At 60.4% G+C, this 57,671-nt stretch carries 49 protein-coding genes, 1 other RNA gene and 1 pseudogene (2 of these 51 only partly in view); 14 read left to right on the top strand and 37 right to left on the bottom strand.

All coding sequences use genetic code 11. From position 1 onward, the window contains the following. From EI290_RS12400 to EI290_RS12355, 10 genes are all read right to left on the bottom strand, one after another. A protein-coding gene (locus EI290_RS12400) for an OmpH family outer membrane protein (RefSeq protein ID WP_125430600.1) crosses the window boundary here: on the bottom strand, positions 1–312 show its start. Its footprint begins 351 nt before the window's first position; 312 of the gene's 663 nt are visible here — the first part of the coding sequence; it begins with the start codon at positions 310–312; its stop codon lies off the left edge, out of view. A gap of 335 nt (positions 313–647) precedes the next feature. Next, positions 648–1,721, bottom strand: a complete 1,074-nt coding sequence (locus EI290_RS12395; protein WP_125430597.1) for a succinylglutamate desuccinylase/aspartoacylase family protein — start codon at positions 1,719–1,721, stop codon at positions 648–650. A gap of 186 nt (positions 1,722–1,907) precedes the next feature. Next, positions 1,908–2,849 carry a 30S ribosomal protein S6--L-glutamate ligase gene (gene rimK / locus EI290_RS12390; protein ID WP_125430594.1) on the bottom strand — a complete coding sequence of 314 codons (942 nt, stop codon included), beginning with the start codon at positions 2,847–2,849 and terminating at the stop codon, positions 1,908–1,910. Between the two features lie 86 nt (positions 2,850–2,935). After that, positions 2,936–3,397: an ATP-dependent zinc protease family protein gene (locus tag EI290_RS12385; RefSeq protein ID WP_125430591.1), complete on the bottom strand. Its 462-nt coding sequence runs from the start codon at positions 3,395–3,397 to the stop codon at positions 2,936–2,938. A 170-nt stretch (positions 3,398–3,567) separates the two neighbouring features. After that, complete coding sequence (locus EI290_RS12380; RefSeq protein ID WP_246008939.1) at positions 3,568–4,683, bottom strand: PQQ-dependent sugar dehydrogenase; 1,116 nt, start codon at positions 4,681–4,683, stop codon at positions 3,568–3,570. 178 nt (positions 4,684–4,861) lie between these two features. After that, positions 4,862–5,149, bottom strand: a complete 288-nt coding sequence (locus tag EI290_RS12375) for a 2TM domain-containing protein (RefSeq protein ID WP_125430585.1) — start codon at positions 5,147–5,149, stop codon at positions 4,862–4,864. Between the two features lie 307 nt (positions 5,150–5,456). Then, positions 5,457–6,011, bottom strand: coding sequence for a DUF502 domain-containing protein (locus EI290_RS12370; RefSeq protein ID WP_125430582.1), 555 nt, complete (start codon positions 6,009–6,011; stop codon positions 5,457–5,459). Positions 6,012–6,160: 149 nt separating this feature from the next. After that, positions 6,161–7,045, bottom strand: coding sequence for a 4-hydroxy-3-methylbut-2-enyl diphosphate reductase (locus tag EI290_RS12365; protein ID WP_125430579.1), 885 nt, complete (start codon positions 7,043–7,045; stop codon positions 6,161–6,163). 135 nt (positions 7,046–7,180) lie between these two features. Beyond that, complete coding sequence (gene cmk, locus EI290_RS12360; RefSeq protein WP_125430577.1) at positions 7,181–7,897, bottom strand: (d)CMP kinase; 717 nt, start codon at positions 7,895–7,897, stop codon at positions 7,181–7,183. Positions 7,898–7,938: 41 nt separating this feature from the next. After that, positions 7,939–8,331: a hypothetical protein gene (locus EI290_RS12355; protein ID WP_125430574.1), complete on the bottom strand. Its 393-nt coding sequence runs from the start codon at positions 8,329–8,331 to the stop codon at positions 7,939–7,941. A 253-nt stretch (positions 8,332–8,584) separates the two neighbouring features. Here EI290_RS12355 and ade point away from each other — a divergent pair, with 253 nt between their 5' ends. After that, positions 8,585–10,258 carry an adenine deaminase gene (gene ade / locus EI290_RS12350; protein WP_125430571.1) on the top strand — a complete coding sequence of 558 codons (1,674 nt, stop codon included), beginning with the start codon at positions 8,585–8,587 and terminating at the stop codon, positions 10,256–10,258. 106 nt (positions 10,259–10,364) lie between these two features. Here the strand turns inward: ade and EI290_RS12345 are convergent, their stop codons facing one another. Together EI290_RS12345 and EI290_RS12340 are read right to left on the bottom strand one after the other, a co-directional pair. Continuing rightward, positions 10,365–10,775 carry a response regulator gene (locus tag EI290_RS12345; RefSeq protein WP_125430569.1) on the bottom strand — a complete coding sequence of 137 codons (411 nt, stop codon included), beginning with the start codon at positions 10,773–10,775 and terminating at the stop codon, positions 10,365–10,367. A gap of 44 nt (positions 10,776–10,819) precedes the next feature. Further along, positions 10,820–11,794 (bottom strand): annotated as a pseudogene (locus EI290_RS12340) (PLP-dependent cysteine synthase family protein); the annotation flags it as partial. Positions 11,795–12,127: 333 nt separating this feature from the next. On the opposite strand from EI290_RS12340, the gene sucD reads away from it, so the two are divergent. The 6 genes from sucD (at position 12,128) to EI290_RS12310 (ending at position 18,726) form a co-directional block, all read left to right on the top strand. Continuing rightward, positions 12,128–13,009 (top strand): succinate--CoA ligase subunit alpha, encoded by an 882-nt coding sequence (gene sucD, locus EI290_RS12335; RefSeq protein WP_125430563.1) that lies wholly within the window; start codon positions 12,128–12,130, stop codon positions 13,007–13,009. Between the two features lie 182 nt (positions 13,010–13,191). Further along, positions 13,192–13,407, top strand: coding sequence for a hypothetical protein (locus tag EI290_RS12330; protein ID WP_125430560.1), 216 nt, complete (start codon positions 13,192–13,194; stop codon positions 13,405–13,407). A gap of 64 nt (positions 13,408–13,471) precedes the next feature. Then, positions 13,472–14,197, top strand: a complete 726-nt coding sequence (locus EI290_RS12325) for a hypothetical protein (RefSeq protein ID WP_125430557.1) — start codon at positions 13,472–13,474, stop codon at positions 14,195–14,197. A gap of 180 nt (positions 14,198–14,377) precedes the next feature. Then, entirely contained in the window at positions 14,378–15,250 is an 873-nt protein-coding gene (locus tag EI290_RS12320; RefSeq protein WP_125430554.1) for a hypothetical protein, read from the top strand. Between the two features lie 260 nt (positions 15,251–15,510). Beyond that, positions 15,511–16,761 (top strand): PIG-L family deacetylase, encoded by a 1,251-nt coding sequence (locus EI290_RS12315; protein ID WP_125430551.1) that lies wholly within the window; start codon positions 15,511–15,513, stop codon positions 16,759–16,761. Positions 16,762–16,839: 78 nt separating this feature from the next. Beyond that, positions 16,840–18,726: a hypothetical protein gene (locus EI290_RS12310; RefSeq protein WP_125430548.1), complete on the top strand. Its 1,887-nt coding sequence runs from the start codon at positions 16,840–16,842 to the stop codon at positions 18,724–18,726. A gap of 12 nt (positions 18,727–18,738) precedes the next feature. Here EI290_RS12310 and EI290_RS12305 read toward each other — a convergent pair whose 3' ends face one another. Together EI290_RS12305 and EI290_RS12300 are read right to left on the bottom strand one after the other, a co-directional pair. Continuing rightward, positions 18,739–19,482, bottom strand: coding sequence for a glycosyltransferase (locus EI290_RS12305; RefSeq protein WP_125430545.1), 744 nt, complete (start codon positions 19,480–19,482; stop codon positions 18,739–18,741). A 157-nt stretch (positions 19,483–19,639) separates the two neighbouring features. Further along, complete coding sequence (locus EI290_RS12300) at positions 19,640–20,374, bottom strand: outer membrane beta-barrel protein (protein ID WP_125430542.1); 735 nt, start codon at positions 20,372–20,374, stop codon at positions 19,640–19,642. A 159-nt stretch (positions 20,375–20,533) separates the two neighbouring features. Between EI290_RS12300 and EI290_RS12295 the strand changes: the two genes are divergently transcribed. Beyond that, complete coding sequence (locus EI290_RS12295; RefSeq protein ID WP_246008938.1) at positions 20,534–21,934, top strand: mercuric reductase; 1,401 nt, start codon at positions 20,534–20,536, stop codon at positions 21,932–21,934. Between the two features lie 5 nt (positions 21,935–21,939). Here EI290_RS12295 and EI290_RS12290 read toward each other — a convergent pair whose 3' ends face one another. From EI290_RS12290 to pheT, 5 genes are all read right to left on the bottom strand, one after another. Next, the gene (locus EI290_RS12290) at positions 21,940–22,527 is read right to left on the bottom strand and encodes a hypothetical protein (RefSeq protein WP_125430536.1); all 588 of its coding nucleotides are present in this window, start codon (positions 22,525–22,527) and stop codon (positions 21,940–21,942) included. 313 nt (positions 22,528–22,840) lie between these two features. Then, the gene (gene rny / locus EI290_RS12285) at positions 22,841–24,538 is read right to left on the bottom strand and encodes a ribonuclease Y (protein ID WP_125430533.1); all 1,698 of its coding nucleotides are present in this window, start codon (positions 24,536–24,538) and stop codon (positions 22,841–22,843) included. A 135-nt stretch (positions 24,539–24,673) separates the two neighbouring features. Continuing rightward, on the bottom strand, positions 24,674–24,964 hold the full coding sequence (locus EI290_RS12280; RefSeq protein WP_125430530.1) for a cell division protein ZapA: 291 nt from the start codon (positions 24,962–24,964) through the stop codon (positions 24,674–24,676). A gap of 34 nt (positions 24,965–24,998) precedes the next feature. Continuing rightward, complete coding sequence (locus EI290_RS12275; RefSeq protein ID WP_125420402.1) at positions 24,999–25,295, bottom strand: hypothetical protein; 297 nt, start codon at positions 25,293–25,295, stop codon at positions 24,999–25,001. A gap of 157 nt (positions 25,296–25,452) precedes the next feature. Next, on the bottom strand, positions 25,453–27,948 hold the full coding sequence (gene pheT, locus EI290_RS12270; protein ID WP_125430527.1) for a phenylalanine--tRNA ligase subunit beta: 2,496 nt from the start codon (positions 27,946–27,948) through the stop codon (positions 25,453–25,455). A gap of 195 nt (positions 27,949–28,143) precedes the next feature. On the opposite strand from pheT, the gene EI290_RS12265 reads away from it, so the two are divergent. Next, complete coding sequence (locus tag EI290_RS12265; RefSeq protein ID WP_125430524.1) at positions 28,144–28,752, top strand: Uma2 family endonuclease; 609 nt, start codon at positions 28,144–28,146, stop codon at positions 28,750–28,752. 52 nt (positions 28,753–28,804) lie between these two features. Here the strand turns inward: EI290_RS12265 and EI290_RS12260 are convergent, their stop codons facing one another. Continuing rightward, a complete protein-coding gene (locus tag EI290_RS12260; protein ID WP_125430521.1) occupies positions 28,805–29,419 on the bottom strand; it encodes a DUF1684 domain-containing protein in 615 nt (204 codons plus the stop codon). Positions 29,420–29,574: 155 nt separating this feature from the next. Next, entirely contained in the window at positions 29,575–30,306 is a 732-nt protein-coding gene (gene radC / locus EI290_RS12255) for a RadC family protein (protein WP_246008937.1), read from the bottom strand. 144 nt (positions 30,307–30,450) lie between these two features. On the opposite strand from radC, the gene EI290_RS12250 reads away from it, so the two are divergent. From EI290_RS12250 to EI290_RS12230, 5 genes are all read left to right on the top strand, one after another. Then, positions 30,451–31,695, top strand: a complete 1,245-nt coding sequence (locus tag EI290_RS12250) for a metallophosphoesterase (protein WP_125430515.1) — start codon at positions 30,451–30,453, stop codon at positions 31,693–31,695. Between the two features lie 229 nt (positions 31,696–31,924). Further along, positions 31,925–32,566, top strand: a complete 642-nt coding sequence (locus EI290_RS12245; protein WP_125430512.1) for a hypothetical protein — start codon at positions 31,925–31,927, stop codon at positions 32,564–32,566. 173 nt (positions 32,567–32,739) lie between these two features. Then, positions 32,740–33,399, top strand: coding sequence for a carboxypeptidase-like regulatory domain-containing protein (locus EI290_RS12240; protein WP_125430509.1), 660 nt, complete (start codon positions 32,740–32,742; stop codon positions 33,397–33,399). Positions 33,400–33,501: 102 nt separating this feature from the next. After that, positions 33,502–34,425 (top strand): UV DNA damage repair endonuclease UvsE, encoded by a 924-nt coding sequence (uvsE, locus tag EI290_RS12235; protein WP_125430506.1) that lies wholly within the window; start codon positions 33,502–33,504, stop codon positions 34,423–34,425. Between the two features lie 97 nt (positions 34,426–34,522). Continuing rightward, entirely contained in the window at positions 34,523–34,870 is a 348-nt protein-coding gene (locus EI290_RS12230; RefSeq protein ID WP_125430503.1) for a hypothetical protein, read from the top strand. Positions 34,871–34,949: 79 nt separating this feature from the next. On the opposite strand, the gene EI290_RS12225 is transcribed toward EI290_RS12230, so the two are convergent. The 16 genes from EI290_RS12225 to EI290_RS12150 all read right to left on the bottom strand — a co-directional run. Further along, positions 34,950–35,348: a hypothetical protein gene (locus EI290_RS12225; RefSeq protein ID WP_125430500.1), complete on the bottom strand. Its 399-nt coding sequence runs from the start codon at positions 35,346–35,348 to the stop codon at positions 34,950–34,952. Positions 35,349–35,505: 157 nt separating this feature from the next. Then, positions 35,506–37,293: a HAMP domain-containing sensor histidine kinase gene (locus EI290_RS12220; RefSeq protein ID WP_125430497.1), complete on the bottom strand. Its 1,788-nt coding sequence runs from the start codon at positions 37,291–37,293 to the stop codon at positions 35,506–35,508. 195 nt (positions 37,294–37,488) lie between these two features. Next, positions 37,489–38,652 carry a universal stress protein gene (locus tag EI290_RS12215; protein WP_125430494.1) on the bottom strand — a complete coding sequence of 388 codons (1,164 nt, stop codon included), beginning with the start codon at positions 38,650–38,652 and terminating at the stop codon, positions 37,489–37,491. A gap of 160 nt (positions 38,653–38,812) precedes the next feature. Further along, entirely contained in the window at positions 38,813–40,750 is a 1,938-nt protein-coding gene (locus tag EI290_RS12210; protein WP_125430491.1) for a KUP/HAK/KT family potassium transporter, read from the bottom strand. Between the two features lie 164 nt (positions 40,751–40,914). Beyond that, entirely contained in the window at positions 40,915–42,030 is a 1,116-nt protein-coding gene (locus EI290_RS12205; RefSeq protein ID WP_185816973.1) for a porin, read from the bottom strand. 82 nt (positions 42,031–42,112) lie between these two features. Then, positions 42,113–43,549: an outer membrane beta-barrel protein gene (locus EI290_RS12200; RefSeq protein ID WP_125430485.1), complete on the bottom strand. Its 1,437-nt coding sequence runs from the start codon at positions 43,547–43,549 to the stop codon at positions 42,113–42,115. A gap of 167 nt (positions 43,550–43,716) precedes the next feature. Then, positions 43,717–44,277, bottom strand: coding sequence for a potassium-transporting ATPase subunit KdpC (gene kdpC / locus EI290_RS12195; protein WP_125430482.1), 561 nt, complete (start codon positions 44,275–44,277; stop codon positions 43,717–43,719). A 198-nt stretch (positions 44,278–44,475) separates the two neighbouring features. Continuing rightward, positions 44,476–46,524 carry a potassium-transporting ATPase subunit KdpB gene (gene kdpB, locus EI290_RS12190; RefSeq protein WP_125430480.1) on the bottom strand — a complete coding sequence of 683 codons (2,049 nt, stop codon included), beginning with the start codon at positions 46,522–46,524 and terminating at the stop codon, positions 44,476–44,478. Positions 46,525–46,613: 89 nt separating this feature from the next. Next, entirely contained in the window at positions 46,614–48,314 is a 1,701-nt protein-coding gene (gene kdpA / locus EI290_RS12185; RefSeq protein ID WP_125430477.1) for a potassium-transporting ATPase subunit KdpA, read from the bottom strand. A 130-nt stretch (positions 48,315–48,444) separates the two neighbouring features. After that, positions 48,445–48,522 carry a K(+)-transporting ATPase subunit F gene (kdpF, locus tag EI290_RS23030; protein ID WP_125422174.1) on the bottom strand — a complete coding sequence of 26 codons (78 nt, stop codon included), beginning with the start codon at positions 48,520–48,522 and terminating at the stop codon, positions 48,445–48,447. Between the two features lie 135 nt (positions 48,523–48,657). Then, complete coding sequence (locus tag EI290_RS12175) at positions 48,658–49,011, bottom strand: DUF7674 family protein (protein WP_125430474.1); 354 nt, start codon at positions 49,009–49,011, stop codon at positions 48,658–48,660. 432 nt (positions 49,012–49,443) lie between these two features. Continuing rightward, the gene (locus tag EI290_RS12170; RefSeq protein WP_125430472.1) at positions 49,444–50,796 is read right to left on the bottom strand and encodes a sigma-54-dependent transcriptional regulator; all 1,353 of its coding nucleotides are present in this window, start codon (positions 50,794–50,796) and stop codon (positions 49,444–49,446) included. A 177-nt stretch (positions 50,797–50,973) separates the two neighbouring features. After that, positions 50,974–51,344, bottom strand: a transfer-messenger RNA (tmRNA) gene (gene ssrA / locus EI290_RS12165). Between the two features lie 266 nt (positions 51,345–51,610). Then, positions 51,611–53,791, bottom strand: a complete 2,181-nt coding sequence (locus EI290_RS12160) for a prolyl oligopeptidase family serine peptidase (protein ID WP_125430469.1) — start codon at positions 53,789–53,791, stop codon at positions 51,611–51,613. Positions 53,792–54,214: 423 nt separating this feature from the next. Continuing rightward, positions 54,215–55,663 carry a fibronectin type III domain-containing protein gene (locus EI290_RS12155; protein WP_125430466.1) on the bottom strand — a complete coding sequence of 483 codons (1,449 nt, stop codon included), beginning with the start codon at positions 55,661–55,663 and terminating at the stop codon, positions 54,215–54,217. A 131-nt stretch (positions 55,664–55,794) separates the two neighbouring features. Then, positions 55,795–57,671, bottom strand: the 3' portion of a protein-coding gene (locus EI290_RS12150; RefSeq protein ID WP_125430463.1) for a beta strand repeat-containing protein. Its footprint extends 124 nt past the window's final position; only the last 1,877 of its 2,001 coding nucleotides appear in the window; the start codon falls outside the window, past its right edge; it ends in the stop codon at positions 55,795–55,797.

The raw sequence follows: 57,671 nt of genomic DNA, 5'->3' as shown, positions 1-57,671 counted from the left end.
CTGGTTCTGGGCTTCCCAGCGGCGGGCCTTTCCCTCGAAGGCTTTGCGGGCATCTTTCATACCCTGGTAGCCATCCAGCAGCTTCCCCGATTCCACATAGGCTACCTTCTCTGTATCGGCGGCAGCCACCAGGGTATTGTCGGCTTCCTCTGCCGGTGCGGGGGTTGCGGCGCTTGTTGAGTCGGTGGTTTGTACAGCGGCTACCGGTTTGCGAACCGGAGCAGCTGGCTTGGCAGCAAAATGCAGGTAAAACAATACGGCTACGGCAATGGCCAGTGCAACATTAATGACTAGCTGGAGAGAATTTTTCATTCAGAAACAGAGGAAATAACAGCAATAGCCGCTGAGCGGCCGTTCAAAAGTACGGGAAAGTTGGCGTTGGAAGAGCATTTGGCGCCGGCAAGGCAGAGCCCAGGTTGTCATGCAGCGCCTAGGCGCAGCCGAAGCGAGGCATCTTACGTGCTGAGGTTGTAATGGCATTTTCATGCGGCATCCGGAGTCCGCTTGTTAGAGCAGTACAGATGCCTAGGCTGCCTTCCACCTCGCTCAGCAGGACGTTCTTTTACCTGCAACCCCGGTACGCGAGATTCCGCGCGCTGCACGGAATGACGTTCTGATCTGTCACCTGTTACCCGCCACTTTTTACCTCATTGCCCCATTTCCTCTCCGGCTTCCTCATCTTCTTCGGTTTCTACCTCCATGGGCTTGGTGGGTTTTTCGTCGAAGGGAACGGCCAGGTCGGTGCGGCTGGGCGTGGTATCGGTGCGGCCCACGTGCACCAGCGCGTCGCCCTGATTCACGACGGGCATGTGGTTGAGGCCGATGATATAGCCGGCCACCGGCGACTCCAGCCGCACTGAACGCTCCCCGTAGGGGTCGGCCACCGACCCGAACACCTGGCCTTTTTCGATGTACTGACCCAGTTTCACGAGGCTATGGAACAGCCCGGCGTATTTGGCCCGCAGCCAGGAGGAGCGCATACACACCACCGTGGGCCGGGCCGGCGGCGTCGTTTCCGGCAGCATACCCAACTGGTGCAGCACCCGCAGCGTACCGGCAATGCCCAGGTCAATGCCTTCCTCATCCAGCCGCAGTGACTCCCCGGTTTCATACACAATGATGCGGCGGCCCTCCTGCATGGCCGTTTCGCGCAGGGAGCCGGGGCGCAGGCCGGCGTGCAGAGTAAAGGGCGCGCCAAACGCCTCGGCCAGGGCATCGGTTTCGGCATCCTGGTGGAGCAGGCAGCGGATTTGTGGAATGTTGGCCCGAGCCGCTCCGCCCGTATGGAAGTCAATGCCGTAGTCAATCAGGGGCATGATTTCGCGCATGAAGCGGTGGGCCACGCGGCTGGCCAGGGACCCGCGCGGGTTGCCCGGGAACGAGCGGTTTACGTCTTTGCCATCGGGCACCTCCCGCGAGAAGTTCAGAAACCCGTAGATGTTGAGAATGGGAATGGCAATAATGGTACCCCGGAGCGGGCGCAGCATGTCGCGCCGAATCATGCGCCGGATGGTTTCAATGCCGTTTACCTCGTCGCCGTGCATACCAGCCATCAGCAGTACTGTAGGGCCGGGCTCCGCGGAGCGGAACACATGCACCGGAATATCGATAACCGTACCGGAGGGCAGCCGGGAAATTACCAGCCGCGTAAGTACCCGCTCGCCGGGCGCAATGGTGAGGCCATTCAGACACAGCGGCTCGGGAGTAGTGGGAAAGGGCAACGGCAGGTACCTTATGGCTCGGGCCTCCAGTCCCAAACCTGCTATACAAATCCCTTGCTCGGCGCAACGCTGGAGCCCTGCGCTATGGCAGCCGTCCGAAGTCCCCTCTCCTCCCGCTCTTCGGTACACAGTTTGCCGCTGCGGAAGGTACAAAAACCGCTGAGCTTGTGGGTGGGCACGTCGGGTCTAATCGGGCTGGGTATCGGGTAAGGCGTCAGAGGGTGCTTTCTGAACAGGTTTTTTCACCTTTTTTTTGCCGGCCAGCGCCACGGTATACTCAATAATTTTGCCGGCAATATCAAGGCCCGTAGATTTCTCAATGCCCTCCAGCCCCGGCGAAGAGTTTACCTCCAGTACCAACGGCCCACGCTTGCTCTGGAGCATATCCACGCCGGCAATGCCCAGGCCCAGGGCCTTGGTGGCGAGCAGGGCCGCCGCTTTTTCGGCCCGGGTGAGCTTTACCAGGGTGCCCGAGCCGCCCCGGTGCAGGTTGGAGCGAAACTCGCCCTCCTTACCCTGGCGCTTCATGGCGCCCACCACCTCGCCGTTTACCACAAAGGCCCGCAAATCGGCCCCTTTGCTTTCAGCAATAAACTCCTGCACAATAATGCGGGCCTTGAGGTTATGGAAGGCCTCAATAACCGACTGGGCCGCTTTTTCCGACTCGGCCAGCACCACGCCCAGCCCTTGGGTGCCCTCCAGTAGCTTGATGATAACCGGCGCGCCGCCCACCTGCTGAATCATTTCCGGCACATCGTCGGAATAGTTGGTGAAGGCCGTTTTGGGCATTCCCACGCCCGCGCGGGCCAGAATCTGCATGGAGCGGAGCTTGTCCCGGCTGCGCACAATGGCCTGGCTTTCCACGGCGGTGCGCACCTTCATCATCTCAAACTGCCGCACCACGGCGCACCCGTAAAACGTAACGGAAGCACCAATGCGCGGAACAATGGCGTCGAAGCCTTCCAGCTTCTGACCTTGGTAGATGATGCCGGGCTTGCCTTTCTCCAGCACCAGGTTGCAGTGCAGGTGGTCCACTACCACAGCCTCGTGCCCGCGCTGCTCGGCGGCTTCTACCAACCGGGTGGTAGAGTATAGCTTTGGCTCACGCGACAGAATAGCCAGTTTCATTGAACAGGAATAGGTAATGGAAGAAAACGCGGGCCAGGGCACGCCGCCACAAAGATAGGTGCCCCCAGGGGCACACCCCAGGGTTTTTAGCGGGCCGTCGGCTGATTTTTGTAGGAAAGATTGCGCCGGGCCACATCCACTACCAGCCGCGCCTGCCGCAGCAGCACCCGTCCTATCAGCACCGGGTACTTCATATCGGAACGGTCAGAGAGAGAAAATTCGGTGTTGAATACCTCCCCAAACAGCTGGATGCCTGCCCGGATAACGTACCGCTCCTGCACTTCCCCGTTGGAGGAGCGGATGTCGCGCAGGGAAAATGTATCGAACTGCATCGGCGAGCCGTCGAAGTTGGGGTGCGAGGGGTCCAGCAGCTGCACGTGCAGCCGCTGCCGGCCCGCGGCATCCGTTTCCACGTGAATATTGGAGCAGTGAATGGCTCCGGTGTAGGCACCGGTATCCACCTTGGCCTCCACGCCCCAGAGCTGAAATTCCGGAAAATCCACCAGTTCCCGCCGTCCTACCGTCCGTTTCGGTCCGCGCTGCTTCATATAGGATAAAGGATTAAGGACGGAAGGATAAAGGATTTTTTGCACATCTGCGCCGTTAGCGAATCTGCGGGGTCATTTCTCCGCTTCCATTCCGCCCTCTACACCGTCCCACACCTTTGCCCTCCCCGCGTCCTTCACCCCCTATCCTTTATCCCTAATCCATTAATCCTTTATCCCTTATAGCTGATGCGGTACACGGCGTCGTTCTGGTCGTCGCTGACCAGCAGGGAGCCATCGGGGAGCACCAGCAGGCACACGGGGCGGCCCCAGGGCGTCTGGCCCTGCAGCCAGCCGTCGGCGAAGGTTTCGTAGCTCAGGGCCTGCTTGCCGGTGGCATCCAGCTTCACCAGGCTAATACGGTAGCCGATTTTGCTGCTGCGGTTCCAGGAGCCGTGCTCCGGAATAAAAATCTGGTTCCGGTATTGAGCCGGAAACTTGCTACCGGTATAAAATTTCATACCCAGGGCTGCCACATGAGCCCCCAGCTTGCGGGCCGGCTTCACGTAGGTATCCATGGATTTGCCTTTACCAAACTCGGGGTCGGCTATGTCGCCAGCAAAAAAATACGGAAAGCCAAAGTGCTGCCCGGGGCCGGCGGCACGGTTCAGTTCATCGGGAGGCAGGTTGTCGCCCAGCATGTCACGGCCGTTGTCGGTAAACCAGAGGGCCTTGTCGCGGGGGCTCCAGTCGAAGCCCACCGTGTTGCGCACCCCATAGGCATAGGTTTCGAGGCCGGTGCCATCGGCATTCATGCGGTTGATGGTGGCGTAGATGGGCTCCTCGGGCAGGCAGGTATTGCAGGGTGCGCCCACCGGCACGTACAGCTTCCCATCGGGCCCAAAAGCAATGTAGCGGAAGCCGTGCCACTCCTTGTTGGGGAGCTTGCCGTACACCACCACTGGTTTGGGTTTCTGCTTCAGGCGGGCCGCAATGTTGTCGTAGCGCAGTATGCGGTTGATTTCGGCCACGTACAAGGCACCGTTGCGCACGGCCACACCGTTGGGAGCATTCAGGCCGGTAGCAACCGTAACAATTTCATCGGCGCGGCCATCCTTGTTCCGGTCTGGCAGGGCGTACACTTTATCGTCCTTGGTGCCCACGTACACGGTGCCATCGGGGCCCACGGCCAGCTCCCGGGCGCTTTTCACGCCCTGGGCAAAGTAGCCAATAGTGAAGCCCGCGGGCAGCTTAATCTTGCTCAGGTTGGCATCGGCGGCCGGGGCGGGTTTCGGACCGGGAGCGAAAGAGGCCAGCGGAGCCAGCAAAAACGGAAGCAGGAGGCGCATGTTCATACTGCCACAAACCACCATCTGCTCCCGAAGGTTGCTTTTTAAAGCAGTGATGCGTTCTGAGAAATGAGAGTTGAATTGGGCCACAGCGTCGTGGCTTACTGGCACGGGCATCTTCCTGGCGCAGACAGGCCGTCCCAGTTCAACTCTTATTTCTCAGAACTCAGCTCTCTGTTCACAGCTCACTCCCCCGCTGGCGCATCAGGCGCTCATATTCCCGCTCCGAGAGCTGGGCTTTACCGAAGCCGCCGTACACCCCAACGCCATTCATAAACACGCCAATTCCCCAGAACACCGTGGACCACACGGGCCAGGGAATTCCCCCGTGGCTGTGGCGGTCCGTCAGGGCCCAGATGGCCCAGAGCAAAGCATTCACGGCGAAGTAGGTGAACAAGTGCGACTTAAACTTGGCACGGGCTTTAGCCATACGCCAGATCTGGGGGTCACGGGCCGGAGTTTCCATGGTGCGGTTGGGGTTAGGTAGTGAGATGAAACAAACCTACTCTTTTCCTTAAAACACCAAAACTTCTGATTACCCAAACGGAACTTTCACCTGCCTGAACCGTCGGAAAAGCCTCCCGAACTGTAGAATGGTGGCGAAGTTGTACAGTCATATCATCCTGAGCATTCCGCGCATCAAGCGGCGACGAAGAACCTTATCACGGTGCAACGGATTGTTCATGCAGGATAAGGTCCTTCGTCGCCGCTTGATGCGCGGAATGCTCAGGATGACAGGATTTCCCTAAATCACCCTCTCACCAGTTCACTGCTTACCCCAGCCGCGACACGCCGCCGGATACAATGAACTTCATGACTTCGGAGCTGGGCAAATCGAGGTAGGTAACGTTTTGGACGGGCACCAGCACCAGCTCGCCGGAGAAGTTGTAGGAGTGCGGAAAGTACACGGCCAGCAACTCGGGGCGGTGAACGGCCGGCATGGCAGTTTGCGTAACAAACCCCAGTTTAAATACCTGCTCCGGACCGCTCAGGCGCACCAGCACCGGCCGGTTGAATTTCTGATTATCCCCCACGAAAGCATCGAACAGGTCTTTGAGGCTGGAGTAGATGATGCTTACCAGGGGGGTACGATGCAGCAGCCGCTCGGTAATAATGAGGAAGGGCCGCACTAGAAACGATTTGGCCACGAAGCCTATACCCGTTACGAGCAGAATGGCCACGAGCAGCCCCAGCCCCGGCACATCGAAGCTCAAACCCGCAAACAGCTCATTCAGCCAGCGCAGCAGCGCGTACAGAATATAAATCGTCAGCCCGATGGGAGCTACAATCAGAAAGCCGCTGAGAGAGTAATTGAGGAGGCGCCGCATGGACAGAAAGTGAGTTTATGCCGGCAAGTTACTAGAACGGGTACCATAGAAACTGTCGGACCGAGCGGAGCGAAGTAGACGGGTTACACCATGCCAGTGGTAAAACCAGATTCCTCGCTCCGCTCGGCCCGACAGCTCGTATAGTTCCGCTACGCCACGTGCTCGGCTACTTCCTCAATCCGGTCTTTCACGCGCTGCATCAGCCACATAGGGGTACTGGTAGCTCCACAGATACCTACCGATTCGGCCCCGTGAAACCACTCGTCCTCCAGCTCCTGCTCGTTTTCCACGAAGTAGCTGCGCGGGTTGTTTTTGTTCACGACTGAAAACAGGGCTTTGCCGTTGGAGCTCTTGCGCCCACTCACAAATACTACTACATCGTGCTCCAGGGCAAATTTGGCCAAAGCCGGCTCCCGGTTGCTTACCTGCCGGCAAATACTGTCGTTGGCATCAAACGAATCCAGGGTGCCGCCGGCTGCCTGAATCCGTGCTTCCATGACCGCCTTCATGTGGTAGAAGCCGGCCGTACTCTTGGTGGTTTGGCTGAACAGCGTAACAGGGCGCGAGAAATCTACCTGGTCCAGGTCCTGCTCCGTCATGACGATGATGGCCTGGTTGAGGGTCTGGCCGGTAAGGCCGGTTACTTCGGCGTGGCCGGGCTGCCCGTAAATCACAATCTGCCCGTTCTGGCGGGTGCTGGCATCGAAGGCGTGCTTCACCCGGTTCTGCAGCTTGAGCACTACCGGGCAGGAGGCATCAATCAGCTCGATGTTATTGCGCAGGGCCAGCTCATAGGTAGCCGGAGGCTCCCCGTGGGCCCGAATCAGCACTTTGGCATCATGGAGTTGCTCCAGCTGCTCCCTATCAATAATGCGCAGGCCCAGCGCGTGCAGGCGCTCTACCTCCATGCGGTTGTGCACAATGTCGCCGAGGCAATACAGGGTTTCCTGCTGGGCCAGCTCGTCTTCGGCCATCTGAATGGCAAACTCAACGCCGAAGCAGTAGCCGGAATTTTTATCGATGGTGACGTTCATGAGCTCCATGTTTTTCGGGGGGCCAGCCGGTATGGGCAGCTGCTGGCTCCTGTGGGGTCGCCCGGTAGCGAATCCTGTGCCGGAATCTATAGTGTAACAGCTGAGCGCCGGATTTCCTTCCTTGAACGGATGAATCTATTGAGTGGCCCGCTGCTCCCAGCCAGCCGCGGCTAACGAAAACAGCCTGGCCGACACGCGCTCCAGCACAAAATCAACCTGCTCGTCAATCATCATATGCGTGGTATCCAGCAGTACGGCATCGGGGGCCCGGCGCAGGGGGCTTTCGAGGCGGGTGGAGTCGAGGTGGTCCCGCTTGCTGAGGTTGTCTACAATATCTTCTACCGGCACCTGTTCGCCTTTCACGGCCAGCTCCTCCTGGCGGCGCAGGGCCCGGGTAAGCACGTCGGCCGTCATAAACACCTTTACCTCGGCATCGGGAAACACGGTGGTGCCAATGTCGCGCCCATCCATTACCACGCCCCGCTTGCGGCCCATACGCTGCTGCTGGCGCACCATGGCGTGGCGCACGGCCGGAATACCCGATACCTCGCTTACCAAGTTGGAAATGCGCATCTGCCGGATTTCATCTTCCCGGATGGCACCATCGAGGCAGAGCTCATTGCGGCCGGTTTTGCGGTTGCGCTTGAAGGTGATGTGCATTTCGTGCAAAGCCTGCTCGATGCGCGGCAAATCGTCGAAGCGGATGCTGTGCTCCAGCAGGTACAGTGTAACGGCCCGGTACATGGCCCCGGTATCAATGTAGGCGTAGCCCAGCTCGGCGGCCACTGCCTTGGCCGTGGTGCTTTTGCCGCAGGAGGAATAGCCGTCGATGGCAATGACGATTTTTCGCATGACAGGTTCACTGCTTGGCTCAGGCTGACGGAAAGGGCTCACTAAATCCAGGTTTTACGGCCCGGCTTAGCGGCCAGGCGCTGGGGTACATCCGCAAAAAACGTAGCCACCGACTGGCTTAGGCCTTTGGTGAGCTGCTCGCTTACGCGGTAAAACGGGTTGAAGAAATTGACGTGGTTAATGCCCACCCCCGTGCTTCCGTCGCGGCCCTTGGCCCACTCGCCCTGGTAGGTGTTAATCAGGCACTGGCCCAGAAAGCAGCCCAGCGCCGTGATAACGCCCGCCCGCTCGGTTTCTTTGATGCTGGGGCGTTGCGCTTCGATAAACTCGGCCAGCCGCTGTACCGCTGCGGCATCATAGGTATTCACCTGAAGCTGCTGGCGCACCGCTTCGGCAGCCGTTACAAGGGCGGCAATTGGATTTTCGTCGGGCATGTGGTGCGGGTTAGTGACTTTCGCAGGGGCAGGGTACTTTGCCGAATTTGGCTTTACGCTTCATGGAGGCAGTTTTTTTCTGCTGAGGGGTGCGGCTGGCGCAACCGGCCGTCAGCAGGCCCGAGCCCCCGAGCAGGGCTGCCAGTAGTAAAGTCACAATCTTTCTCACGGCACGGATTTTCGGCAAATATACGGTTCTTTACCCGTTAGCCGCCCCGCGGCCGTAGTTTTCCCTGAGCCTTCCTCCTGCCCCATGCCCGCCGAATTTCAGCTATCCGCCAACGTTATCAACCTGTTCGACAACACGATAAGCCCGGCCATTGTGCACGTGGCGGCGGGCCGCATTCAACGTATCGAGCCCACGGGCGGCTCCGCACCCGACCCGGCCCTTCCCTACGCTTTGCCCGGCTTCGTGGATGCCCACGTGCACGTGGAAAGCTCCCTGCTGGTGCCCTCCGAGTTTGCCCGCCTGGCCGTCGTTCACGGCACCGTGGCCACCGTCTCCGACCCCCACGAAATCGGTAATGTGCTGGGGGTAGCCGGCGTGCAGTATATGCTCCGGAACGGCGCGCAGGTTCCCTTCAAGTTCTGCTTCGGGGCTCCGTCCTGCGTGCCCGCTACGCCCTTTGAAACTGCTGGGGCTGAAATTACCGCCCAGGACATCGAGCAGCTGTTTCGGGAGCACCCCGAGGTGGGCTACCTGGCCGAGATGATGAACTGGCCGGGTGTGCTGCAGCGGCAGGAGCTGGTGATGGAGAAAATCCGGCTGGCCCAGCAGTACGGCCGCCCCGTGGATGGCCACGCCCCCGGCCTGCGCGGCCAGGATGCCGCCCACTATGCTGCGGCTGGCATCAGCACCGACCACGAGTGCTTTACGGCCGAGGAGGCCCTCGATAAGCTGGCCGTGGGCATGAAGGTGCTCATTCGGGAAGGCTCGGCGGCCCGCAACTTCGAGGCCCTCATCGACCTGCTGCCGGAGCACTACGAGCACCTCATGTTCTGCTCCGACGATAAGCACCCCGATACGCTGGTGCTGGGCCACATTAACCAGCTGGTGCAGCGCGCCGTGGCCCGGGGCCAAGAGGTGCTGCAGGTGCTGCGCGTGGCCTGCCGCAACCCCGTGGAGCACTACCGCCTGCCCGTGGGCCTACTGCGGGAAGGCGACGCCGCCGACTTTATCTTGGTGGACAACCTCACCGATTTTACCGTCCGGAAAACCTACCTGAACGGCGAGCTGGTGGCGGAAAACGGCCGCACGCTGATTCCGGCCGTGCCCGTGCCGGTGGTCAACAACTTTACCGCCCAGCCCGTACAGGCCCCGGATTTTGCGGTACCCGCCCCGAGAAACGAGGAACAGGAGATGAAAAGCGCCACCGTGCGTGTCATCGAGTGCTTCGACGGGCAACTGGTCACCGCCCGCCAGGATGTGCCCGCCCGCCTGGAAAACGGCCTGGTAGTGGCCAATGTACCGGCCGATGTGCTGAAGCTGACAGTTGTGAACCGCTACCAGCCGGCCCCGCCGGCCGTGGCCTTCATCCGGGGCTTTGGCCTGCGGGGTGGCGCCCTGGCCAGCAGCGTCGGCCACGATTCCCACAACATCACGGCCGTGGGCTGCGACGATGCCAGCCTGGCCCGGGCCGTAAACCTGGTAATTGAAGCCCGGGGCGGCCTGGCCGTGGTAGCCCCCGACGGCCGGGAACTGATTCTGCCCCTACCGGTAGCCGGCCTCATGTCGGATCAGCAGGGCCCGCAGGTGGCCGCCGCCTATACCGCCGTAGATGCCCTGGCCAAAGAGCTGGGCTCCTCCCTGCAAGCCCCCTTCATGACGCTGTCCTTTATGGCCCTGCTGGTTATTCCCAGCCTTAAACTCAGCGACCAGGGTCTGTTTGACGGGGAGGCGTTCCGGTTTGTGGAAGCGGTGGTGTAGAATGTGGAAATGAGACTAGAAGAAGTGAGAGGTGAGACCTTCGTTCAATGGCACATTGCCAGAACGAAAGTCTCACCTCTCACTTCTTCTAGTCTCATTTCTCTACTTAAAACCGCTTCTGCATCAGCTTTTCCATCTTTTCCTCCGTCAGTGGCTTAGCCAGGTACTCTACACCTTCGTACTGCGCCACGCGAGCCGTGTCGGCGGCGTGCATGGAGGTGGTCAGCACGGCCATGACGGTTTTTTCGCGCACGGACTCCGGCAGGGAGCTGAACAGCTTCAGAAACTCAAAGCCATCCATGCCAGGCATTTTCAGGTCCACGAAAACCAGGTCGGGGGCGTTAGCGGCGGGCTGCTCGCCGTTAGCGTTGCCCCAGATTTCCTGGTAGGCCTGCTCCGCTTTGCTGAAAGTATGAATCTGCTCAGCCACCTCCAGCCGGTTCAGCAGCCGATTGTTCAGAAAGCTGGTCGTCTCGTTGTCGTCTACCAGCACTACACTCCGGAGCTTCTTGGTCATGGTGGGGAAAGAATAAAGGCGGTCAGATCAGAGAATCGGGCTTACAACCAGCCCTGCTCCCGCATCCAGTCGTCGTTGTAGATTTTGCCGAGGTAGCGGGTACCATGGTCAGGCAGAATAATCACCATCGTATCACCTTCCTGCAGGTGCTCTTTGGCATATTCCAGGGCCCCGTGTACCGCCGAGCCGCACGACCAGCCCACGAACAAGCCCTCTTCCTTGGCCAAACGACGAGTCATAACGGCCGCATCCTGGTCAGTTACCTTGATGAACAAGTCAATCAGGTCGAAGTTAACATTCTTGGGTAGAATATCTTCCCCGATGCCTTCCGTCTTGTAAGGATAGATTTCGTTTTCGTCGAAAATGCCGGTTTCCTTGTACTTTTTGAACACGGAGCCGTAGGTGTCCAGCCCCACGGTTACAAGGTTGGCGTTTTGCTCTTTCAGGTACTTGGCCGTGCCGCAGATGGTGCCGCCCGTGCCCACGCCGGCCGCGAAGTGCGTAATTTTCCCTTCCGTCTGCGCCCAGATTTCCGGGCCGGTGCTCTCGTAGTGCGCCGCCGTGTTCGACAGGTTATCGTACTGGTTGGGGTAGAAGGAGTTGGGCGTTTCCTGGTTCAGGCGGCGGGCTACCGAGTAATAGGAGCGCGGGTCGTCGGGGGCCACGTCGACGGGGCATACCACCACCTGGGCCCCTACCGCCCGCAGGATATCCTGCTTTTCCTTGCTCTGCTTGTCGCTCATCACAAAGATGCACTGGTAGCCCTTGGCAATGGCGGCCAGCGCCAGGCCCATGCCGGTATTGCCGCTGGTGCCTTCGATAATGGTGCCGCCGGGCTTGAGCAGGCCCGCCTTTTCGGCGTCTTCCACCATCCGGATGGCCATGCGGTCCTTTACCGAGTTGCCAGGGTTGAAGTATTCTACTTTGGCCAGAACAGTGCCTTTAATACCGGCGGCTACGCTGTTCAGCCTGACCAAAGGCGTGTTGCCAATGGCCTCTACAATGTTGTTGAAGTACATTTCGGGTGAGAGAAACGAGTGGTAATGCGAGAGAGGCCGCAAAGGTACGGGCTTATTACAGATGATACAGATAAAGCCGCAGATAACACAGATGAATAGGATGATATAGATTTCCAGCCGCCTGTCAGCTTGCAAAACCAATCCGCGGCATCCGTGCCTTCATCTGCACCAGCCGCGGCTTAATCTGCATCATCCATGGCTGCATCTGCGAGCATCTGTGATTCAGCCTTGCCCCTGCCCCAAAAACCTCTACTTTTGCCCCGCCGCCGGCCCGGCCGTAGCGGCAGCATCCCACCCCCATATCAGCATCTTCCGCTAACCCCACTTCTTCTCATGAGTGTTCTGGTAAACAAGGATTCCAAAGTGATTGTGCAGGGCTTTACGGGCTCCGAAGGCTCGTTCCATGCCCAGCAGATGATTGAGTACGGCACCAACGTGGTGGGTGGCGTAACGCCCGGCAAAGGCGGTACCCAGCACCTGGAGCGCCCCGTGTTCAACACCGTAGCGGAGGCCGTTGAGCAGGCCGGCGCTGATACCAGCATCATTTTCGTGCCGCCGGCATTTGCCGCCGACGCCATCATGGAAGCTGCTGATGCCGGCATCAAAGTAATCGTAACCATCACCGAAGGCATTCCTACCAAGGACATGATTGCGGTGAAGGAATACCTGAAGGGCCGTGAGGGCCTGCGCATGATTGGCCCCAACTGCCCCGGTGTAATGACGGCCGGCGAGTGCAAAGTGGGCATCATGCCCGGCTTTATCTTCCAGAAAGGCCGCGTGGGCATCGTGTCGAAATCAGGTACCCTGACCTACGAAGCCGTCGACCAGCTCACGAAAGCCGGCTTGGGTCAGACCACGGCCATCGGCATCGGCGGCGACCCGATTATCGGCACCACCACCAAGGAAGCCGTGGAGCTGCTCATGAACGACCCCGAAACTGAGGGCATCGTGATGATTGGCGAAATCGGGGGCGGCATGGAAGCCGAAGCCGCCCGCTGGATCAAGGAAACCGGCAACAAGAAGCCCGTAGTTGGCTTCATTGCCGGCCAGACCGCGCCTCCCGGCCGCCGCATGGGCCACGCCGGCGCCATCGTAGGCGGTGCCGACGACACGGCCGCCGCCAAAATGGCCATCATGCGCGAGTGCGGCATCCACGTAGTAGACTCGCCCGCCGAAATCGGCGAGACGATGCTGCGCGTACTGGGCAGCAAGTAAATAATTAAGTATCCGGCTAAATGCCTTAACAGGCTGCTTTCGATGTTTCGAGAGCAGCCTGTTCGTTTTTTATATATTTCATTTGGAAAGTATACCGGGGGGGGGCATATACTTGTGTCGCTAGCCCGCCGGAGCCGAAAAGCGGATACAACAGAGTAGGCGTATTTTTACTTGCATTCATAATGAAGAAAAAATTATTTTCGAGTCTTTTGACTTTTGGCTTAATCTTAGGAATTGCTTCCAAAGCATCCGCCAATCCAATGTTTGGCAATACCTGGGGTAATCAATTTTGTTCTGGCGGTACTTTGCACCAAATTCATCGAATCTATATTTTCTGGCTCGAAACCGAAACAGATGTTGATACAGGAGCATCTTGCCCAGCAGATTGTGGCTGCTAATTAGCTAATTTGTTTTTCAAAAGGTAGAGTCTTTGTCGGCTCTACCTTTATTTTTACACCACATATGAAAGCTTGCTTGTTAATAATAATGTTAGCTATATTTCACACAGCTGTAGCCCAACGTAATACTGATACTTTAAATACCACTATAGTACTATCCGATATTAACGTTCAAGGCTATTACGGCCAGCTGGTTGTTGCTTCTGGCATTGAAAAAAATAACACATGGCACTCGCAAGCACCGGGTGGGGGCTATGCAGTCCGTTTCCAGTCTCCACAAGCTGGTTACCATAAGTTACGCCAAATACGGGTGCATTTATATCAGCCTAGCCGGATTCGGGAAGGTCAGTTGCGGGTACGAGTGGCCTCAGTTACGGCAGCTAAAGGTCCCGCCAGTGATAATCTGTTGCCTGAGCCTGTACTTTTAACCACTAAAATACTGCGTGCATCCCGCAAGCACCTAACTATTCAATGGCCTACGGCACAACTATTAGTCCCCGATCAGGGCTTTTTTATTGTGATAGAAGGGATAGGAAATTATCCCGATGAATATGTTAGTGGGCTGGAACCTCAAATGGGCAAGCCAGCCGCTCCCCGCTACCAACTTCGTCGACGTATTGACTCCAGCCACACTCTGCGCACGGCCCCAATTACTGATTTTCCAATCTTAAAAGGCACTCAAGTAGATACTAAAACTGCGGAAAGTTGGTATCTGGATGCTGTAACGCAGGAGTGGCATTATAAACCATCAGAAAGCTCCGTAGTCTTGTTGGAGGCAATATTTGAGTAGGTTTGTTTTTATCCTGCATTCTTGCTTTGCTTATCTAATCTCATTGTAACCAAGTTAACCGGCCGCTTCTACTATGCAGAGGCGGCCGGTTTTTGTATTGCCTTTATTCAACGCATCCTATATACTTGCGGCACCTCAACCTAGCAGCTACCCGCCATTTACGATTGTCTGACTTCGCTGATGTGGCTGATCCTATCCTCCCTAGTTCTGCTAGCCTCCTTACCTGATACGCCCCGCACCCGCCAGCACCTGCCGGAAGTAACTGTACGAGCCCAGCCCCGGACGCGGACGCTCCGGGCACCCGGTGAAACGAAAGGACTGCACACGGCCTTCGGCCGGGAGTTGACGCCGGGGCGGGCCGTGGCCGTGTGGCACGGCCCGCCCGATACGACCCGGGTGTATGTGGTGCGGGCCGTGCGGCTACAGCTGGGGTCCCGTATGCCCGAGGCGGTACACGACCTGCCCAAACACCGCCGCAACCTGCCCGAAGGCCGCCTGCACCTCTGGCTCAGCCCCGGAACCATGACCACCGGCCCCGTAGCCAGCCAAAACCTGCTACCTCAAAAGTTGTTGCTCACGGCCGAAACGGCGACGCAGGAAAAAGGCTGGATTCGTTTCGAGGTAGCGGACCAACGGCTTGTGCTGCCGACGCGGGGCCTATTTGTGGTGGCTGAAGGCCTGCCCACAACGGATACAGAAACCTTCGTGCGCCAGCGGGTCCTAACCGCCCCGTACGACGGCCACACCCCTCCGCAGGATCTGGATTTCCGGAAAATAAAGCCCGGCCAGAGTGCCCGCTCCTACCGTTACGTGGAGATGCTCCGCTCCGATGGCAGCGCCCGGCTGGTACCATCATCTTCGTTTCCGGCGCTGGCTTACCGCTTGGTAGCCACGGCGGCGGAGTGCCACTCCTGGCTGCTGGTTGACCACCGGGGCCAGCCCGCAAGCTGGCAGTCGGTGCCCCAGGATTTGGCTCCCATGCGCCGGGCGCTGCCTAACGAATCGGTGAGCGACTACAACTACGAGCTAGTGCTGGAGGTGGAGGAGCTATAGCCATTACTCGTCCTGCTGGCCGAGGATACGTACGGCCTCAACCGAACGGACCATGAATTGCAGACATCCAAGTTGTACTGTTTTCTGACGCTTCAACTAAGCTCCAACGATTAAAACGAGATGTTCATTGCCCATATTGGTCCTTTCGCCTGCAATATTTCAACGTTTTATCTAAACAGCTTAAGACACGCATAGATTTCCAGGGTTTGGCTGGTAAATTTGAAAACTAAGGCCTTCCCTACTCTTTCCCCGGTTACGGCATGAGAAAAGTTATACTCTGGATTTTCCTGCTGGCTGTGCTATGTCAAGTTTCGGGGCAGCTACGGGCTCAAACGGGTACAACCGCATCTGCTTCCTGCAACCCGCCTACGCCCAAATGGACGGCAGTTTTGACCGCCCATCCGGATGATTGGCAGTTGTTTATGGGGTCGGCTGTCTGCGAAGAGACGCAGCATAGCCGGCGGAAAATTGTATTCATCTGCTTAACCGGTGGCCAGGCCGACGAGCCCGCCGATATTTATTGGCAAACCCGGGAAGCCGGTCACCGGGCATCGGTGCGTCAGTCGGTAGAATTGAACAAAACGGTTACGTCGGCTAGTACCGGTACAATAGTTGTGAACGGGCATAGCATTGAGATGTACCGGCAGCAAAACGTGGTAGCATTCTATCTGCACTTGCCCGATGGGGGAGTTAGCGGCCGGGGACTGTCGCGGGGCGGTTTCCAGAGTTTGCAGCAGTTGCGCGACGCCGGCCGGCCTCTCACGCCATTGAACGGCGGCAAGGCCTACGTCTCCTGGGAAGATCTGCGGCTCACGGTAAAGGAGCTCCTAGCTCACGAGGCCATCAAAGGGCAGCTTACCATGCACATTCCGCTGGCTGACGCCCGCTCCAACCCTGGTGACCATTCCGACCATTATTTGGCGGGGGTACTGGCCCAGCACGTGATGAAGCAGCAAGAATGCCGCTTTTTTCAGTACGTGGGATACGATGTAAGCAAACGTCCGGTTAATCTGTCGGCCACTCAGCAGAACAACCAGCGGCAGGTATATAAAGCCTACTGCCAGACCATGGTAAACGCGGGCCAGCCAGACCCCTGGGATGCCAAGCACCTGGCCTTCATCGGGCATCAGTACATGCAGGTGCGGCATCAGGCCGGCCCGCAGCTGCAGCCATTGCCCAGCTTTGTACCTTCGGCGTCAACCGAGCTGGGGGACGTGGTAGATGCCGAGGCACTACTGGAAACAAAATTGATACTGGAACCCGCCTACCCTAACCCCTTCTCCGAATCCACCCAACTGGTGTATAGCCTGCCCGTACCGGCCAATGTGTGGCTCCGGATAGTGGATATGCAAGGCCGCGAGGTAATGCAGCTACTGGATGGCTCGTTGCAGTCAGTAGGGCGCCATGAGCAGTGGCTGGATGTGCAGCGCTTTCCGGCAGCAGGCACCTACATTGCTGAGCTGCGGGTTGGTCATCACCGGCGCCGTCATACCCTGTCGGTCGTACGCTAGGCGCTGCCGTATTTTCTGCTCTACCTTTGCCTGAGCTGGCACTGGGCTGGCTCTGCATCCTCCACCCCTCCCCTACGTATGCCTATTTCGCTTGCCGCTGCCCGGCGCTGGCGTCCTTCTGCCCGTGTTCTGCTACTGCTAGCTCTGGTGCTGCAGGCGCTGCTGGTGTTACGCGCTTTTGGGGCGCTACTGCTGGAGCCCGGCCAACACCTGCTGGTAACAACCCAGGATGGCGCCAAGAACTACGTTACGTTTCAGGCCTACGTGCAGCAGCCCTGGGCCAATGGCTTAACCTGGTTCGGGATGATGAACCATCCCTTTGGCGACTATCTTTTCTTCACGGACAATACTCCACTGCTGGCCGTGCCAGTGCGCCTTTGGTCGCACTATATTTTCGACCTCCGGCCCCACGCGCTGGATGTGTATCATGGGTTGATGCTGGCTGGCTTTTTCATTAGCACGGCACTGCTGGTGGCTATTCTGCGCCGTTTGGTGCGGCACTGGGGGCTGGTTGTGCTGTTTGCCGTTATGCTGCCGTGGCTGAATCCGCAAACCAGCCGCCTGCTGGTTGGCCACTTCAACCTCTCCTACAGCTGGGTGGTGCTGCTGGCCGTTTGGGGGCTGCTGGGCCTGTACGAACGGGCCCAGGCCAACCGGCCCATTAGGCCCTGGGTGCTGGTCTTGACAGCAGGCTTCATTGTGGCCGGCCTTATTCATCTGTACTACCTGCCGCTGCTGGCCCTTACCACGGCGGGTTTCTTTGCCTGCTGGCTGCTGCGTCGGCAGCAATGGCGCAACACCACGCTCAGTGGCGCAGCCCTGCTCCTGACGCTGCTGCCAACAGTAGTTTGCTTTGTGATAGTGCGCCTTACCGACGGGTATCGTGGTCTGCGCAGCATGGAGGCCACCGGCTTCAACTACGCGCCCTGGAAACTACAGCTTTCTGCCCTGCTCAAGCCTGGCAGCTACCAAACGGTGCATTTCTGGCTGGAGCCTCGGGCTCAGCCTACCTACGAGTCGGTGGCGTACCTGGGGGCGTTTGCGTTGTTTGGACTGACGTTTTTTGCGGTAAGCTGGCTGGTGCGTCGGCCGGCGGCCCGGCATTTCTGGCAGGCCTGGAGCCAGACACCGGAACGGGCTTTTCTGTGGTTGCTGCTGGGCGCAGCTCTGGTTGGAGTGGCCGTTTCCATTGGCACCGAATATGCCGTTGCCGACGACCAGTACGTGTTCCAGAACTACTTCAGCGCTTTCTATTACCTGCAGAAGATTACCAAAGCGGTTACCCATTTCCGGGCAGTGGCCCGGTTCAGCTGGCCGTTTTTCTGGGCCGTTAACCTGGTCGTGCTGGTTGGTCTTGATTTCTGGCTGCGGCTTAGCCGCTGGCCGGGCCGATGGGTGGTAGCAGTAGCGCTGGTGGTGCTGGCATTGCTGGACACCCGCGACACAATCAAGCATTACCGCAAGTCGTTGCTGCCCAACCTGCTCACCGACCAACGGACTTTCTCGGAGCTACAGCCCCTGCTGCAACAGATACAACCAGCACAGTATCAGGCCATTTTGCCGGTACCGTTCTTTCATGTGGGCAGCGAGGACCTGGCCCTGACCGTAGACGACGACAACGCCCATTCGCTGCACGCCTACGCGCTGTCGTTGGGTACTAACCTGCCCTTAATGGCCAGCAAACTTTCTCGCACGCCACAGGCACACGTACAGGAGCTGCGGAGCATTTTCCGCCCTCAGGGCCCAACCCCAACCCTGCGCGCGCACCTGCTGGCGGCCGGCAAGCCCGTACTGGTGTTGTATGATGAAAGCTACTTCGACGGCACTAATCCCTACGGCAAGCAACAATCCAACCCGTTGGCTCAGCAGCTTATTGCGGCCGGAGCCAATCTGCCGCAGTGGCAGCAGCTTACCCTGGTGGCGCAGTCGGGTAAGCTGCGCCTTTACCGCTGGGACGTGCAGTAACCACTGCACGTACTAGTAGCGGCGTCGCCGGCCCAGAATGCGGATCAGGTTGGTAGTTTCGGTTAGCAGGATGCGCGGATTCAGGCGCGAAAACACAATGCCAGGCTTCAGTTCAACCGCCTGAGCCAGCACCCGCAAATGCTGAATGCGCGAGGCCAGAAACAACAATTCCAGATCGAAGAGGTAGCGCTGGGTGGTAGTACGCAGGAACAGTTGCCGTCCGGTGGTATTGAAAGCTTTAAGCCCGCACTGGGTGTCTTCAACGGGCAGGCGCAAGACATGGCGGGTAACCCGCCGCAGCAAGCGGGAAACGCGCCGCCGGGCCGGCGGCACCTGGGCATAGTAGGCATCGTCCCGCACACCTACCACAATATCAGCCCCCGACTGCAGCAGGAGCTGGTACACCGCCGCCATACTGTGCTCCTGATAGGGGAAATCAATATCCGTGAACAGGCAGTAAGGCTCCTGAACCTGCGCCATGCCTTTGCGTAAGGCGTGGCCTTTACCGTAGTTTGTGGGGTAGGCCACGTACGTGAATTGCCCGGCCAGGGTAGTAGTAAGCAGGGCTATATCATCGGCGGTTACGTCTGCTATGGCCCCGTCATTCACCACGTACACATGTATTGCCACGGGCGGCAACAATGACTGCAGCCGCTCAAGGCTGGCCAGAATATTAGCCGCCCACCCGCTGGGCGGGCGGTAGCAAGGCACTACAATGGCTAAGGGGTGGGAGTACTCCGGGGTGGAGAAAGACATAGGAACAGCAAACTGCCGCAAAGTTACAGCGCAGCTTGCATGTAATCGGCAGAACCAGTACCCGGGTTACTTGCCAAGGCAGATAAACAGGCCATTTATAGAGCTGTACAACTACCCCAAGGCCTTGCCCGACACGCCCCTACCCAATCAAACGCTCCTATTTCCCGCCACTCTGCCCACCTACATTCACCACCAGCCCAAACTGAAACACTGAGTTAGCCGCCTTGAGGTAGCGCCGGTGCCGCAACCCGAAGTTGCTGCCGCTGATAAGCTGGAAATCCAGGGGGCCAACCAGATTAATGCGGGTGTAGGTAATCGGCTCCAGAAATACGTTGTCTTCGGGCGTATGTGGCTGCCCGTCGAGGCGGAAGTTGGTGAGCGTAACGTAACTGGCACGCAGGGCCGTACCGTAGGTTACGGGCCAGTCGCGGCCCAGTACGTGGTACGTTTTTTTGTCCTTGGAAGTGTAATTCACCTGCAGGAAGTACTTGTCCAGGCTACCCTCCAGGGTGCGGGTAATGCCTTCGGCGGGCGTACGCTCCACCCGTTTGGTGTGGCCCAGCCCGTAGCCGCCGTACACCTCCAGCACCCGGTTGTCGCGCAGGCGGGTATAGTAGCCCAGGCCCAGCTCACCGAAGTCGTGGTCCTCCGCCCGCTTCTTTTTATCGGTGTGCAGAAACGACACCGAGCCCATTACACCCAAATGGTCGGACACGGCGTAAGCGCCCTGCGCAGCGGTATTCTGGTTGAAGTTGGTATGCAGCCCGCCGCTCCACTCGCCCTTTTGAGTAAGCAACGGCACCTGGGGCGGAGGCGGAAAATACAACGACGAGCAACCTGCCAGTAGCGGCAGCAGCAGCAGAAGCGCGGCACAACGAAGCGGGTAGAGCATAGGCAACCGGAACCGGAAGATAGGGAGTTGGCCTTCAGAACGTCGACAGTCGGGTTTCGTTGTATTGGGCCCTGCTAGTTACGCCTGAGCCCGACGGTTCGAAGCCAGTTTCCGTATAGCCCGGGTGGCCCAACGTCTGGCCGCCCGATTTGCGCCCTTATGCCTCGTCCTACTCGTTTTGATGCAATTATTATTGGTTCCGGCCAGGCCGGCAACCCCCTGGCTACGGCCCTGGCCAATGCCGGCCGTAAGGTAGCTGTTATCGAAAAATACCTCCTGGGCGGCTCCTGCATCAACTACGGCTGCTCGCCGGTTAAGGCCCTGCTGGCCTCAGCCGAAAGAGCACACCAGGTAGCTACGGCCGCCGAATACGGCATCAGAACCAGCACCCCTAAACCCGATTTTCCAGCCATTATCCAGCGTAAAGACGCCATCATCCAGCACAAGCGCGACGGAGTGCGGGCCAATCTTACCCAGGAGCAAAGCGGCATTACCGTGCTCATGGGGCAGGCCCAATTTACCAGTGCCCGCACAGTTCGGGTGCGCCTGAATACCGGCGGCGAGCAGGACCTAACGGCTCCGCTCATCTTCATCAATACCGGCACCCGGGCTGCAGTGCCGCCCATTCAGGGATTGGTGGAAAGCGGCTACCTCACCAACGTGGATATTCTCGACCTGAAGCAACTGCCCGAGCATCTGCTGATTCTGGGCGGAGGCTACATCGGGCTGGAGTTCGGGCAGATGTTCCGCCGCTTCGGCAGCCGCGTTACAATTATTGATGCGGCCAAGAATCTGCTGGAGCGCGAGGACGACGATGTGTGCCAGGCTATGCGTCAGCAGTTGGAAGCCGACGGCGTGGAGTTTGTGCTGGAAGCTGAAGTACGGCGCGTATCGCGCAACGCCGACGCTGAGTACATCCTTACGGCCAGTACTGCGGCCAGCGAAAGGCGCCTGCGGGGCTCCCACCTGCTGGTAGCCGTGGGCCGGGAACCCAACACCGACGACCTGGGCCTGGAAGCCGCCGGCGTACAAACCGACGAAAAAGGCTACGTGCTGGTAAATGAGCGGCTGCAAACCAACGTGCGCGGCATTTACGCCCTCGGCGACGCCCACCCCGGCCCCCAGTTCACTCACTTGGCCTACGACGACTACCGGGTGGTGCGCGACAACATTCTGCACCGCAAGCGCCGCTCGGCCAAGGCTCGCCCCCTGCCCTACGTGGTATTCACCCAGCCCCAGCTGGGCCGCATCGGCCTCAGCGAAAAGCAGGCCCGCCACGAAAAGATTGCCTACCGCGTAGCTACCATGCCGGTGCGGGTTATTGGCCGGGCCCAGGAAACCGGCCTCACCGCAGGCTTTATTAAGGTGCTGGTAGACGAGCGGCAGCGCCTGCTAGGTGCCACCGTTTTCTGCGAGCAAGGCGGCGAAATCATGTCGATGCTCCAATTGGCCATGGCCGGCGGCCTCACCTGCGAGGAGCTCCAAAACACGGTATTTGCTCATCCTACCTGGGCCGAGGCATTGAACAACCTGTTTGTAAAGCTTATGAAGGCTGGTTAGGCGGGCTACTCCCTGAACCGGTGCGGGTAAATCGTGAGCCCAAGGGAAGTAAACAACCGGCCTTCTTTGGTGTTGCGAATTCGCTCATCCGGTGAGGGCCATTTTCCTTCGTCCAGCGACACGGACAGGCTGCTGGTGAGGCGTAATTGCAGCCAGGGAAACGCATCCGGATTACCTGAGCTGATAAATAACATGGGTTCCACTCGGGTCATCTGATTTAGCGGTATGGCTATTCCTTGATCTGTCAGGGAAGTAAACCGTACCTGTGCTAAGCGCAAGGCTGCTCCGTAACTTAAATGCCCAGTGTTCAGCCAGCTTTCATCCCGCACCACGTACACTTCCGCGTGGAGCTTCTGAAATTTAGCCGCATAGCTGCGGAATCTCACTGTATCCCAGCGGGCTTCGAAACCGCCATCCTCAAACCGTCGGCTACTTTTTCCGCCTCCATAACCGGCCAACCCACCTACTACCCAGCCGTTACCCAAGTCACGATACGTACCTACGCCGGCCTCTAGTTGCCTGATGCGGAAGTAGCTGGAGTCGCCGCCGCCCGTTTTCAACCCGCCCGCAACCTGCACCAGCAGGTTGTTCACTGGTGAGTAGGTTACGGAGCTTTCCAACCGGCCATTGATGTAAGCACTAGCGGCTACTTCGGCCTGACCTTTCTGCCTGATAAGCGGAGCTGCCGGCTGCAACGGGGCGTACACGGAGCAACTGGCCAACAGCAGGGATGCACTAGCGGCCGGTAGGTTAAGAAGAAGTATAGTTGGGCGCATATGGTTCTGTTATATGAGGTAACCGTTACCCAGGAGTCTGGAATTGCTTGCCGCGTTGCATTACTACCAAAACATAACCGCCCCCGCGGCCGAGGCTACGGGGGCGGTTATACAGTGATGAAACGACGTGCTACTTGGCGTAGGCTACGGCGCGCATTTCCCGAATTACGGTGATTTTGATCTGACCGGGGTACTGCATTTCCTTCTCAATTTTCTGGGAAATTTCGTAGCTCAACTCGGCGGCCCGCTCGTCGGTTACGTTTTCGGCGTCCACCATCACGCGCAGCTCGCGGCCGGCCTGAATGGCGAAACACTGATTAACACCCTTGAACGAGTTGGCCGTTTCCTCCAGCTGCTTCAGGCGCTTAATGTAGCTCTCCATCATCTCGCGGCGGGCGCCGGGGCGCGAGCCGCTGATGGCGTCGCAGGCCTGCACCAGGGGCGAAATCATGGCCGTCATTTCGATTTCGTCGTGGTGGGCACCGATGGCGTTGACTACGTCGGGGTGCTCCTTATACTTCTTGGCCATTTCCATGCCCAGGATGGCGTGAGGCAGTTCAGGCTCCTCAGTGCTTACTTTCCCGATGTCGTGGAGCAGGCCGGCGCGCTTGGCGTGCTTCACGTTTAGGCCCAGCTCAGCGGCCATGGTAGCGCAGAGGTTGGCTACTTCGCGGGAGTGCTGGAGCAGGTTTTGACCGTAGCTGGAACGGAAGCGCATACGGCCAACCATCTTGATCAGCTCGGGGTGCAGGCCGTGGATGCCCAGGTCGATAATGGTCTTCTCCCCGATTTCCACGATTTCCTCGTCGATGTTTTTGCGGGTTTTGGCCACAATCTCCTCGATGCGAGCCGGGTGGATGCGGCCGTCCTTCACCAGCAGGTGCAGGCTCAGGCGGGCCACCTCGCGGCGCACCGGGTCAAAACCCGAGATGATGATGGCCTCGGGCGTGTCGTCCACGATGATTTCGACGCCGGTAGCGGCTTCCAGCGCCCGGATGTTGCGACCTTCCCGGCCGATAATCTTGCCCTTCACGTCGTCCGACTCGATATTGAAAATGCTCACGCAGTTTTCAATGGCGTGTTCGGCGGCGGTGCGCTGAATGGTTTCCAGCACCACTTTCTTGGCGTCCTTGGTGGCCGTGAGCTTGGCCTGGGCTACCACGTCCTTGATATAGGAGCTGGCCTGAATCTGGGCTTCGTTCTTGAGACTTTCCACCAGCTGCTCGCGGGCTTCGGCGGCCGTGAGGCCCGAAATGGTTTCAAGCTGGGAGGTCACCTGCTGCAGCTTTTCGCTCAGGCTCTGGCGGGTTTCCTCCAGTTCCTGCTCCACTTCCTGCTCGCGCTGCTCCAGCTTGGCTAATTGCGTTTCGAGGGTAGCGCGGCGCTTTTCTTCCTGGGCTTCCAGTTTTTCGCGCTGCTGCTGAGCCTGCGTTTCCAGTCGCTCCCGGGTGGCATCTAACTCCTTTTCCTTGCGCTGAATCTGTTCCAGCTGCTTCTGGGTAGTCAGAGTGAGTTGCTTAATGCTTTGCTCCTGCTCCACTACCGTAGCTCGGCGCTCGGTCAGTTCCTGGTCAAGGGCCTGCTTCTGGCGCCGACTCTCCTGTTCAAATTCCTGCTTGAGGGTGCGGAATTTATCTTTCGACTGCTGAATCCGCTCGTCGCGGGTACGATTGGCTTGGGCTTCCGCCTCGGCCAGAATCTGCTGGGCGCGGGCTTTGGCATCTACTTCTTGATCCTGACGGGCTTTGCCGGCCAGTAGGCGTCCTAGCACCACACCTACCACGAGGGCAAGTACAGCAGCCAGAACAATATAGAGAGGTTCAGACATGAGCTATGAAGGGGGGTTAAAGGAAGGAAGAAACCCATAGCTCCGTAGAAACGCCAATGCCCGCGCAGGCAGCGGGGCCGATTGCCCCGCCCTGCTCGGGCTGCTACTTCGCGCTGCGGTGTACCCGGTAATCGGCTACACCAGCACCACTCCCGACAGCAACTCATCCAAGCGCGTGAGGCGCTCAGTCAGGGCTGCATCGGTCCCGTCCTTTTCCTTACTGACCTTCAGGCGGTCAGCCATTGTCGATAATGCAATCATGGCCAGCAGATCCTGCTTGTCCTGAATGCCATACTGGTCCCGAAATTCCTTCAGCCGCTCGTTTAGCAGCCGGCCTGCCAGGCGCAGGCGCTCCTCGTCCTGGGGGCTTACCCGCATGGGGTAGTCCCGGTCGGCAACGCGGATTTTGATGGATAGATCGGACATCAGTAGCCAGTGGGCGGTGGGGTTGGTGTGGTGGTTACTCCCTCAAATAGGCAAGGCACTTATCTATTTCTCGGATGTATTCGTTGAGGCGAAGTTTCAGCTCGTTGACATTGGCCGGTTCCCCGGCTATGGTATTGACAAGTTTAGTGATATTCTCCTGATTCTGGAAATCCTTCAGCTGCCGCTCCCGGTCACGCACGTCGGCCTGCAGCTGCTGAATGGTGGTTTGCGAATCGGCCAGCTCCTCGCGCAACTGCTGATAGGCAGCCACTAAGGTGGTCACCTGCCGCTCCAGGCGGTCGAGTTGCGCAAGCTGCTGGGTGGAGGCCATTTTTTAGTTTTTGGTTGGTGGTGAAGATACGGAACATAGTAGCGCGCAGCTCCGCTTCGCGCACGAGCCGCAGGCGAGTTCCTACGCGGCTCGTGCATGCGGAGCGGTACCGGGATACTCGCTCCGCTCGTGCGCGAAGCGGAGCTGCGCGCTACTGTTACTTCCGAATCAGAGCGCCGGCCTGCTGCTCGAACTGCTGGATGAGGCGGTTCATCACCGAGTCGATGGCCTGGTCGGTGAGGGTTTGGGCAGGATCCTGGAGCAGGAAGCTCACGGAGTACGACTTCTTGCCCTGGCCCAGATTGTCGCCCTCGTACACGTCGAACACGTTCACCTGCTGCAGGAGTTTCTTCTCGGTGCGGCGGGCAATCTGCTGGAGCTGGTCGAAGGTGACGGTTTTATCCACCACCAACGACAGGTCGCGGCGCACTTCCGGGAACTTGGGCAGCTCGCGGGCTACCAGTGTGTTCTTGTACTTGCGCATCAGCCAGTCCCAGTCCAGCTCAGCGTACCACACCGGCTGGCTCACGTCGAGGCGCTTCAGGATGGCCGTTGATACCGCGCCCAGCTGGGCTACCGGCTGGTTCTGAGCCAGCAGGGTGAGGCCGCCGGCCAGGTACGGGTGCTGCACCGGCTGCGAGGTGGGCTGCGGGAAGCCCAGCGAGGCCAGCACCTGCTGCACCGCGCCGGCCAGCTGGTGGAAGCTGCTCTTGTCCGACTTCTGCTGCCAGGTTTCGGCGGCGGTGTTGCCGGTGAGGTAAATGACCAGCTTGTTGTACTCCTCGTACTGGCCGCCGGCCTTCTGGCGGTAGGCTTTACCGAACTCGTACAGCTTCAGGTCGCGCTGGCGGCGGTTCACGTTGTGGCGAATTACCTCCAGGCCGCTATGCAGCAGCGTAGGCCGCATGATGTTCAGCTCGGCGCTGTTGAAGTTGAGCAGGCGCACCAGCGTCTCATCCTGCTCCCCTTCCTTCTCGAAGTACAGCGAGTTGGTGATGGAGTTGGTGATGATTTCCGAGAACCCCTGGCCGCTGAGCAAACGGGCCGTGTTCTGGCGGATGATTTCGGGGTCGGGGTTAGGGAACTGGGCCAGGTACGTGGCCGAGTTATGGGGGCGCAAAGCCACGTGGTTGTAGCCGTAGATGCGCAGAATTTCCTCAATTACGTCGGCCTCGCGGGTCACGTCCACCTTGTGCGGCGGCACCGACAAAATCCACTCTTGCGGGGAATTATGAGAGTTGAGTGCTGAGTTATGAGTTGAGCCCGTTTGCCCATTCATAATTCCTACTTCATCACTCATAATTTCCTCCGAGATGAGGATGTCGAGGTCGGTGAGTATCTGGCGGATGCGCTCGGGGGCAATGAACTGGCCCACCAGCTTCTCCACGCGGGGCAGGCGCAGGCGCACCGGCGTGTGGCCGATGTGGGTGGGGTACTCGTCCACCACGGGGGCGGCCACGGTAGCGCCGGCTACTTCCTGCAGCAGCAGAGCCGCCCGCTTCAGCCCGATGAGCACCATGTTGGGGTCGGTGCCCCGCTCGAAGCGGAAGGAAGCGTCGGTTTTGAGCTGGTGGGTCTGGCCGGTTTTGCGCACCACGGCCGGGGCGAAGTAGGCGCTTTCCAGGAACACGCGAGTAGTGGCTTCGCTTACGCCCGAGGTTTTGCCCCCGAACACGCCGGCCAAGGCCATCGGCGTACCATTCGCATCGGCAATAACCAGGTCTTCGGCGCGGAGGGTGCGCTCAGTACCGTCGAGGGTGGTGAACTTCTCCCCTTCCGCGGCCCGCTTCACGCGCACCTGGTTGCCCGTAATCTGGTCGGCGTCGAAGGCGTGCAGGGGCTGGCCCAGCTCGTGCAGCACGAAGTTGGTCACGTCCACCACGTTGTTGATGGGCGAAAGGCCGATGCTGCGCAGGCGACGCTGCAGCCACTCGGGCGAGGGGCCGACCTGCACGGTTGAGAGCAGCAGACCGGCGTAGCGCGGCGCCGCGGCGGCATCTTCAAGGGTTACGGTAATGGGCGCGGCGGCCGTAGCCGGGGCGTGGAAGCCGCTGATATCGGGCAGGTGGCAGGGCTGGCGCAGCAAAGCGCGCAGCTCCCGGGCCACGCCGTAGTGCGAGGCGGCATCGGCGCGGTTCGGGGTCAGGCCAATTTCCAGGACCGAGTCGGAGCCCAGGCCGAAGTATTCGGCGGCGGGCGTACCGTTGGGCAGGTCGGTGGTGAGCACCATGATGCCGGCGTGGCCCTGGCCCAGGCCGATTTCGTCCTCGGCGCAGATCATGCCCTCGGAGGCCAGGCCCCGGATTTTGGACTTCTTGATTTTGAACGGCTCGCCTTCGGAAGGGTGCAGCACGGCCCCGTCGAGAGCCACTACCACACGCTGGCCGGCGGCCACGTTGGGGGCACCGCACACAATCTGGCGGATGGTGCCGTCGCCCACATCCACGGTAGTAACGCTGAGCTTGTCGGCGTCGGGGTGCTTTTCGCGGGTGAGCACGGTGCCCAGCACTACGCCGCGCAGGCCGCCAGGTACGCTTTCCAGCTCCTCAATACCTTCTACCTCCAGCCCGGAGCCGGTGAGCAGCTTGCCAATTTCCTCGGCGGGTTTATCGGTGGGAATGAGCGTGCGGAGCCAGTCGAGGGATATTTTCATCAGTTGTCAGTTATCAGTTGCCGGTTGCCAGTTGTCGGTTGCTCATTCATTGTGACCAGGCTTTTACTGATAACTGGTAACAGGCAACTGACAACGGGTAACTGACGACAAAGGTACGGATTCGGGCGGGTGGCGGAAACCGAACCCGCGCGGGTGGTTTTGGTGTATATTTCGGTACAGCAACACTTAATCTGTATGTCGAACCGCCCTGCTATTTCGGAAGAGGCCATTGTACTGCGTGGCCCGCTGGTAACTGGCTTCACGGATGAGGAGTTTTTCCAGTTTTGCCAGGACAACCGTGACCTGCGCGTAGAGCGCACCGCCGACCACGAAATTATCTTTATGTTGCCCGCCGGATTCCTTTCCAGCTCGGCCAGCGCCGAGGTTGTTCGCCAACTCAGCAACTGGAATGTTGCCAACCGACTGGGCCGCGTCGGCGAATCATCAGCGGCGTACGTGCTGCCCGATAAGGCCACGCTCTCCCCCGATGCTTCCTGGTTCAGCCAGGCAAACTGGGCGCGGGTGCCGACGGAGCTGCGCAACAAGTTCCTGCCCATTTGCCCGGAGTTTGTGGTCGAAGTTAAATCTCCCTCCGACCGAATTTCCACTCTGCAAGCCAAAATGGAGCAGTGGCTCAGCAACGGCGCACAGTTAGGCTTTTTGCTGGATGTAGAAACCGAAACAGCCTGGGTGTACCGTGCCGGCCAGCCTGCAGAGGAACTACACGGCTACGACCAGGAACTCGATGCAGCACCCGTCTTACCCGGTTTCCGCCTGGATTTGCAGCCGTTGCGGGAGGAATAAATGCGTGTCATTCCTCGCTCCGCTCGGAATGACACGCATTTGTGGAATATTATTACTTAAACGTCTTCTCCCCGGCTTTAATTTCCACAGGCAGGCGGTTGTCGGCGGGGGGCACGGGGCAGGCGTAACCGTCGGCGTAGGCGCAGTAAGGGTTGTAGGCCTCGTTGAAATCCAGCACTACTTCCGTGTCACCGGCGGCGGGCAGGGGGGCGTCGAGGTAACGGCCGCCGCCGTAGGTAGCGAAGCCGTTGGTGCGGTCGGTGAAGGGTACAAACAGCGTGGTGTCCTTGCCGTCGGCTTTCAAAAACAGCGTGAGTTTGTATTCCTGCTTGTTCAGGACAAAGCTGGCCCGGCCCCAGCGCAGGTACTTATCCACTTTGCCATCAGTTAGAGGCATTTCCACCGTGTCGCGCTGAGCCAGTTGCTCCAGCTGGGCCTCGAACCGGTAATCTGTATCCGGGGCGTAGTAGTTCAGGCTGTCGAACGTCTGACGTTGCTCCGGACTCAGAGGTGAGTCTTCGGCCCGCCGAAACCCCGTGTTTTTAGCCTCCCGGGCCTTGCGCAGGCGGGCGGCGTACTGGTCGTCGTTAAGGAGAATATCCTGGGCAAAGTAACCGAATACCAGCAGCAGGCCGAGGGCAATGAACAATTTGGGATGTAAGCGCATGGGGCAAAAATAAGGCGCGGTTCCGGCTCCGGGCAGAATTAGTAGCGCGCAGCTCTGCTGCGCGCACGAGCCGCAGGCGAGTTCCCACGCGGACGGGGCGGTACCAGATACTCGCTTCGCTCGTGCGCGAAGCGGAGCTGCGCGCTACTGGCGGGTTACAGCATGCCCTCATCAGCAAAGCTGTAGTAGCCGTTGTCGGTATAAATGAGGTGGTCGAGGATGGGCAGGTCGAGGAACTGGCCGGCTTCCTTGAGCTTGCGGGTGAGGGCAACGTCGGCGGCGCTGGGGTTCTTGTTGCCGCTGGGGTGGTTGTGTACCAGAATGATGCTGCTGGCCAGCTGTTCCAACGCCTCCTTGAAGATGAGCTTGGGGTCGGCGACGGTGCCGGCCACCCCGCCCCGGCTGATGCTGACGGTACGCATGACCACGTTGGCCCGATTCAGGAGTACCACCCAGAATTCCTCATGAGGCAAATCCTGCAGGTGGGGCCGTATCACGCGGTAAATGTCGCGGGAGTTGGTGATGGTGGCGCGGGCGGGGGCATCGGCCTCCTTGCGGCGGCGGCCCAGCTCCAGGGCCGCCACGATGGTAATGGCTTTGGCCTCTCCTATGCCCTTTTGGCGCATCAGCTCTTTCAGGGAGAAGCGGGCCAGGGCGTTTAAGTCGTTCTGAGCGGCGCTGAGCACCAGCTTAGCCACATCCACGGCCGAGAGCTTGGCCGTGCCCGAACCCAGCAGAATGGCCAGCAGCTCGGCATCGGACAGGGCGGCGCGGCCTTTCTGCATGAGCTTTTCGCGGGGCCGGTCCTCCTCGGCCCAACTTTTTATACCAAAAGCGGCCGGGGTTGCGTACGGAACAGCAGCCGATTCAGGGGTTGGTACTGGCATATTTTCCGTCAGATTGTCAAACTCTTGCATAGGGCACCGTTGTTGTAATGCCCGGAATTTAAAGCAAAAACCCCTCAGTCTCGTCTCTTACTCTGGCAACTCGCGCCAAACCCAAGTCAAGGGCGCAGAGTTGTCGTTCATTTTATGCGCAACCCCTCGTTCCTCGTTTTCTTTTTCGGTCTGATAGCTGTGGCCGAATGGTATGGCTATCAAGCCTTCCGCACTGTTTTTCAGTCAGCCGACTCCGGCACCCGCCGGCTAACGGCCGCTCTGTACTGGGGTATTTCGGTGGGCATTTGGGTGGTAGGCTTCTGGGCCCTGCGCAACCGCCACGAGCATCCGTCCTTTAAATCCTACCTGGGCGGGCTACTGCTGGCTGTACTGGCCGCCAAAATCGTCATTCTGATTCCGCTGCTGCTCGAAGACCTGACGCGCGTGGCCCGCTGGGCCCTGCAGCTCGGAAGCCGCCCCGCCGGCAACGCCGGCACCAGTATTTCGCGCAGTGAGTTTCTGAGCAAGGCGGCCCTGGTGCTGGGAGCCGTGCCGTTCGTGTCGTTGCTCTGGGGAATGGCGAAGGGCGGCACCGACTACACCGTGCGCCGCGTGACGCTGCGCTTCCCCAACCTGCCGGCTTCCTTTGATGGGTTCAAGCTGCTGCAGATTTCTGATTTGCACACGGGTTCCTTTCACTCCAAAGAGCCCTTGCAGCGGGCCGTGCAACTCATTAACGAGCAGCAGGCCGACCAGATTTTTATGACCGGCGACCTGGTGAATAACTACGCCACCGAGGTAGAGGAGCACATCGACACGCTGGCCGGCATCCAGTCTAAGCTGCCCATCTACTCCATTCTCGGCAACCACGATTACGCCGACTATGTGAACTGGGCTGAGGAAGGCGGCCCTGCGGCCAAAGCCGCTAATCTGGCCCGCATCAAGCAAAACCATGCTAAAATTGGCTGGAACCTATTGCTGGATGAGGCCCGCACCGTGGAGCGCAACGGCGAGAAAATTGCCATTCTGGGGGTGCAAAACTGGGGTGCCCGGGGGTTTGCTCAGTACGGTAACCTGGCCAAAGCCCACGCTGCTGCTGACCCTGCTGCGCCGTTCAAGATTTTGCTCAGCCATGACCCTTCACATTGGGATGGGCAGGTACATCAGTACGAGGATATTGATTTAATGCTGGCGGGGCATACCCACGGTATGCAATTCGGCGTGAACCTGCCCTTTCTGAAATGGAGCCCGGTGCAATATGCCTATAAGCAGTGGGCCGGCCTGTATCAGCGTGGTAAGCAGTATCTGTACGTGAATGCCGGACTGGGCTTTATCGGCTACCATGGCCGGGTGGGCTTCCTACCCGAAATTACGGTGTTTGAGCTACGCCGGGGCTAGGTAAAGCGTTCAGGCTGAGTAAACAGGTATATAGCTACAGAAGACATGTACCCCGGAGCTAGGCTCTGGGGTACACGTTTTTACGGACGACTCCCTTCCTGCCTGGGCCAAAGCCCAGCCCTGGGGTATACGTTCTGCATGGTGCACGGCAACCAGACGAGCTTGCACTCCGTATAGGCCGCATTAGATTTTTCCTACCCTCTTCTCTCCCTTCAATTTCTCTCAAGCCATGAAAAAGACCTTGTTAATCTTCTCGGCCGCGGCGGCCTTTATGACGGCTTCGTGCTCGGAAAACAAAACTGCCGACACCGCCACGACCACCTCGGCCGACGGTACCACTACCACCACTACTACCACCACCACTACCTCCTACACGCCCGAAGCCATTGAGCGCCGGGCCGACCGGATTGCGGCAGATATGGCGGCTAAAATGAAGTTCGACGACGCTACCCGTACCAAGGTGCGCACCGTGTACGTAACCCGCGGCCAGCGTATTGCCGAGCTACAAACCAAATATGCCACCGATACCACTGGTATGGCAGCCGCTATGCGCGGAGTGTATACCGACACCGACGCGGAGATGAAATCCATCTTCACCGACCCAACCCAGTACTCGGCGTACGAATCGAGCCGGACGGACTACATGGACGACCGGTACATGGAGGATGACTCCAACATGGCAACTTCCGACATGAGCACTACTGATGCCACGGCTTCGGGTTCGGATATGAGCGACGCTTCGAAAGTGAAGGTAAAAGCTGACGGCGACGTGAAAATCAAAGACGCCGAGGGCAATAAGATGAAGATGGACGGCGACGACGGCACCGTAAAGATGAAACCGGAAGAAGGCGACAAGTCCGTCATCAAGTAATCTGCACTACTGGTAAACCCAGCTTAGCCGCAAATTTGCTGCTACCCAAGAGCCCGCACCTGCAACGGTGCGGGCTCTTTTTGTCTCCTTCCGGCGTTGATCCGTCGATGATACACCCTAATCAGTAGGTTTTATTGGATTTATCTGCCTAGGGTGCGTTAGTTTGTTGCCTGATGATGCGTTTTCTGCTCCTTGTTCGCTATGTGCTGCTCCTGGTGCTATTGTTGCTGGCCGGGCTGGCCCAGGCGCAGATACGGGTAACCGGCAGTATTTCTGATGCGGCCTCCCGCAAACCTATACCCGGTGCCACGGTACTGGTACAACGGACCCGGGCCGGCGTAGTAGCCAACAAGGAAGGCGACTTCAACATCACGGCCAACAACACCGATACGCTGGTTTTCCGGGCCATTGGGTACAAGGCCCAGCGGCTGTTGCTGGGGGGTACGGGCCTCTCGCAGCTGATTGTGCAGATCAAGCTGCTCCAGGATACGGTGCAGCTGGGAGAAGTACGCATTACGGAAGGGCGCCCCGACCGGGCCACTATCAACCGGGCGCTGCGCAACATCAAGCGGCCCAGCACTGCTCCTACCAGCGCCGTGAAGCGCCCGCCGGCCCCCAAGCCACTCTTCCCCGTGGATTCTGCGGCCCCTAAAGCACCTGTGCCTACTCTGGCCAGTCCTGTAAGCCTGCTGTATGAGCAATTCTCCCGGGAGGGCAAACAGCGTCGTAAGATGGAAGAAATTCAGGCGGAGGAAGCCGCCGAAAAGGCCCGGCAGGTGCAGCGACGCTACAACAAAAACTTCAAAGATAACCGGGGCTACGAGGTGGAGTAGCGGTGAGATGGGGAAGTGATGCGCTTGATGTGCCATCATGCCATCATGCTTCGTAAGCTCAGGATGATGGCGCTTTTCCCCGTTTTCCCGTATAGCCGGGGTATGAAGATTGGATATCCCTGTGTAAACGAAACGCTGGATTGCACCACCACCAGCACGTTCCGGTTGGCTTCGTACTCCGATGAGCGGGTGGAAACAGCCGTAAGCAACAACCTGAGCTGTCTGTTGCGCATTCTGGCCTGGAACGTGGAGCAGCAGCTGCTGTTTTTTCGCATTGGCTCGGGCATCGTACCGTTTGGCTCCCACCCTATCAATACGTATCCCTGGCAAACACGCTTCGCGGCGGAGTTCCGGCAGGTGGGCGACTTTATCAAGGCCCAGGACATGCGCGTATCATTTCACCCCGACCAGTTTGTGGTGCTGAACTCGCCCAGCGAGGATATTGTGGAGCGTAGCATTCAGGAGCTGATTTACCAGGGCTCGATGCTGGACTTGATGGGCCTGAACAGCACCCACAAGCTTCAAATCCACGTTGGGGGACTTTACGGCGACCGGGAGCTGGCCATTTCGCGCTTCATTACCACCTACGAGCGGTTGCCGGAGGCGGTGCGGGCACGACTGGTTATCGAGAATGACGACCGGCTGTTCAGCCTTCAGGACTGTTTGCGCGTGCACCGGGCGGTGGGCATCCCCATTCTGTTCGACAACTTCCACCACGAGTGCCTGAACCACGGTGAGCCGATGGCCGAAGCCCTGCGCCTGGCCGCCGCCACCTGGCACCCCACCCACGACGGCGTGATGATGATGGATTACAGTTCGCAGGCCCACGGCGAGCGGAAAGGCAAGCACACCAATAGCATGGAGGAAGACCTGTTCCGGGGCTTCCTGCACGACCTCGGCGACCTGGACGTGGACATTATGCTGGAAATAAAAGACAAGGAAGCCAGCGCCGGCCGGGCCTGCGGCATTCTGCGTGGCCTGGGCCGCATAGCAGCGGCAGAGGCCCTGTCTGGTGCGTCATCGTAAAGAGAGGGCCGCTAACTAACCCCGCGCACAGCCGGCCCGTACAGCCTTCCGACGGGCCGCGCGGCTTGTTTTCACGCTTCTATTCCCTTCCCTACCAATGGTATTTTCTGATCTGCTCAACGCCACTACCCATTCCCTCAGCAACGGCCTGACCGGCATTCCGATTAGTGCCGCCATGGACAACACCGAAACCTGGCAGCAGCACCTGCTGCAAAGCGGCGAGCCAGCCCTCCAGGATATCGGCCGCGAACTAGGCAACCTGCAATCCTTACTTAGCAGCGGTGCAGCGGGTCTTAATGGGCAGGCCATAGGCCGCTCCCTGAGTATGCTGGGAGCACAAACGGCGGAAATTGTCCGTTCCTCACCTGAAGAGGTAAAAAGTGGTCTTTCCAGTCTTTCTGATCTGCTGCTGAAAGCGGGTGGGCAGTTGGAAGAAGCCCGCTAGCCGCCCAATCCTTCCCAACACGCAAAAAGCCGCTCCGTAGTAGTACGGAGCGGCTTTTTGCGTACATCCAGGCAGTCTACTAAGGGCGGGTAGTACCCGCCGGCGTGGTAGTAGTGGGCGTGGTAGTCGGAGGTGCTGTGGCACCGGGTGTCGTTCTGACGCGGGTACCGTTACCTATGGTGCGGGCACGCGGGGTGCCCGTTGGGGTAGTGCGGCGCACATCACCGGAGCGCATTGTTGGCGTGGTAGTGGGCCGCTGGTCGATGGCACCGGGCACACTGGTTTGCGTAGGGTTGGTAGTAGTGGGGGTGCGCTGGTCGAGGGTGCCGGGGTTAGTGGTGGGGTTAGCCGGGTTGGGCGGCGGCACGGTGGTCTGGTTGAGCGTTCCGCCCCGTTGGGGCTCAGAGGGAGAAATCTGGGCGGAGGCGGCGGTGGCGGTCAGGAGCAGCGCGGCTGCGGCAAGCAGGGGAAATTTCATGGCGAAGCAGATGTAAGATAAAAAGGACCCGCCCCAGCAGTGGGGTGGCGTAGGTGGCTGTACGTGAGGCAACTCCCAGTCGCCGGACAAACCCAAAATCTTATGTGCGTGCCGTTGAGCTTAATTTGACCCAGCGTTTCGGCCCCGCGCCGGCCCCTCAGCCCGCCACCGGCAGCGTGAAGCGGAAGGTGCTGCCGCTGCCCAGCTCGCTTTCCACCCACAGCTGCCCGCCCTGGCTCCCGATGAACTCGCGGGCAATGCTCAGGCCCAGGCCCGAGCCGCCCCGGTAGCCGCTCTTGTCGGGAATCTGGACGAAGCGCTGGAAGATTTTTTCCTGGTACTGGGGCGCGATGCCGGGGCCGTGGTCCTGCACCAGCACCTCCACCTGCTGCCCGCCCGCCGCCAGCGCCGCCCGAATGTGCAGCTGCCCCTGCTCGGGCGAGTAGCGGATGCCGTTGGCCAGCAGGTTCAGCAGCACCCAGGTGGTTTTCTCGATGTCGGCACGTACCGGGGGCAGCTCCGTGGGCACCTGAATATCGAGGGTGAGCTGCTTGGGCTGGAGCTGGAGCTGAATGGTGTCGGCGGCAAACTGCACGATGTCGCGCACCTGGGTGGGCTGGAAGTTGAGCTGAATGTTGCCCGATTCCAACCGGGACACGTCAATCAGCTCGCCCACCAGCTTAAGCAGCCGCTGATTTTCCTGCTTGATGGTGGCCAGAATCCGCTGCTGCTCCTCGTTCACGGTGCCCACTTTGCCGTTTTGCAGCAGCTTGAGGCTAAAATTGATGCTGGAAAGCGGCGTTTTCAACTCGTGCGACACCGTAGCCAGGAAGTTCGACTTGGCCTGGTCCAGCTTCTTGTATTCCGACACGTTGTGCAGCGTAAGAATGGAACCCACAAACTCCATCTTGTCCAGGGCCTCGTTGAAGCTGATAACGTCGTTAACGGCTACGCGGTAGTACACTTCCTCACCGTTCTGGGCCAGCGTGAGCACCGGCCCCGCCTCCTGGGGGCGCTGGGCGGCGGGTGTATCGAGGTGGCGCAGCAGTTCCCGGAACAGGTCGTTCTGGCGGGCCACCTCGTCGGCGGGGCAGCCTAGCAGCTCGGCGGCGGGCAGGGCCAGCAGGTTGGCCGCCACGGGGTTCACCAGCAGCACCCGGCGGTTCTCATCCACCAGCAGCAGGCCTTCATCTAAGTTGTTCACGATGCTGGCCACGCGGTTGCGCTCGGCCATCAGCTGGGCCAGCGTGGAGGTGCGGTAGTCCTGGAGCTGCACCAGCATGCGGTTGAAGGCCCGCGCCACCGTACCAAACTCGTCGTGGCTTTCCACCGGAATGGAGGCCGAATAGTCCTGGTTGGTGGCGTTTTCGATGCTGGCCGTGAGCTTGCGCAGGCCGCTGACGGCCGCCTCGGGCACGCTCAGCACAAACAGCAGGGAGGTGAGCAGGGCAAAGGTTAGTAGCGCCAGCACATAGCGCTGCTGCTGGGTGGCGGTGCGGTTAGCGGCTTCGTTTTTGCGGCTGAGGGCCTGGGTGTTTAGGTCAATCATGCGGTAGGTCAGCCCCCGGAACTTCTGCATCTGGCTTTGCCATATTTGCGGCGAAGTCGTATCGGAAGCCAGATACCGGTTCAGCTCACCTACCCGGTCAACCAAGGAGTCTACTACCTGCTGCTCACCAGGTTCCGTGATGTTGCCCGCCTCCCGCGTCAACAGCTGCTCGAAGCGTTTCTTGGAAGCTTCATCCAATGGAGCTTCCCGCAGCTGCAGCTGGTCGAGGGCGCGCAGCATTTGCTGGCCCAGCTCAATGGAGTATAGATTGTCCTTGACCACGTTGCGCGCCGTGCGGTCGAGGCGGTTAAGCGAGTACAACGTGAAGGCACTCACCCCCAGCAGCAGCAGCAGCATGGTGACAAAGGCCAGGGTGATTTTGGTTTTGAGGTTCATGGGCGGGGTAATTGTTCTACTTGACCGTCATGCTGAGCTTGTCGAAGCATCTCTACCGCTTCGTTTGGGCGGTTCAGTAGCCCAGGGTTTAAATCCTGGGCTATGGAGCGGATATCGGTGCAACGCTGGTTGATTAGCCAGAGGTAGAGATGCTTCGACAAGCTCAGCATGACAGCTTACCGGACTCTAACTACATCAGTAACTCACTAGAAACACGTCCACATCCAGCGGGGAGCGGGCTACGGCGCGGATGAGGCGGCGCGTGACGCCCCGGCGCAGCAGCCGCTCCCACCAGCTTTTCTCGCCCGTTACGCCGCAGATGAGCAGCGTCACGTTCTTTTCCTGGGCGATGCGCAGGATTTCGGGCACGGCGTCGTCGGCTTTTACGCGCAAAATCTGGCCGCCCAGCTCGGTAGTGAGCTGCAGGTTGTTGAGCAGATGGCGCTGAGTGGCCAAGTTGATACGGTCGACCGATTCGCGGGGCGTTTGCACATAAAGCACGTACCAGCCGGCGGCCGAGAGGCGGTCGGCGAGGCGTGAGGTTTTGCGGATGATTTCCCTGGCGGCCGGGGCGTTGGCGTTGATGCAGGCCAGCAGGCGGTCCTGGTTGCGGCGCTCGGGGGCCACGGGCGCGGCCCCGCCCCCGTCGGTTTCAATCTGGCGGCTGATGAGGTTGGCAGTTTCGCGCACGGCCAGCTGGCGCAGCTGCAACAGGTTTTCGGCCTGAAAGAAGTTCTGCAACGCCGTGGGCACCTTGGCCGCGTCGTAAATCTTGCCTTCCTCCAGGCGCCCGCGCAGCTCGCCCACCGTCAGGTCCACGTTTACCACCTCGTCGGCCTGCTTGAGCACCTGGTCGGGCACGCGCTCCGTTACGTCGGTGCCCGTGATGCGCAGCACCTGGTCGTGGAGGCTTTCCAGGTGCTGGATGTTCACGGCCGTGAGCACCGAAATGCCGGCCCGCACCAACTGCTCCACGTCCTGCCAGCGTTTCTCGTTTCCGGAGCCGGGCACGTTGGTGTGAGCCAGCTCATCGACCACCACCACCGAGGGCCGGCGTTGCAGAATGCCCTGCACGTCCATTTCCTCCAGCATCCGGCCCTTGTAGAAGATGTGCTTGCGCGGCACCGTGGGCAGGTCGCGCAGCTCGGCCACGGTGCCGGGGCGGCCGTGGGTTTCAATGTAGCCCAGCACCACATCCACGCCGTGGGCCCGCAGCTCGTGGGCTTCCTGCAACAGGCGGTAGGTTTTGCCCACGCCGGCCGCCAGCCCCAGATACACCTTCAGCCGGCCCCGCCGCCGCTCCTGCACCAGTTGCAGAAACCGCTCGGCCGACTGGTCACGCTCTTGGTCGTCACTCATATCGTGGACCTCACCCCCTAGCCCCCTCTCCTTGGGGAGAGGGGGAACTAGCTTTTAGCTTTTTAGTGCTAGAAGTCTGAAGCGGGGACTAGGTAGTTTAGGATTAGAAACTAGAAGCTAGTTCCCCCTCTCCCCAAGGAGAGGGGGCTAGGGGGTGAGGTTACTCCCGCTGCAAGTGCAGCTCCGGCCGGGGCGGCATCTGCAAGGGCACGTTTTCGACCACGAAGGAGCTGTTGTCGAGGCCGAAGCTTTCAGTTTCGGAGGCTCCCAGGCGTTTCAGCCAGGCGTGCAGGCGCAGGGCCAGCCGCTGCCAGCCGCGCAGCAGGTATTCGTAGGGCAGAGTTTTGTTGAGGATGACGAACTGGAAGTCGCCGGCCATTTCCTGGCCGCGCAGGCTCTCGTAGCGGCTCGTAATGTCTACTTCCTTGTTCTGCACCAGCTCCGTGACTACCTGCCGGAACATGTAGTTGAGGGCGTGGTCGACGCGGAAGCCCAGGTAGAAATCGATGCGCACCAGCTCGTTGGGCAGTACGTGCGTGACGTGGTAGCGGCGGGTGTACGGGTCATCGGTGGTGTGCACATGGATGAGGTAGTACACGTCGGCCCGCTTGGGTCGCTTCTTGAAGATGCTGTGGATGATGCCGTTTTCCACCTGCCGGGCGTCTTCCGACTTGGTGAGGTACACCAGGTGCGTAGCGTACTTGGGCACCGACTGGTCGTTGCTCAGCTCCTGAAGCAGCGGCAGGTAGTCGGCCAGGGGCGTGAATTCGGTGAGGTCGTTGCGGATGCGCTGCCCGCCAATCCAGCTCAGCATCACCAGCAGAATAATAGCGCCCAGCAGCACCGACAGCCAGCCGCCATGAGTGAATTTGGCCAGGTTCGCCACCAGATACGAGCCCTCGATGAGCACGTAAGTCCCAATCAGCAGCACAATCCAGAGCGGGTTGATGCGGCGCATACGCAGGTAAAAGGCCAGCAGAGCGGTGGTCATCAGCATGGTCACCGTCACGGCCAGGCCGAAGGCGGCTTCCATGTTGCCCGATTCGCGGAAGTAGAGCACCACGCCCACGCAGCCCGCGCACAGCAGCCAGTTGAGCGAGGGCACGTAGGCCTGCCCGCGCAGCTCGGTGGGGTAATCGACGCGCACCTTGGGCCAGAAGTGCAGGCGCAGAGCCTCGATAACCAGCGTGAATGAGCCCGAGATAAGGGCCTGGGAGGCAATGATGGTAGCCAGCGTGCAGAGTCCGATGGCCGGCAGCAGCGCCCACTGCGGAATCAGTAGGAAAAACAGGTTTTGCTCGCCTAGGGCCGCGCCCTGGTGCTGGAGCAGCCAGGCCCCCTGCCCCAGATAGTTGAGCAGCAGGCAGATTTTCACGAAGGTCCAGGAGCCGTAGATATTCTTGCGGCCGACGTGGCCCATGTCGGCGTAAAGGGCCTCGGCCCCGGTGCTGCACAGGAAAATGGAGCCCAGCAGCCAGAACGCCCCCGGCACCTGCGTCACCATGTGCACGGCGTAGTAGGGGTTGAAGGCCCGCAGAATGCTCAGGTCCTGGCGCAGATGGTAGACGCCCAACACGGCCAGCATCGAGAAAAACACCGTCATCACCGGCCCGAACAGCTTGCCGATGACCTGGGTGCCGAACTGCTGGAACGCGAACAGCACCACCAAAATGCCAATGACGATGGGCACCGTATTGATGCCGGGCCAGACCATGCGCAGCCCCTCAATGGCCGAGGCCACCGAAATGGGCGGCGTGATGATGCCGTCGGCCAGCAGCGCCGCCGCCCCCACAATGGCCACCACGTAAAGCCAGCGAACCGGCAACCGCCGCAGCCGGGCATACAACGCCAGAATGCCCCCCTCGCCGTGGTTGTCGGCCCGTAGCGCAATTAGCACGTACTTCACGGTGGTAAGCAGCGTGAGCGTCCAGATAATGCAGGAAATGGTGCCCAGCACCACGTCCTCCGTCACGGGCCGGCCGGCGAATACGCCCCGCACCGTGTACAGCGGCGAGGTGCCAATGTCGCCGTACACGATGCCCAGGGCCACGAGCACACCGGCGGGCGTAGCGCGGCTCAGAGGAGAGGAAATTGACATGCGATGAAGAATGCGGAAAAAGAAGGGATACGGTTATGTATGTTTGTCATTCTGAGCTTGCGAAGGCCCTTGTCACGTCTAGATTACTACTCAATTATGCCATTCCGGCGTGATAAGGTCTTGCGCAAGCTCAGGATGACAGGCGTATTCAATCATCTGGCCTCCTAAAACGTCAGCCCCAGCAGGCCCGTCAGGGCGGTGTTGGTGCGCTGCAACTGTTTGTCCTGCACAAACACCGCGTCGGGGGCGCGGAACTGCTTGCCCTCGAGGCGCAGAATTACCCTCGTGACGGGGTTGTAGTCGAAGCCCAGGGAGTAGCCGCCGGTGCGCAGGCCGCCCACGGCGGTGCTGGTGAGCACCCCGGCTCTGTCGTGGTAGTACTCGGCGCGGCCGACAACGCCGGTTTTGTGTCCCAGGCGACGACGCACAATGAGGGCACCGCCGTGCCAGTGGTTGTAGCCGCGGCCCTGGGCTTTTTCTTCCCAGCCAGCATCGAGGGCGGCGGCCAGCTTCCACTTCTCGCTCAGGTTGCCGGTCACATAGAAGTCGTGGAAGTAGCGCAGGCGGCGGCCCACCGAATCGGGCTCATTACGGCCCTCGCCCACGAAGGTGCTGGAGTTAAGCAGCCACTTCTCGGAGGGCCGAAACTGCACCTGCGTGCCCAGAGCCATGTTCTGGTTCCGGTCGCGGATGGTTTGCCAGCCGTTGAGCACCAGCCCCGAGAACAGCCACTTCTTGCCGTTGTCGAAGGTGAGCTTGGCCCCCGCCTCGTAGTAGGGCGAGTTGTCGGCCATGATGGAGCGGGTAAGCGTGAGGTCGTCGCGGGAAATGGGGCCTTCCAGCCCGATGTGCGAGAGAAAGATGCCGGCGTCCAGCCACAGGTTCGGAGCCAGCTTCACCCCACCCCAGGCCTCGTAGATGTTCTTGAAAATCTGGGGCTCGGCGGCGTAGTTGGCATCGGGGTAGGTGCCCGTCTGGATGGCAAACGTGCCCCGCACCCGCTCGCTCTGGTAGCGGGCACCCAGCAGGGCAATGTTCACGGCAATCTGGTTGTGCAGATTCTCGGAATAGATAAAGCCCGGCCGGGTGAGTGAAGCGGGGTTGTTGAAATCATAGCCATAGTACACGCCCACGTACCCAAAAAAATCGGGCTTAGGGTCGGTATCGGGGGCCGGAGAAGCAGCGGCGCGGGCCGTATCGGCGGGCAGGGCCGCCTGCTGGGCCAGCGCCGGAGCGCCACTCAGCAGCCCCCCTAAGGCCAGCACAGAGAATAGGGTCATTTTCATAGCGGGCAAACCTACAGGAAAGCAGGCGGAACCCCAGCCCCACCCCTCTCCCGGAGGAGAGGGGTGGGGCTGGGTACTACAGCCGGAAGTTCACCGAGCCGATAATGCGGTTTTCGGTTTTGCGCAGGTCGGGCTGCCAGTTGGCGGGAATGGGCTGGTCGATGTAGCCGGAGGGCGAGGTGGTGCCGCCACGGCCGGCGAAGTAGGGCACGTTGGCTGAGCGGTGCAGGTACTCCAGGCGAAAGGTCACGAAGTCGGAGGGCATCAGGTCGAAGGTGCCGGTAATTTCCTTGGCCGTGAGCTTGCTGGCGGGCGTATCGAGGAAGGCGTTGGAGCCGTTGCCGCCCACCACGGCCGGCGAGAAGCTGAGGTAGCGCGAAGGGTTTTTCACGAAACCGGCCCGCAGCGTAAAGGCGGCCTTGTTCTTGGCGAACCACAAACGGTTGGCCAGCGAGCTGCCGAACATGTAGTTGTCAGCAGCCTTCAGCCCGTCGCCGCTCTGGAAGCCGTAGTGCGTGTTCAGGCTGAACGCCGCCTGCGTGATGCCGCGCAGCTGGTTTTTGGGCTTGTGGTAGTAACGGGCCACGATGCTGTTGTCGTGGTGGAAGCGGTTGACTTTGGGGTAGCTGGCAATGCCCACGGCCGTAGAGTCGAGGCCGGGCCGCGAGTCGTTGCCGTAGTAGAAGTTGGCTACCAGCTGGAGGTTCTCGGAGGGGCGGTAGTAGTTGGAGTTGCCGAAGGCGGGGCGGCGGTTGAACGTGTTGTACGTCTGCCAGCCGTTCATCACCCACAGCTCGGTTTTGAAGTTTTTGGTGGGAAAAAACTGCACCCGCGCCCCCTGGAAGTAGAAGGGCGTGAAGTCGCAGACCAGGCTACGCTGGTAGCTCCAGTTTTCCTGCATCACGTAGCTTTCCAGCCCGATGTAGCTCATGAAAATGCCCAGCTCCACGTTCAGGCCGTAAGCCTTGTTGAAGTGGTAGCCGGCGGCGGCTTCCCGAATGAACTTCAGGTTGCCGGTGCCCGTGTTGCGGCCCCGCAGCACCGAGCCGTCGGTTTCCTGCACCACGTGAGCCATCGAGCCGGTTTGCAGCCACAAGCGCCCGATGATGTTCTTATAGTTCGATTCCAGGCCGACGGAGGCCAGGGCCAGGGAAAACTCGTTGGCCCGCCCCGACACCGCCGAAATGGTCTGGGTGTGGTCGATGGGCCGGGCGAAGTTATAGTTGTAGTGGCCGTCGAGCAGGGCCACGCCGGTCAGCACGGTTTCGCCGTTGGCGTCTTTTAATTGCAGCGGAAACGTCGACTGACGGTTCTGGCCGTTCACCCAGGTCAGGTCCATGCCGTCGAAGGGCACTTTGGCCGGGCTGGCTACGGTAATGGTATCAGTGGCGGATTTCACCGCGCCCGGGGTGGTTTCGGTGGTTTGGGCCAGCAAAGGGGTGGCCGCGCCGGTAGCCAGCAGCAAAGCAGCCAGCTGTTTTTTGAGGGCGGCGGAAAAAGAAAGGTGTTTCATGGGTGGTGAAGAGGAGGAAAAAATCAGCGAATTGGCCGCCTACGCCGACAGCGCAATCAGCAGCCAGAGCACCCCAGTAGTAGGAGCGTGTAGCCGGGTCGAAAGGGGCACACCGGGTGGCGGTGCCGCCGCAGCCGAAAACGGGCAGTAGCAGGCATAGGCAGCAGTTAGCGGTTCTGCAGGGCGTCGAGGGTCACGTTCAGGCGCAGCACGTTCACCCGGTCGGGGCCGAGCAGGCTGTGCTGGGTGTGCCGGGCTATCAGGGCCTGCACTTTGGCCACTTCCAGGTTGCGGGCTTTGGCTACGCGAGCCACCTGCACGGCGGCGGCGGCCGGCGAGAGGTGCGGGTCGAGGCCGGAGCCGCTGGCGGTGAGCAGCTCAGCGGGCACCTGGGCCTTGGTTACGCCGGGGTTCTGAATGAGGAACGTATCGAGGCGGGCCTGCACGGTGGCGAGGTAATCGGGGTTGCTGGGGCCTTTGTTGGAGCCGGCCGAGCCCGCGGCGTTGTAGTCCACGGCCGAGGGGCGGCCCTGGAAGTACTCGGGCCGGGTGAAGTTCTGGCCCACGTTGTCGTATCCCACCACGCGGCCCTTGTGGCGGATGGTTTCGCCCTGCCCGCCGGCCGGGGCCAGCTGAGCGCCGGCCCACACCAAAGCGGGGTAAATCAGGCAGCACACCACCAGCAGCACAAGGGTCAGGCGGAATGCGGGAAGAAGGTTTTGTTTCATGGAAAAGGGAGCTAAAAAGCTAAGTCTAGAGCTAGTTCCCCTCCTTGGAAAGGAGGGGTTAGGGGTGGTTGATTCGTTGAACGATTCGGAATTGGGTCGTTCCGGTAAACAACATCAGCACGCGGGTCAACCACCCCAGCCGCGCCTTCGGCACGGCGTCCCCTCCTTTCCAAGGAGGGGAGTTTTCGTGCTGATTACTTACAAAAACACCCCCACCAGCAGGTCAATGACCTTGATGCCGATGAAGGGGACGATGACGCCGCCTAGGCCATATACCAGCAGGTTGCGGCGCAGCAGCGCCGAGGCCCCGATGGGCTTGTAGGCTACCCCGCGCAGGGCCAGCGGCACCAGCGCCGGAATGATGATGGCGTTGAAAATCACGGCCGATAGGATGGCCGACTGCGGCGACTTCAGGCCCATGATGTTGAGCGCGCCCAGGGCCGGAATGGCCACCATGAACAGCGCGGGCACAATGGCAAAGTACTTGGCCACGTCGTTGGCAATCGAAAACGTGGTGAGCGTGCCGCGCGTCATCAGCAGCTGCTTCCCGATTTCGACTACCTCGATGAGCTTAGTGGGGTCGTTGTCAAGGTCCACCATATTGCCGGCCTCCTTGGCGGCCTGGGTGCCTGAGTTCATGGCCACTCCCACGTCGGCCTGGGCCAGGGCGGGGGCGTCGTTGGTGCCGTCGCCCATCATGGCTACCAGCTTGCCCTGCTGCTGCTCGCGGCGGATGTAGGTCATCTTGTCCTCGGGCTTGGCCTCGGCAATGAAGTCATCCACGCCGGCTTTTTCGGCAATAAACCGGGCAGTGAGGGGGTTGTCGCCGGTTACCATCACCGTTTTGATGCCCATTTTGCGCAGGCGCTCAAACCGCTCCTGAATGCCGGGCTTGATGATGTCCTGCAGCTCCACCACGCCCAGCACCTGGTCGTTCTGGCTGACCACCAGCGGGGTGCCGCCGTTGCTGGCAATGGCTTCCACGCGCTGGGTGGTTTCCTGGGGGAAGGGCTGGTTGGCGCGGGCGGCCAGCTGCCGGATGGCATCGGAAGCGCCCTTGCGCAGGCGGGTGCCGTCGGGCAGCGTCACGCCCGAGCTACGGGTTTCGGCCGTGAACTTGATCAGCTCGGCCCCCTGCAGGCGGGTGCGCAGGCCGGCCACGTCGGAGCGGCGGGTTTCGCCGGCCAGCTCCACGATGCTCTTGCCCTCGGGCGTTTCGTCGGTGAGTGAGGCCAGGGTGGCGGCCTCTACCATCTGGGCCTCCGTGATGCCGGGGGCGGGCCAGAAGTGGGTGGCTTTGCGGTTACCGATGGTGATGGTACCGGTTTTGTCGAGCAGCAGTACGTCGATGTCGCCGGCCGTTTCCACGGCTTTGCCGCTTTTGGTGATGACGTTGGCGCGCAGGGCGCGGTCCATACCCGCAATGCCGATGGCCGAGAGCAGCCCGCCGATGGTGGTCGGAATCAGGCACACAAACAGGGCAATGAAGGCCGAAATGGCAATGGGCGTATTGGAGTACTCGGCAAACGGGGCCAGCGTCACGCATACCAGCACGAACACCAGGGTAAACCCGGCCAGCAGAATGGTGAGGGCAATTTCGTTGGGCGTTTTCTGCCGCGAAGCGCCTTCCACCAAGGCAATCATCTTGTCCAGGAACGACTCGCCGGGGGCCGTCGTCACCACCACTTTAATGCGGTCCGACAGCACCTTGGTCCCGCCCGTCACGCTGGACTTATCCCCGCCGGCCTCCCGAATCACCGGGGCCGACTCGCCCGTAATGGCCGACTCGTCAATGGTAGCCAGGCCCTCGATGATTTCCCCATCGGTGGGGATGATTTCTCCGGCTTCCACCAGGAAAATCTGGTCTTTCTGGAGCTGCGACGAAGAAACCGACGACTCCTGGCCGTTGGCGTCGAGCACGCGGGCGGGCGTTTCCTCGCGGGTTTTGCGCAGGCTTTCGGCCTGAGCCTTGCCGCGGGCCTCGGCAATGGCCTCGGCAAAGTTGGCGAACAGCAGCGTCAGGAACAGCACCACAAACACGGTGAAGTTGTAGCCAAACGAGCCCTGGGCGGCATCCGGCTTCACCAGCAGCCCCAGCGTCACGAGCAGCATCACCACCGTCCCGATTTCCACGGTGAACATCACCGGGTTGCGGAACATGATGCGCGGATCGAGCTTCACGAACGCCTGTTTTACGGCCTCCGACACCAGCGCGGGTTGAAAGAGAGATTGAGATTTAGTTGACATGAGATTTTAGAACTCAGAGCTTAGAAGTGAGAGCTTGGCAATGGGCGAGAGCTAGGTTCTCAGCTCTCACCTCTAAGCTCTAAGGCAGATTAGTACAGCGAGAAATGCTCGGCCAGCGGCCCTAAGGCCAGGGCCGGGAAGAAGGCCAGGGCGGCAATGATGACGATGACGGCCAGCACCATCACCCCGAAGGTGGCCGTGTCGGCGGGCAGGGTGCCGGCACTTTCGGGCACGTACTTCTTGCGGGCTAGCAGGCCGGCAATGGCTACCGGGCCCACAATGGGCAGGAAGCGGGCCAGCAGCAGTACCACGCCGGTGCTGATGTTCCACCAGGGCGTGTTGTCGCCGAGGCCCTCGAAGCCGGAGCCGTTGTTGGCCGAGGCGGAGGTGAACTCATACAGCATCTCGGAGAAGCCGTGGTAGCCGGGGTTGGCCAGCCAGCCGCTGTACTCGGTGGGGTTGCTGGCGTAGAGGTGAGCCGTGAGGGCCGTGCCCGCCAGAATCAGCAGCGGGTGCAGCAAGGTCACGATGACGGCAATTTTCATCTCACGGGCCTCAATCTTCTTGCCCAGCAGCTCGGGCGTGCGGCCCACCATCAGGCCGGCAATGAACACGGCAATAATCAGGTAGGCGAAGAAGTTGAGCAAACCCACGCCGCAGCCGCCGTAGAAGGCGTTGGTCATCATGCCCAGCATCTGGCTCATGCCCGAAATCGGCATAAACGAATCGTGCATGGAGTTCACCGAGCCGCAGCTGATGATGGTGTTGGTGATGCTCCAGTAGGCTGAAGCCGCGGCCCCGAGGCGGATTTCCTTGCCCTCCATGGCCCCCAGTGCCTGGTCGACGCCGAGCTTGGCAATGGCGGGGTTGCCGTGCATCTCATAGTACACCGTGGGGGCCAGCAGGGCCACGAAGCCCACCGTCATCACCCCAAAAATCATGTAGGCCAGCTTGCGGCGCTTCAGGTAGAAGCCCAGCGCAAACACCATGGCAATGGGGATAATCACCAAAGCAATGTTCTCGACGGCGTTGGTGAGAAAGTTGGGGTTTTCGAGGGGGTGGGCCGAGTTGGCGCCGTAAAAACCGCCCCCGTTGGTGCCCAGCTCCTTAATAGCCACCATGGCGGCCACCGGCCCGCGGCTCACGGCCACCGAATCGCCCTGCAAAGAAATCAGTTCCTGCTTGCCCTGCAGCGTCATGGGCGTGCCGTTGAAGGCCAGGATGAGGGCAATCAGCAGCGAACCGGGCAGCAGCAGGCGGGTGAGGCTCTTCACGAAGTAGTCGTAGAAGTTGCCCAGCTTCTCGGTGGTACGCGTCTGCAGGGCGTTGAACACCACCACGGCCGCCGCAATACCGGTAGCGGCACTCACGAACTGCAGGAAGGTAATCACCACAATCTGGGAGAGGTACGACAGGCCCGACTCGCCGGAGTAGTGCTGCAGGTTGCAGTTCACCAGGAAGGAAATGGCCGTGTTGAAGGCCAAGTCAGGCGACATCGAGGGGTTGCCGTCGGGGTTGAGCGGCAGGCTGCCCTGGGTGCACAGCACCAGCATGGCCAGCAGGAACCACACCAAGTTGATGGTGAGCAGCGCCACCATGTGCTGCTGCCACGTCATCTCGCGGCGGGCATCAATGCCCGAAAGCCGGTAGATGCCATTCTCGACGGGCCGCATGAAGTCGAGCAGGTTCTTTTCGCCCCGGAACACCCGGGCCAGATACGCGCCCAGCGGCAGGGCCAGCACCAGCGTAACGAGGTATATTCCGCCGATGCTGAGTAGTTCGTTGTTCATTTTCGGTGAGTTGTCAGTTATTGGTTGTCAGTTGCTAGTTATTCGTTGTCAGTTGTCGACTTTATCGTTATCAGGCAGGATAAACCGCTTGATAACCAGCGCCTGGCAACTGACAACCAGCAACTGACAACTAGAAGCGCTCCGGGCGCAGCAGCACGTAGCAGAGGTAGCCGAACGTGGCGAGGGAGAGGAAAAACAGAGTGACCATCATGGCACGACGGGGTTAGATCTGGTCGAAGAAATCGACGGACTTGTAGAAGAGCCAGAAACCGGCCAGGCCGGCGGCCGTGAGCACGGGAATCATCAGGAGCGGAGCCATTGGCAAAGCAGAAAAGCAGCGGCCCTAGGGCAGCATGGTGGTGTGCGGATAGTTGTAAGTCTGGTAGAGGCGGCTGGGCATGAGCTGGCGGGCCAGCTGGTTGCCGTAGGTGCTGCCATCGAGGTGCAGGCAGTGCAGGTACACATTTTCGATGGCGCGGGCCAGGTAAGCGTCGCCCTGGCGCAGCAGGCGGTCGGCCACCTCGAAGCAGCGCTTGAGCAGGGCCAGTTGGCCGGCCTCGGCGGCTTCGCGGGTGAAGGTGGCAAAGCAGCTCAGCTGCCGGTACAGGCTCTGGCGCGTGGCCGGCACCTGCAGTTCCGCCCCCAGTTCGGGGAAGCTTTCCAGCAACAGGGTGGCGGTTTCGGAAGAAGAAGTCATCTGACGAGATGAAAAGAAGTGGAACGGGTCCGTGCGTGAGCCCGCGTCGGCGGGGCATGGCGCTGGGCTGGTTGTCAGGCAACTCAGCGCCGGCCCCGGTTCGGTCCGTTTGCCGAATCGACGAATGGCTCGGACGGCTTCTTGCCAATCCGGGCCCACATCCGGCCATCACCCACCATTTTCACCACATCAATCTGATTATCAGATCAAAATATTCTCACTTCTCTCCTACCTCACGCTCCGTGCACAAAAAAACCGGGTCATTCTGACCCGGTGTGGCGGTCAGAATAACCCGGTTTGGTAGAGTGCTTGTGTCCAAGGGCTGAAGCCCTGGGCTAGTGAGTGAGGACGGGCGGGCGTTACGTAGCCAGGGGCTCCAGCCCTGGGGCGTAGGCGGCATCGTTCAACGGAGAGACTCCAACTATTGCGTCTCTACAGACCGTACTCCTGGATTTTGCGGTAAAGCGTTTTGGTGCCGATGCCGAGCTGGCGGGCGGCTTCCATTTTGTTGCCGCCGGTGTCGTGAAGCACCTGCCTAATCTGGTGTTTTTCCAGGGTGCGGAGGCTATTGTCGGAGGCTTCGTCGGTGCCGGGGGCGGCGGGCAGGTAGTGGAAGTCGGCGGGCAGGTCGTCCACGGTTACTGTGTCGCCGTCGGCCAGGATGGCGGCGCGCTCCAGCACGTTTTTCAGCTCCCGCACGTTGCCCCGCCAGTCGTGGCGGCGCAGCTGCTCCAGCACCTCGGGCTCCAGCCCGCGCAGGCGGCGGCGCAGCTTGCCGGCGAAGAACTGCAGGAAGTACTCGGCCAGCAGGGGCACATCCTCGCGCCGCTCGTTGAGGCCGGGCACCGGCACCGTGAATACAGCCAAGCGGTAGTACAAATCGGGGCGGAAGTGGCCGGCTTCGGCTTCCTGGCGCAGGTTGCGGTTGGTGGCGGCCACGATACGCACGTTCACGCTGGTGGACCGGGTGTCGCCGAGCTTGGTGAACTGCTGGGTTTCCAGCACCCGGAGGAACTTGGCCTGCACGTTCAGCTCCAGCTCCCCGATTTCGTCCAGAAACAGGGTGCCGCCATTGGCTTCTTCCAGCAGCCCCTTTTTATCCGTCAGCGCCCCCGTAAACGCGCCCTTGCGGTACCCAAACAGCTCCGATTCCAGCAAATCCTTGGGGAAAGCCGAGCAGTTGACGGCCACAAACGGCTTGCCGCGGCGCGGACTGGCCTGGTGAATCGCCTGGGCAAACAGCTCCTTGCCCGCGCCGGTGGGGCCTTCCAGCAGCACGGTGCTGTCGGTGGGGGCCGCACGTTCAGCCAGCTTGCGGGCCTGCAGCAGCGCCCGGGAGCGGCCAATCATGCTCTCGAAGCTGTACTGGGCGCCTACTTTCTTCTCCAAGTCGGCCACGCGGCGCTGCAGGCGGGCCCGGTCGGCGGCGCGCTCGACTACCACCAGCAGCTGGTCGTCGGAGTCGCCCTTGGTGAGGTAGTCAAAGGCGCCCTCCTTCATGGCCCGCACCCCGTCGGGGATGGTGCCATAGGCCGTCATCAGGATGACTTCGGCCAGCGGAGTCACTTGCTTGTAGCGCGGCAGCAGGTCGAGGCCGTAGCCGTCGGGTAGCTTCACGTCGCTGAGCACTACCAATACCTCGTCCTGGTGCTGGCGCAGCAGCTCCAGGCCGCGGCGGGCGTCGGGAGCCTGCAGCACGGTGTAGTCTTCCAGTTCCAGCACCCGGGCCAGCATCTGGCGCAGGCTGGTTTCGTCGTCGATGAGCAGCAGGGTTCCGGTGGGCATGGGCGGGGTGGCTTGGGCTGAACCGGCGGCTGGTAGGACCAACGCACGGAATGACAGCTATGCTAGTTCACAAAAAAACCCGATTCAGCAGGGCTAAATCGGGTTTCAATAGCTCAGAAGCCGGGGAAAAGAAACAGAAGTCTAAGCTCTTATTTCTATCCTCTCACTTCTGCAACAAAGTGGAGCCGCAGGGATTCGAACCCTGGTCCAGACAAGGAAGGCGTCGAGCTTTCTACGTGTGTATCTATGCTTGAATTTTCGAAGGAAACCAGGCGCACATCAGGCCCTTGATTTCCCCTTATCTACTTGAGTTTCGCCTGCGCGTCGCAGCGCCACACAGACTATCCTAACTCTTACGACGCCCCGAACTCACCCGTGAGCAGGAAGACGGGTGCGGGACGATGACAGTGCTTAGTACCTAGACTAGGCAGCCATGGCGTAGCTATACTCGCCAGTTATTGTTTGGACGGCTTTTTTTACGGGAGATTCATCCAACTCCCGACACGCTTACTCGCGACATGCACAAGCTGTCAATTCCGGTCGGCCCCAATTGAGAAAGAACAAACCCGCCACCGAGGTAGCGGGGTGCGAATGTACGCACATCAGCCAGAAAACGTTGCTAACCGCCGAAAATGTTCCGGTTTCGCCTTTTGACCACCAGGAAAAGATCCGGGCGAATGGTTGGATGAGCAATCCGTCATGCAGAGCATTCTGCAAATCAAGCAGAGCCGAAGCATCTCGCGTACTGACGCCTGAATAGCATTTCAACATCCGCACGCGAGATGCTTCGGCTGCGCCTCTGCATGTCGGGCGGCTACTTCACGGCCGCCGTGGCGGGCTGGAAGCCGGAGGTGCCGGTCTGCCAGAGTCCAAAGGCCATCAGGTCGGCAATGGCTTCAAACTGCTTGAGGCGGGAGTCGCCCATGCCGTGGCCAGCGTCGTAGTCGGTGAAGAACAGGACGGGCTTGGAGCCGGCGTTGCTGGCTTGCAGACGGGCGGCAAACTTGGCCGGCTGCCAGGCAATTACGCGCGGATCGTTGAAGCCGGCCGTGACGAGCGTGGCAGGGTACTGGGTACCGGGCTTGAGGTGGTGGTAGGCATCCATTTCCAGCAAGGCCTTGGCCTCATCCTCCTTGGCCATGGTGCCGAACTCGGGGATGTTGACGGGGCCGTTGGGCGAGTTTTCCATGCGTACGGCATTCAGGCAGCCTACTTCCGGAATGGCTACTGCGAATAAGTCGGGCCGCTCCGTCATGGCCCTCCCGATGAGGATGCCGCCGGCGCTGCCGCCGTTGATGGCAATTTTGCCGGGCGCGGTGTAGCTGTTTTTGGCGAGGTAGTCGGCGCAGGCAATCAGGTCTTTCCAGGTGTTGGGCTTGGTGGTTTTCTGCCCGGCCTTGTGCCAGTCCTCACCCAGCTCGCCGCCACCGCGCACGTGCGGCACGGCCAGAATGCCACCCTGGGCCGCCCACAGCAGGAACGGCGGCATAAACGTGGGCTCCATAGCCCGCGAATAGGCTCCATACCCCACCATCAGCGTCGGAGCCTGCCCGTCGCGCTTCAGGCCTTTCTTATACACGATGGACAGCGGCACTTGCACGCCGTCGTGCGAGGGCACCATCAGCTCCTCCACTACCAGATCGGCAAACTCCGGGTACTGCGCCTCCGACGACAACGGTTCCAGCGCAAACTGCTTGGTGGCCGGGTTGAAGCGGTACCGCTTGCGGTCCATAGTCCAGCCGCCCAGCGTCACCCACAGGTCCGAGGACTGCGCGTTTTTGTTGGTCAGCTCGATGCGGCCGGCGGCCTGGGGCAGCTTCAGCTCCTGTACGGTTTTGGTGCCACGCGGCAGGAAGTAGAGCCGGGCCTGCACGCCGTTGCGGGTACGCACGAAATACACGCCGTCCTTGGTAGCTTTCAGCTGTTCGTCGTTGATGGATTCGTCGGCGCTTTCGGGCACCAGAACTTCGGCCGCGGCCAAGTCGGGTCGGGCGGCGGACATGCGCATGAGCTTCTGGCGGGGCGTGTTCCGGGAGGTCACGAAGTAGATGTTCTGCTCGTCGGTCACGAAGTTGGTGACTTCATCAGCGGAGCGAAACAGGGGCTGCCAGGGCATATTGGGCTGGCCGAAGGTGGCGGCCGGGGCGTAGAAGATATTCAGGTAGCGCTCCACGGTGTACAGAAAGCCGTAGGCCAGCTTGGTGTCCCGGTCGATGCCGGCATAGGGGTAGTCGGAGGGCTTGATGCCGAGCTTGGGGTAGAGCTGGCTGGAAAACACCACTTTATCCTGGGCTACGGGCGTGCCCAGGCGGTGCAGGCGGCACTGGGTGTTCTGGCGGGCGGCCATGTCTTTCAGGTCGCCGTTGTTGTAGGGCAGGTACACGAGGGTCTGATTGTCGGGCAGCCACTCGCCGCCACCCCGGTTCAGCTGAATCTGCTCGGGGTAGAGCTTGCGGGTTTTCACGTCCATAATGAGCGTGCGGCCCAGCTCGGTGCCCTTCTCACTTACCCCAAACGACACCTTGGAGCCGTCGTTGGTGGGCGAAAAGCCGTTGATGTTGAACACCTTACCTTTCTCGTACGTCTCGGGATCGAAGAGCAGCACTTCCTGGCCCTTGTACCCGTCGCGGTAGTAAAGCTTGGGCTGCTGGTCCTGGGGCCGCGACTTGTAGTAGAAATACCGGTCGTTGTCGGCCACGCGCAGGTCCGATACACGGGCGGCTTTGCGCTGGTCCATGGCTACCATTTTATCAATCAAGCCCTGCCGGCCCGGAATGGCGTCGAGGGTGCGGCGGGCGTACTCGCTCTGGGCTTTCATCCAGGAAGCCACGGCGGGGTCCTGTAGATTTTCCAGATTGCGGTAGGGGTCGTCGACCTTGGTGCCGAAGTAAGTATCGGAGGCTGGCACAGAGGGCGCAGCGGATACCGACGGCTGGGCCAGCGCCCCAACTGTCGTCAGGAGTAGCAGGCCAGCGGTAAGCAACGGTGTTTTCATACGATGAAAGGATTAGAATACAAAAATTACAGGCAGAAATTCAAGTCAAGTACCGGAGGGCGGCTCAGCCACGCAACTACATAATCATGTGATGTTCAAGGGATTTTGAGGACCGTCATGCTGAGCGAAGGCGCAGCCGGAGTCGAAGCATCTCTACCGCTTCGTTGCGCCTCCCCCCCCGGCCCCCTCTCCAGGGGGAGAGGGGGAGTAAGACGGCTCCGGCGGTGTAGAGACGCGACACTTCGCGTCTCGGCGCGTGCTGACGTTGTTTAACCTGAACAGTGCCGGTCGTTCTGGCGGGAGACGCGAAGTGTCGCGTCTCTACAGTCGTTCATGCGTCAAGAATTAGTCAGCGGTAGAGATGCTTCGACTCCGGCTGCGCCTTCGCTCAGCATGACGGGCTTATTCCCCTCATGACAAACACTACTCCCCTACCACCAGCGGCAGCGTGCCTTTGGTGCCGTCGGGGGCGTGGTAGCGCAGCCAGTAGGTGCCTTGCGGCAGCCCCGGCGTGGGCAGCTTCACCTGCGCGGCGGCGGCAGGCCAGTGGAGCTGGCGTACCAAGCGGCCATCGGCGGCGTAGAAAGCCAGTTGGAGGCCGGTGGGGACGGGGCCGGCGGCTTCCAGCGTGAGCGTGGCCTGGGGCGCGACGGGGTTGGGGTAGGCGGCCAGACTGAACGCGCTGCCGCTGCCCAGGCCGCTCACGGTGCGCACCTCCGTAAAGGTTTCGGTGCCGTCCTGGTCGAGCTGGCGGAGGCGGTAGTAGCTCAGGCCCCGGAAGTCGTTGGGGTCGGAGAAGGTATACTCGGTGGCGGTGCTGGTGGTGCCGCGCCCGGCCACGAAGCCTACCCGGCGGAACGTGGTCTGGCCTGCGTCCTGGCGCTGCACCTCGAAACCGGCGTTGTGCAGCTCGGAGGCCGTGGCCCAGCTCAGCAGCACCCGCGCCTGGCCGGTTGGGCGGCGGGCTTCGAAGCGGGTCAGCTCCACGGGCAGCGGGGCCTGCTGGTCGAGCACCACGTAGGGACCGGCAGCGGTAAGCCCGCTCACGGTGCGCGAATAGGGCCCACTACCCGAGCCCCCGGCGTTGCCGAATACTTCAGTGGGCCCGTAGCTGCTGCCAGTCCAGCGCCCCAGCGCCGACTGGTTGCGGTTGAAGCCACTCAGCTCGTCGGCCTGGTTCCACTGTACGCTCAGGGTAAAGGGCACGGCGTCGGGCGGGGTCAGCTCCCAGTGCAGGGCCACGGCATCCTGGGTGAGCGGGGTACCGTTGCTGCCGCCGCTGAGGGCTCCGGGTGCGGCCCGCAGCGCGTAGAGGTCCTGGCCGCTGGAGCGGGTGAGCGTGGCCGGAGCGTAGCGGGTGGCGCTGACGCCCACCGGGAACAGGGTGGCCGCCGTGCCCACGCTCCGTTGCATCATGCCCGTTCCGTCGGTAATCAAGAAGCGTCCGGCGGAGGCATCAATACCCGTAATAGTGCCCCCCACGGTGCTTATGAGCGTGTGGGCCCCCAGCCGTAGCGGGCCGCCGCTGAGCAGCAGCTGCCGCACCTGTAGCGGGCCATCCAGCACTGCCCCCAGCGGGTTCAGAATTTCCAGGGAAGGCAGCAAACTGCTCACGTTCAACGGTTGAGTGGTTGTGCCGGTGAGCTTGAGTAGGCCCGTAGCACCGCTAATACTACCGGAACTGCTGAGGCTGCCGGTGAGCTGCACGGTACCCAGGTTGCTGAGGGTGCCGGCGTTTTGCACGTTGCCAACTACGGCCACGGTGCCGCCGCTGCTCACCGAAAGCGTGCTGCCGGCCGGAATGGCCAGCTGGGCCTGGGTGGCCAGGGGCAGCAAGGCCAGAACAGGAAGTAAAGCGTACCTATTTTTCATGGCAGGAAAACTGGAACTCGACGGAAGAGAAGTAGGATAAACTTGTCAAACTCATTCAGCAGGCTTGGCTGGCAGGGCTACTGCTCACCTATGCTTCGGCTGCTCATGGGTTCAGACATACTTTATTGCGCTTAGGGCTTGAAAAGCAGAAATGAGAAGCGCTCCTCGGGCACGATTGGGCTACCACTGTTGGCATTCCGAACATCCACTGCGAAAGCGGCGATGTTATTATTGATACTGGTACCGTTACGGGTGCTGATGGTGCATCTGGCTGAGGATAATGAACTGCTCAGGCTCACCACGCTTACTAGGTCGTTCATACTGGTGGACGACAAGTTGCTAGAGGTTAGGGTAATGATGTAAGTACCCGTGTTAGCAGTGTGTGCAACGGAGAAGTTGCCTGACCCCGTTATGATGGTACCATCTGCATCTATTTTTCCATATGCCACCGGCAGCATGTTGTACGTGTTGGTAGCAGGGGTATTGATTTCGTTGGTACGTATTGCTCCTCCGCGCACATTCAGGGCCGGGCCGGTGCCACTCTGGTTTATTTCCACCGCCGCTGCTGAATTGCTGCTGTTGCTTTGGTTAAAGAAGGCTGTACGGCCCAGGCTGCTATTTTGCACTTCCAGCGCGTTGGCCGTGCCGCTGCTACTGTTCTGGTTGAAGTAGCCGGCCCGGCCCGTGCCGCTGGCTACCCCGTACACGGCCGAAGCCGCCCCCGTAGCCGAGCCGTACACGCCGATGCCGTTGGTGGCCGCGGCCGAGCCGAATACGCCGTAGCCGTTGCTGCCAGAAGCTTCGCCCCGCACGCCGGAGCCACTGCTGCTGATGCCGCGCACGCCCACGCCCGAGCTGTTGGAACTCCGGCCTTCCACTCCCGCCTCGCTGCCGTCGGCCGACGTGAGGCCGTACACGCCCGTGCCGGTGGTAGAAATGCCCCGCACACCGTAGCCGGCCGTGCCCACACCCTCCACCCCGTAGCCGCTACTGGCCGAAGCCACGCCGCGTACCCCCCAGCCATTCTGCGTGAGGCCCAGCACACCGGTGGCATTGCCGCCGGAATTGGTGTTGGTGCCTACTACCGCGCCGCTGGTGGCCACGTTGGGGCTGGCCGAGCCAAACACTGCGGCCGTAGCAGCCGCCTGGGCTTGCACCCCGTAGCCACTGCCGCTGCTGCCGTACACGCCACTGCCGGTCTGGCTGCTGCCAATTACGCCGTAGGAACTGGTAGCCGAGCCGCTTACGCCGTAGCCGCCACTGGCCGAGGCAATACCACGTACCCCATAGCCCCCGGCCGTAAGACCAATGACGCCGCTGCCAGTACCGGTGCCGCTTTTATCCTGACCCAGCACCCCAGCTGCGTTGCCGCCCCCGTTCGTTACTACACCTTCTACCCCGATACCATCGGTGCCGGCTTGCTTCACGCCCCGGATAGCCGCCTGGGCCGAACTAGCTGTACTCACGGCCCGCAGGGCAGGCCGGTCGCCGGCAGTACTGATGTGCACGGCCGTGGAGTCGTTGGTGGTGGGTGTGCTGCTGAATTCGGCTACCCGGCCCGTTTGCGCGCTTATTTTGCTGGCAATGAGAGCCGGGCCGCTGGTGGAGCTGGCCAGTACCCCAGGGCCGGCGGCGGCCCGGCCCAACACGCCGGTACCAGTGCCCAGATTATCTCCGAACACACCGGTACCCGTCGTCAGGGCCAAGCCATATATACCCTGACCGGTGCCAGTCTGCCCTTGCACGGCTATGCCCGAGCCGTTGTTGCTCACTTGAAACGCATTGCCGGCCGTACTGGCCGTGCCGCTGTAGGGCAGCGTGAGGCCGCCTCCACTGGGCACAGGGTTCAGAAATACCCAGGCTGCAGGCGAGCCGGCATAGTACCAGAAGCCGGTCTGCGCTCCGCCCGAGGCTGTGCCATCGGTTTGGTATACCATCAGGCCCTGGGGCGGACTGCTGAGGGCCGTACGCTGGGCGGCCGTGAGGCGCGGAATCAGCAGGCCCTTAT

It is taken from the genome of Hymenobacter metallilatus (assembly GCF_003944705.1).
Classification (GTDB): domain Bacteria; phylum Bacteroidota; class Bacteroidia; order Cytophagales; family Hymenobacteraceae; genus Hymenobacter; species Hymenobacter metallilatus.
This window is presented reverse-complemented; position numbering and strand designations above follow the sequence as displayed.

Coding starts and splice junctions, on each gene's coding strand:
- EI290_RS12305 (WP_125430545.1), bottom strand. CDS start 19,482: ATGTCTTTCTCCACCCCGGAGTACTCCCACCCCTTAGCCATTGTAGTG.
- EI290_RS12370 (WP_125430582.1), bottom strand. CDS start 6,011: ATGCGGCGCCTCCTCAATTACTCTCTCAGCGGCTTTCTGATTGTAGCT.
- EI290_RS12320 (WP_125430554.1), top strand. CDS start 14,378: ATGTGGCTGATCCTATCCTCCCTAGTTCTGCTAGCCTCCTTACCTGAT.
- kdpF (WP_125422174.1), bottom strand. CDS start 48,522: ATGGTCACTCTGTTTTTCCTCTCCCTCGCCACGTTCGGCTACCTCTGC.
- EI290_RS12220 (WP_125430497.1), bottom strand. CDS start 37,293: ATGAACCTCAAAACCAAAATCACCCTGGCCTTTGTCACCATGCTGCTG.
- EI290_RS12275 (WP_125420402.1), bottom strand. CDS start 25,295: ATGGCCTCCACCCAGCAGCTTGCGCAACTCGACCGCCTGGAGCGGCAG.
- kdpC (WP_125430482.1), bottom strand. CDS start 44,277: ATGAAACAAAACCTTCTTCCCGCATTCCGCCTGACCCTTGTGCTGCTG.
- rimK (WP_125430594.1), bottom strand. CDS start 2,849: ATGAAACTGGCTATTCTGTCGCGTGAGCCAAAGCTATACTCTACCACC.
- EI290_RS12215 (WP_125430494.1), bottom strand. CDS start 38,652: ATGAGTGACGACCAAGAGCGTGACCAGTCGGCCGAGCGGTTTCTGCAA.
- EI290_RS12160 (WP_125430469.1), bottom strand. CDS start 53,791: ATGAAAACACCGTTGCTTACCGCTGGCCTGCTACTCCTGACGACAGTT.
- EI290_RS12210 (WP_125430491.1), bottom strand. CDS start 40,750: ATGTCAATTTCCTCTCCTCTGAGCCGCGCTACGCCCGCCGGTGTGCTC.
- EI290_RS12365 (WP_125430579.1), bottom strand. CDS start 7,045: ATGAACGTCACCATCGATAAAAATTCCGGCTACTGCTTCGGCGTTGAG.
- pheT (WP_125430527.1), bottom strand. CDS start 27,948: ATGAAAATATCCCTCGACTGGCTCCGCACGCTCATTCCCACCGATAAA.
- EI290_RS12265 (WP_125430524.1), top strand. CDS start 28,144: ATGTCGAACCGCCCTGCTATTTCGGAAGAGGCCATTGTACTGCGTGGC.
- EI290_RS12295 (WP_246008938.1), top strand. CDS start 20,534: ATGCCTCGTCCTACTCGTTTTGATGCAATTATTATTGGTTCCGGCCAG.
- EI290_RS12330 (WP_125430560.1), top strand. CDS start 13,192: ATGAAGAAAAAATTATTTTCGAGTCTTTTGACTTTTGGCTTAATCTTA.
- EI290_RS12260 (WP_125430521.1), bottom strand. CDS start 29,419: ATGCGCTTACATCCCAAATTGTTCATTGCCCTCGGCCTGCTGCTGGTA.
- EI290_RS12225 (WP_125430500.1), bottom strand. CDS start 35,348: ATGAAATTTCCCCTGCTTGCCGCAGCCGCGCTGCTCCTGACCGCCACC.
- EI290_RS12240 (WP_125430509.1), top strand. CDS start 32,740: ATGATGCGTTTTCTGCTCCTTGTTCGCTATGTGCTGCTCCTGGTGCTA.
- radC (WP_246008937.1), bottom strand. CDS start 30,306: ATGCCAGTACCAACCCCTGAATCGGCTGCTGTTCCGTACGCAACCCCG.
- EI290_RS12380 (WP_246008939.1), bottom strand. CDS start 4,683: ATGCGCCTCCTGCTTCCGTTTTTGCTGGCTCCGCTGGCCTCTTTCGCT.
- uvsE (WP_125430506.1), top strand. CDS start 33,502: ATGAAGATTGGATATCCCTGTGTAAACGAAACGCTGGATTGCACCACC.
- kdpB (WP_125430480.1), bottom strand. CDS start 46,524: ATGTCAACTAAATCTCAATCTCTCTTTCAACCCGCGCTGGTGTCGGAG.
- EI290_RS12245 (WP_125430512.1), top strand. CDS start 31,925: ATGAAAAAGACCTTGTTAATCTTCTCGGCCGCGGCGGCCTTTATGACG.
- cmk (WP_125430577.1), bottom strand. CDS start 7,897: ATGCGAAAAATCGTCATTGCCATCGACGGCTATTCCTCCTGCGGCAAA.
- EI290_RS12170 (WP_125430472.1), bottom strand. CDS start 50,796: ATGCCCACCGGAACCCTGCTGCTCATCGACGACGAAACCAGCCTGCGC.
- EI290_RS12345 (WP_125430569.1), bottom strand. CDS start 10,775: ATGACCAAGAAGCTCCGGAGTGTAGTGCTGGTAGACGACAACGAGACG.
- sucD (WP_125430563.1), top strand. CDS start 12,128: ATGAGTGTTCTGGTAAACAAGGATTCCAAAGTGATTGTGCAGGGCTTT.
- EI290_RS12230 (WP_125430503.1), top strand. CDS start 34,523: ATGGTATTTTCTGATCTGCTCAACGCCACTACCCATTCCCTCAGCAAC.
- EI290_RS12200 (WP_125430485.1), bottom strand. CDS start 43,549: ATGAAACACCTTTCTTTTTCCGCCGCCCTCAAAAAACAGCTGGCTGCT.
- EI290_RS12175 (WP_125430474.1), bottom strand. CDS start 49,011: ATGACTTCTTCTTCCGAAACCGCCACCCTGTTGCTGGAAAGCTTCCCC.
- EI290_RS12325 (WP_125430557.1), top strand. CDS start 13,472: ATGAAAGCTTGCTTGTTAATAATAATGTTAGCTATATTTCACACAGCT.
- EI290_RS12375 (WP_125430585.1), bottom strand. CDS start 5,149: ATGGAAACTCCGGCCCGTGACCCCCAGATCTGGCGTATGGCTAAAGCC.
- EI290_RS12280 (WP_125430530.1), bottom strand. CDS start 24,964: ATGTCCGATCTATCCATCAAAATCCGCGTTGCCGACCGGGACTACCCC.
- EI290_RS12250 (WP_125430515.1), top strand. CDS start 30,451: ATGCGCAACCCCTCGTTCCTCGTTTTCTTTTTCGGTCTGATAGCTGTG.
- EI290_RS12310 (WP_125430548.1), top strand. CDS start 16,840: ATGCCTATTTCGCTTGCCGCTGCCCGGCGCTGGCGTCCTTCTGCCCGT.
- ade (WP_125430571.1), top strand. CDS start 8,585: ATGCCCGCCGAATTTCAGCTATCCGCCAACGTTATCAACCTGTTCGAC.
- EI290_RS12300 (WP_125430542.1), bottom strand. CDS start 20,374: ATGCTCTACCCGCTTCGTTGTGCCGCGCTTCTGCTGCTGCTGCCGCTA.
- EI290_RS12205 (WP_185816973.1), bottom strand. CDS start 42,030: ATGACCCTATTCTCTGTGCTGGCCTTAGGGGGGCTGCTGAGTGGCGCT.
- EI290_RS12385 (WP_125430591.1), bottom strand. CDS start 3,397: ATGAAGCAGCGCGGACCGAAACGGACGGTAGGACGGCGGGAACTGGTG.
- EI290_RS12315 (WP_125430551.1), top strand. CDS start 15,511: ATGAGAAAAGTTATACTCTGGATTTTCCTGCTGGCTGTGCTATGTCAA.
- rny (WP_125430533.1), bottom strand. CDS start 24,538: ATGTCTGAACCTCTCTATATTGTTCTGGCTGCTGTACTTGCCCTCGTG.
- EI290_RS12155 (WP_125430466.1), bottom strand. CDS start 55,663: ATGAAAAATAGGTACGCTTTACTTCCTGTTCTGGCCTTGCTGCCCCTG.
- EI290_RS12355 (WP_125430574.1), bottom strand. CDS start 8,331: ATGCCCGACGAAAATCCAATTGCCGCCCTTGTAACGGCTGCCGAAGCG.
- kdpA (WP_125430477.1), bottom strand. CDS start 48,314: ATGAACAACGAACTACTCAGCATCGGCGGAATATACCTCGTTACGCTG.